The following is a 51,839-nucleotide window of genomic DNA, read 5'->3' as shown; positions in this document are numbered from 1 at the left end:
GCAAGGCTGGGAATAAAGATCCCTAATCGTCCGGTTTTTATACAAAATGTAGTGCAGAATTTGAGGGGGTAAAACCCGCAACCCCTTGAAAAATAAGAAGCTTGATTTTAAAACTGCGGAACTTAGGATAACAGTAGATTTATAACCTCCGGTTAGATTTAAATAATATCTATTGCCCGAATTATCCGGCATTATTTTAATTAGTTTTTCCCAAAAACTTTTAATTGATGTTTGAAACCTACCAATATCTTTAGGGTCAAGATCTTCTATTTTCCATGGTGTCTCTATAACAATGTTATTTAACAGGTTAAAATCAATCAGAACTTTATGTAAAATATTTGCACAATATTGAGCCTCTTCATTATCTGCATATAATAGATACAATTTATCAGTATTATTTAATGGCTTCCCGTTTTTTTCACAAAAATTCTGAATAACTCTCAAAGATGCTAATTCTGCCGGCAGATCTCTTAATCTGCCTAAATCATCCCATGAGCTTTTATCAAAAGTTTCAGCAAGGATTTTACCGCTTTTATCACTGTTTTGTGCTTGAATAATTGCCTCTTCACATTTAAACTGCCTATCTCTCAATCTTTTAGGTTCGGAATTCAAAGTTGATATGGGAATATTATTAAGACTATTCCATTTCCAACAGCTTGATTTATAGAGGCTTGTTCCACATGTTGTTATGATTATTCTTGACATAATATTCATCTCCTTTCAAAATATCCATAGTTTGAGCCTGTTTTTGCTCCTATACCAAAAGTGGTAAGAGCCTGTATTATTAATTCTTTCACTTCATTTAAAAATTCATTCACTTCTAGTTCCTTGCAATTTGACGAAGGTGCAATTGCAAACTCAAATTCAATGTCTTTTTTAACAGACAAAAAGGGTATTGGAATAGGGCTTTGATTATCTTTAGGATGGTCATTACCATTATAATATTCCTGATAATGAGGTGTAAAAATATCCAATTCATATGGATTATCTGATTTTACCGGCCAGGCGTCAAGAAATACTACACTTCCTTCGTTTGCATTTTTATGACCGGGATTATTACCGAATATCTTTAAAATTTCATCTTCCGATAGGTGTTTAAATTCTTTCCCACAAAAATGCCTTGTAACACCCTTTATGGCAGAGGCTGGTATTACAGGAAATCCGTAATACGGATGAATTGCTATCGAATTATCTAAAACAGATTCCCCGCCATGATTAACGATCAGACACGTTTCAGCAACTAAAATAAATTTAATCAAACCGGGCAGCAAATTCTTTCTACCTTTGAATTGTTCATAATCGTCGGTTTTATTTATAATTGGTTTTATTTTTTTGAAATTTGATTTTTTATCGAGTAGTTCAGAACGTTTTTTATTAAAATCAATTGATTCCCATGTGATAAATTTGTCAAGTATCAGGGAAGCATTAACTTTATTTTCCGATACATCCTGTATAATTCTATTTAAAGTTGTTGTATTCTCTTTTATCCACTTACAACCCGGTATTATTGACATTTTGTTCAACCTTTTCTTGAGAATTTCCTGACGTTATTATTACATTGTCTTCTTCTTTTCTGAGCCTGCCTTCAGCAAATCTCTTTAGCCATGAGATAAAATCCCGGGTTTCCATTGTTTTCCGAACCATGTCTTCGTCACTAATATTTAAAAGACATTGGAATTGAAGTTCAACATTTATGCCCGGACATTGTATCCATTTTAAAATATGCTCTGCAAGCTTTTTGTGATGTTCTTTTTTGCTTATATAAAAAGCCAATGCCTGCATAAGACCTGACTTTTGAATTAACACCCCGGACGAAAGCGCAACACTTCTGTACTGTGCTTCATATTTTGGATTTTTTAATTCAATAATTTCAGAAATACATTTAAAAGCATATTCTGCTCTTTTATGTTCTAAATTTCTTTCTTGTTCTGGCATGCTCTCTCCTTAAATTAATTTCAATTTAACAATTCCTTTACCTGTTGTTTCGTCACTGCCAACCTGAATAATATCCGGTATTTTTTGTTCAAATAAAGCTTCCACAAAAACATCTTTACTTTCAAACTTCCAAACGGAATTATCACTCTTTTTAATTTCAATATTTTCGATTTTTTTTAAAACATCAGGTTCATCAACTGGCAGTTTTGGATTCTCATAAGACATTAAACTATAGAGAATAGTTTCTGATGGAAGAAATTCTGTATACCTTAACGAACCCTTTTCCGTTGTCCCTTTTTCGTTAATTTTTATATTGGGCATTATCTCCGTGGCATTTGAAACGAAATATCGAAATGAATCCTCGGTAAGTAAAACAAGTTTCTTTTCAAATTCGTCCTTTAAAAATGTATCAACAGGGGTAAAAATTTTTAGGCCAATTTCCTTAGCAAAATTCTCCAATAATGACGCCAAATCAGGGGAATTTCGTATGGTTTTAGGAAACTCCTCAAGAATTATTTTACTACTAATTTCTAAATAATTTTTTCCCGATGGGCATAATACAACACTATCTAAATTATTAAAAGAACTATTAATCTTGTCGATGAGATTTTTTAGCTTTGGAAATGTAGAATTAAATCCTGACATTTCAACATTACGCCAAAATCTATAAAGCGTCAGTGGTGATGTAGCCCATACAAAAGCGCCCTTTAGAGACCTAATTGGAAAAGCAATAATTTGGGCATCACTTATACAGACAGCTCCTGCATGGGAATCACCTTGACCAGATGGCGGCCCAAATAGCACCCGGACCTCAGGGGAGGCGTCTTCACCAAATTTATCTCTTAATACACCTTTAATAGATGAAGATTGAATAATTGGAAATTGCGTTGTCCTCTCTCTTATTACAGGATTATCAACTATTCCCAAACCTTCTCCTGACCCATTATTTAATGGGGTTATCGCACTGATAAACATTAAACCATATTTTGCCATATTCTTTTCTCCTTTTGATTCTTACCATGCTCCAATAAGAGCTGTTCCAAAACCAGCACAAGGATAAAAATCCGAAAGACTTTCTCTAAAATTATATTTTTCATATAAAGCTTGGAAACTATTGTCATCCCAAGTGTCGGCTTTAAAAAAATAAACACTGCCTGCTGGAACCGTTTTAAATAACGAACGAGGATTCCCTTTCATTCCCTTTCCACTTTTCTGCCAACCGCTAATAAAAACAGGTTTATTGACACATGCTCCAACCATTTTTGTATCTTTAAATTCAACCGGCCAATTTCTATCCCATCCTTCCTTAAATATAGCTGGCGTAATAAAATACAACAGAAATTTTTTCCCTTTTTTTATTTTTTCTAACACTCTGTTGTTATCAGGAATTAATTTTTCATTTTTTTCTTCAGTATAAATTCCTGTTAATTTACCTTCACCACCAACGCGTGTCACCTTTTCTGTAAAATCTGATCCCTCAAGTCCGTCTACTACAAGCATAAACTTAGTTTTATTAATTTTTTTATTAGATAAGCTATCCTTAAATCTAATATGTCTTGCCGAATATAACTGTCCTTCCTCTACAGTTTGGGAAAAATCGTTTAGTTGGTGACCATATCGATTTTCTTTTATAAATAAATCTTCTTCTTTCTTCCCATTATTATATATATCAATCTCATCCATAGATAAATATTGACGAATACCTTCTAAAGAAAGAAAGCCTCCCAATGTTTCAGGTTGGATTCCATATCCGAATCTTGGAATTTCCAGTGACTGCAAATCAGGCTGAGTGATATCCCACTCTAAATTATTTCTATCCCTTGGTTTTAAAACATAAGACTCTGCTCCCGATGCCCATATATTGGCCGGTGTCGATAAATATACTTTTTCATCATATTCAAAAAACGGGCCTTTAATTTTTAAACGGGTATTCTTAAGCTCAGGATCATAGTTGCCAAGTTTAGTATTACCGTTATCTTTAAAATCCTTTAATGATATTCCATTAATATCGAGATAATAGTTTCCAATTACTCCAAACAGAGTTAATGGAGAGGGGATTATTGATTCAGCAATTGTGTCTACTCCAGCATCAAAAGGACGATTATCCCTAAAAAAAACGGTGTCCCGCGGTTCAATGTAAACATATAAAGACATTTTTATATCTCCTTTAAACCTTCACGATTAAGGAATGCACAAATTCTAAGTATGGATTCCAAATTGTCTTTAGTATCGATAATATCTGTTCTCCAGCCATTAAACTTATTAATATATTTTGGGTCTCCCAACGAAGAAATAATTTTCACAAATATTTCAGATTTTTTTTTGTAATCCGGAGCCGTTTTAAAAAAAGACTCTTCTGGAATATGGCGGTCTAAAAGTCTGGTGATTTCTGATTCAAACATTTCAATTGAAAAATAAGGTTGAATATTTTTATGAAATTTATAAAAAGCAGGCAATTCTTTTAATATATCATATATAAAGCTTGAACTAAGTCCATCTTTTTCCTTGCCCATCCATTTTATTAAATTATTCATAAAATCTGTAAATCCAACAGAAAAATCATAAATTGGTAAATACCATTTGCATCCGCCACTTGTAAGTGTTCCCGAAGAAAGCATTAAGGTTATACAGAGAGAATTTCGTCCATAATGCTCTTTTGCACTTTCGAGAGATTGCCTGCATTCTTCCATCGCTCTTCGCAAAGAATCCTGATAATGAACGATTACAAGACTTATACTGCATGTCGTTTCTAATTTTTCACTAAAGGACTTTTGTAATTTAAAAGCAGTGGAGATCGATTTTTCTATAGGGCCAAAAGCGAGAAGATCGTCTCCGCCTGAGTAAACTGGATAGCCACCCCATCTATAAATTATATCCGGTAATATTTTGTTTCCCAATTCACCAATTGCATCACTGCAAGCTATTTGGCCATAAATATCTTTACGCGACATTAAGTCCCCTATTTTGTCTCCATCCATCATCAGTAAGACGTAATATTTTTGAGGAGATATTTTATACTTTTCTTTTGATTCTTTTAAATTTTCTTTTAATGCTTTTAATGTATCTATAATTTTTGTATTGCGCACATGTGGAAATTCTTTTTCCAATTTTTTAAAGTTGAACCTTTCTTCATAAAGCCAGTCCCCGGGTATTTCGCTAATGGAATTTATTTTTTCAATATTCAATATTTCAAAAAGCTTTTTTATGTTGGTTAAAAAATTATTAATTTCCTCATCGATTTTCTTTCCTATAAGAAAATCTTTAAAATTTTTTGAAGCAATATCACTTGAAGATTCAAAAGGAATTTTGTCCTCAACAAACCTTTTTACCAAACATACTGCACATAATTTCTCATTTTCTTTTATTTTAAAAAATATTTTTTTGTCTTTCCTTAATTCCTCCCAAAAATTTTTATTATCTTTGATTGGACCAATAATTTCCCTATGCCCGCATTGCGGACATTTAAAAGCTGAGTTTCCATCCCATTGGTTGAATGTCCTTGTCAATTTCCTTTCTTCCATAAACTGTTGGATATTGTTATGTGTTTCAATGTAATTACCCTTAAGATCGCTAAGTTTTATTGTTTTTGCTACCCAATAGATTTGGAAACAATCATTTATTTGTTTATTCCATAAATCATTTTCATTCCACTTAAATTTCTTATTATTTTTTTCAGCAATATAATCATAGATATTTTTTGATAAATCACTCCAATATTTATATACTGGTTTTTGAATTTCATTGTTTTTAAATTTACTAATAATTACATCATCAACTATCGCAAGAAAATGATTTGGAACTTTTGAAAATTGAGATGTGGACGCAGAATTTTCAATCCTGGGATAAATAAATACATCTTTATTAAAATGTTCAAGGATTGGCCTCATGGTTTGATATGCAATTTGAGATAAGAGGTAACTTCCTGTCCATAAATCTTTTGTTTTCCTTGCTTCTTTAATAAATTCTTGGACAGGACCGATTGAAACATTTAAAAGATAAAGATTTTTATCATTACCAAATTTTTTTGATAACTTTTCAAAAATATCTTTACTCATTTGGACTCCCAGTAAGCCAGCTACTATTATCAAACTTTGCTTTCTTAAGATAAAGTTGTACACAACCCGTTGGACTGTTGCAATTCGGTAATACACCGTTTTGGTTACACCAAGTAATAATAGGAATAAAACCACTATTAACCTTGTATAATCTTGTTAAAACAGGTGAAGCCATACGTTTCGAAGGTTTATTATTATGTAAATCTACCCAGCCCAGCTCATCACAATTGTGATTTCCGTGAATAGCTTCAATTGCCTCTTTCAAATCACTAAACACCTCATTACCAACCCCTATCTGTTTTATACTCTTTAAAATGAAATAATTAGCATTTGCAGGTTCATCATTTTTTGATATATCTCCCGTAATTTTATGTCCACTATTATTAGGAATCCATTGTTCAAAAATTTGCCAAACTTTTTTTAGTCCGTCAGTTAGATGTCCTTTTATTTCTTCTGACGTTTGGAATTCTGATTTTGTATGTAATTCGAGATTTTCAGTTTTGAAAGGATTGGCAATCTTATCAATCAATTCAATTGCAGGTGATCCAAAACCTCTTCTGGCTCTTTGCCCAACACCCCCAAGATTAGCCCAAAGCCAGATTGCAGAAAGAAGAATTTCTTTTGGGAATTCTTCTTTTCTTGGAATGATTGTTATTTTATATTCAATCCCTTCTTTATAACCTTCAGATTTTGCTTCTTCTCCTCTTTTACGGCCTTCTGTATATTTAAATCCCACATAAGCTTCGATTTTTTCTCGTTGACCGAGTTCTTGTAAATAAATTCTAAATTTTGCCCCAACTTTATCATCTGCAGACCCAAATATTTTGCTTTCAAGTTCTAACAATTTTTTTGGTTCAATATTATCTATTAGCCCACCTATTAATGCTCTGAACCAGAATCTCCAGCATCCTCTTAATGCTTTGCCGGTTAATCCAATAGTATCTGCTCTTGAATTCTCTCCATGAATAAGGAGCGGTGTAATGAATTTAATTTTAAATTCAATCACTTTCAAAGCATCCGTTAATTTTTCCATATTTATTACGCTTTCCGGAGACTTCCTGATGGGATAACATTGTTGATAAAATTCACTTTTTATCTCCAAGTTATTAATTGATTTAACTATTGATGAATTACAATTATAGTGCAAATAATATCATACTCTTAAGCCATATACAATAATTATATCTTGACATACATTTCTTAGTTATCTATAATAAAAACCAAAACTAACAGTTAAGTGCCGAATTCATAATATGAAAAAAAACCTTTCTATATTTTCAGTTATTGTCTTATTAATTTTCTTAATTACACCTGCGAAAGCGTATAACATAAACATCGGCGATGTCCTGGAGATATATGTCTGGCAGGAGCCTGAATTAAGCAAGCTTGTGACGGTCGATGCCAACGGGAATATATCGTTCCCCTTAATCGGGAGTATCGAGGCAAGGGGCCTCGACATAAAGTCATTAACTGAATTATTCAACCAAAAATTATCCAAACATATTAAAAACCCGGAAGTAACAATAACCATTAAAGAAATGATGGCCGAGAAATTTTATATTTCAGGAGAAATCGCGCGTCCCGGTGAATATACCCTTGACGAAAATACCACTCTCCTGAAGGCAATAAGCAAAGCCGGCGGGCACAAGGAAGAAACTGCGGACTTAACCTCCATCTTTATAATAAAGAAAGACACAAGAATAGGGGTAAATTTAAAAAAATTCCTTTTGGACGGCGATAGCGGACAAAACATCGGAATAAGCGCCGATGATATAATTTATATCCCTAAAATCTCAAAGGTCACTATAGAAAAAAATGTTGAAAAAATATATATCCTTGGAGAAGTAAAAACCCCCGGGGAATATATTCTGGACAGGGAAACCTCGCTTATAAAAGCTATCGCGAAAGCAGGAGGATATAAAGATGAAACTGCCGATTTAAGCGCCATTTTTATTATCAGGAAAGACGACGCGACTCAAAAAGAAATAAGAAAAGAGATTAACCTGAAACAATTTATTTTAAGCGGCGATACAGCCGGAGACGCCGAAATAAAAAATGAAGATATCATTTATCTTCCAAAGGTGTTTAAAAAGGTTTATGTCCTGGGGGAAGTTAAAATCCCGGGAGTCTATAATCTGGAAGATGACGCGGGTATTATTGAAGCAATCACTTATGCCGGGGGGTATAAGGGTGAATCCGCCGACATGAAAAGAATTATGGTTGTCCGAAGGGACGCGATAGAAAAAGCGACATCGACTGTCGACCTTGGAAAATTCATCGAAATGGGCGACCCTTACCAGAATATGCCCATTAAAAAGGGAGATATTGTCTATGTGCCGAAGTCGTCCAATAAAGTTTATATCCTCGGAGAAATAAACAGCCCGGGTGTTTATTCCCTGGATGACGGACTTAGCGCCATAGAGATTATTTCACGCGCGGGCGGTTTTAAAACTTCCGCTTCATTAAAAAGCGTTATGCTTATCAGGAAAAACAACGAAGGCAGCGAACCTTCAATAAAAAAATTAGATTTGGCCAAGGCGGTTGATAAAGGCCTGATGGAAGATGATATCGCCCTGATTACCGGAGATGTGGTTTATGTGCCAAAAAAATTTATTGCTAAAGTCGGAGATTTTGTAAAATTCTTCTTTACAGATATTAATCCTGTCTTAGACACCTATCTTAAAGTCTATGAGGCCGCCCATGTTAAAGAACGGTATGATTATTATAAAAGGGCTAATCCTTAACCTCATGTGTAACTTTTTTTGTAAAGATTTTGCCTGTTTTTTTGCTTTAGTCAACATTTTTGATAAATCTAAGGCTCATTTTGGACGATTTCTCCAATGAGAACATTATCCTATGTGGATAATAGTTCGAATTGGACCCCGCACCATACGGTGCGGGGTTAATTCAGACTATCCCGAAACATATCGGGATGTCTTCATTAATTTCGCCAAGATTTATTAACAAAAATGTTTTAATTCCGCAAAAAAACAGGCAAAATCTTTACAATGTCTTAAAATTAAGCAGCACACAGCATTAATCTTTAACTTTTATGCTTTGTCTTTTTCCTAAAACTGTCAGGATAGCAATAAGCGTGAAAATAATAACACCCTGTAAAATCGACAGGAACCCAATCAGCGGTTTTTCATTGCTGACCATCAACGCGCCTATACCCAAAGAAATATTTATGCAATAAATAAAAACCACCACTCCCCTCGGCCCCATGCCCAGATGCATAAGCCTGTGATGAAAATGGTCTGTACTGGCATACTCAAACCATTCAATAACCGTTTTAATTTTTCTTTCCTTGATTCTCATAATTGTAGTAAAAACCATATCAAAAATAGGAATCCCCAGGATTAAAACCGGGGTGACCAGGCTTATTACATTATATTCAGCCCAGTCGCCCATTATCGCAAGGCAGGCAATTGAAAAACCTAAAAATGTACTTCCCCCGTCTCCCAAAAATATTTTATCTCTTTTAAAATTATGCGGTAAAAATCCCAGACACCCGGCCATTATTATAATACTTATAAAACTTACAAGAATTTGGCCGGTATGATAAGAAATAACAAGAAAAAAACCCGCGCATATTGCCGTTATGCCGGCGGCCAGACCGTCCACACCATCAAGGTAATTCAGGGCATTTGTAATACCTATTATCCAGATGTAGGTTAAAATTATCTCCCCCAGCCTGCCATATGAATCATTTGGCAAAAAACTGATACTTACACCAAAAATCATTACAATAAATGAAGCAATCAATTGCGCCGCAAGCCTGATCTCGGCAGATAAATCCCGGATATCATCAATTATACCAACAGTAAAAATAATAGTCGAACTGATAACCAGGCCTAAAACTTTGGTTAAGCCAACAGGTCCGAATATCAATCCTGAAATTACACTTACATATATCGCCAATCCCCCTAAAAGAGGTGTAGGAAATTCATGTATTTTTCTTTCCCCCGGGATGTCCAGGATATTAAACTTAAAAGCCAGTGTTCTGCAAATATATGTCAATAAAAATGTTAACAGGGAAAAAAATATAAAAATAAATAACAAATTCATGATCAGATTTCTTTCATCATCCGGAGAGGGATAAAACCTTCCGCGTATTTTACCCTCCCCTGATAGCCGCGGAAAACAGCGCATGCCTGAATACTGTCAAGTATTGTCAGATTTTCCACGTTAGTTTTATGAACCTGCGATGCATGGATTTTTAAAAGTTTTAGTTTGTTATCAAAAACATCTTCTATATTTACAAATATACTCGGCTCAAAATTTTTGCTCGTTGGGACCTCGTAACACAACACTTCCTTAATATACCGCGTTGCCGAAATACCTGCTTTAGCCAGCGCGCGGTGGTCCTGGTGAATATCCTCAGAATAATTGAATAAAACTATTTGAGGTTTGACTTTATTTATCACTTTTTCGATATTGGAAATCAAAGGTTTATTTAACGGAAGTTCTGTGTCTTTGAAATCTCCCCAAAAGATTTTTTTTACTTTCATAAATTTCCCAGCTTCTTCCTGCTCTTTGGTCCTGGTTTCCGGATTGCCACCAATCTCTCCCCTGGTCAGGACCAGAAGATATACACCTGCCCCCTTTTCTATATATTTCATTAAAGTCCCGCCGCAGCCGAATTCAATATCATCCGGGTGCGCACCGATAGCCAGTATATTCATCTTTCTGCCTCCTTATTAATCTGAACTACCCCTGATTCCCCGCATATTTCACTCTGCCCCTCAATATATCTATACTTTTTTCGCCCTCGTTAAACAATAAATCAACTACCGACAAATAGGGCATAAAAGAACCCGCCCCCTTCCTGTAAAGCTGGTGATACACAGGATGATTAAAACTCTGGTATTCCAATTTGATTCCTTCCCTGGTAAACTTTTCTTCTTCTAAATAATCCCTGCCGCCGATCCCGGATAAATAAATATCGGCATTGAGTTTTTTACATATTTCTATAATTCTATCGGTTTTATTGCTGGAACTGCCCACTACAGATTCATAATACAACGGTGTCTGTATTTTAAGCTCTTTTAGAAGATATTTAATTATATGGATATTCAAATCCATCAGTCTTTCCCATGGACAGGAATAAACCTCTTTAAAAAAACCGGAATAGTTTTTAAAATAAGGAGCTCTATGATAATTCTGTTCTATACTTCCCCAGTGTTTTTTCTGCCAATCTGTCGAATTATCTATTTCAACCTTACTGATTTCCTGCCTGCCAAGGCCCCTGGATATTACAGGAACCGTAAGCATCAGCCAGCCGTTACCGGTGCGTATTTTATTCCTGTTCTGGAATTCCCTCGCCTTATACTGCACTTTATCCAAAAATACAAAAGCGTCGCTTTTGTCTATTTTGTCAAAATAACCCAGCCAGGGTATATATTGAGGTTGATGGACCGATATTTTCACCCAGCACCTCTTAAAGAATTACATATTCTATTTTTTAGTAATTTTAGGCTCTTACCATGATATTTCAATTTCTTTTCTCTATCAAAAGCATCGCTTTTCGATAAGAATGCTTCATAATATACTAGTTTTACGGGCAAATATTTTTTAGTTGAATAACATTTACCCTCTCTGTGTTCATTTAATCTATTTTTTAAATCAGAAGTTGCTCCAATATATAGAAAATCTTTTTTAGTACTGTTTAGTATATATACATAATGATATTTTTGAGGTGCTGGGTTCATTTTTTACTATTATCGTTAATATCCTCCTAAATCTTAAAGTCTACTACACTGTTACGCAAATTATTGGCACTCTTGTCATGAGTTGCAATGGTTCAGATTTGACGACATTAAAGGAACAAGATTTAGTATCTGTGCGAAATAAGCAGATGATATTCGGATACACCCCATCGAAGATGGGGGATGGGGGGCGAATATCACTGCGAAATTGAGCTACAGATACTTAATCGTGAGCCTTTGTCGACAAATCTGAACCATTGCAACTCTATTAAAAATTAACGTAACAGAGTACTTACAAATACGGGATTACTCACCAAAACCCTCTCAGGCGTATTAATTTCCAGGCGATAATAACTTTTCTTATTTTCATAAAAATATTCGTCGGTATAACTTACTTCAAAAGGGCTGTTGACTTCATACAGTTTAACAATAACGCCGTCTTTTATCAATTTAACTGTTATTTTTTCGTTATTTTTCCAATTAATTATCCGGCCTTTAATATTAATTACCGGTTTGCCTTTTAAATTTAATTCATCCGCGATAGTCCCATTAACACCTGAAAGGCTGTCTTTTACAACAAAACTTTCCAGGATAAAATTCCCGCAGTCCCTGCCTTTTACTACATACATTTTCCCGTTTTTTAACGCGCTTAAAATTGACTCTCTATTTATTTGGGGGACCAAAAATACTGTTCTTAAATCCTTTACCGCCTCGTTAAAGTTACCTGCCTGGTCAAATCCCAATCCTCCAATCGCCCAAACAGGGAGGCCTCCACCGGTCATGCAATAGTTTTTCAAGACCTTATCCCATATCCCGCCAGGCGGGCCTACCTTTTCATCGCCTTCGTAAAATATTGTCCATCCCGTATAATTTCTCGATTCCAATAAATATTCCGGATATTCCTTTGTTTCAACTTTTGCCTCATCATATTGCATTATATTTTCTATTTCAGGGTGCGCCCAAAAACTCATCCCGCCTTTTTGGTTAACATAATTAATAAAATTTTGGTAGGGGGATATACCCTGTGCACCATGATACTGGTCATATTTAAAATCATGAAAGGGATAATTATTAATGAAAAATATCAGTCCCGCGAACAGGCACAAACCGCCGAAAACCTGCCATGGCAGTGAATACGGCCCTAAAGAATTTCCCTGTGAGTCTTTATATTTGAATTTTCTTTTTCTTAAACATAGAAAACCAACAATCAAAACCGGCACGGGCCAGAATAAATATATATTTTTTAATTTAAAAGGCAGCAATAAACTTTTTTTATTGGCAACGGACGGAAGGTTTTTATAATCTTCCGCCTTATTTAATCCAAAAACCAGCATATGCTTATGCCAGTCAATTATCTTAAAATTATCCCTGAAAGGCTTCCCATCCCAGTAATAAAACGGCGCGGATTCAACCCCTGCGATCAAAACAATATCCGGATTTTTCTTTTGTATTTCTTCAATTTCCCTGAGGTATTTTTCAATCCCGTAACTTTGCATGGAATTCGATTCCACTTTTTTTTTAATGATTTTCCTGAGGGGCCAAAACCCGTATTCCCAGCTCATAAAATCCCTGTCGGTCAACATGACAACTTTTATGTCATTAATCTTCGCGATGTCAATAATTTCCTGGATCGAGTATTTACCGTCAGTTATGTCAGAACTGATTTGGATAACCGATTGGGCCTGCAAAAGATTTCCACCCGCATTTGTGCCTGTTCCGGCAGAAGTTAAAAAAAATAATATTACTGCCATGCGAAAATTTTTATCAATTTTTATTTTTATAAATTTCACTGTATAATCCATAAATATTTTTAACCAGATTTTCAATATTAAATTTATTATTTACCCATACCGCGGCTGAATTACCCATCTTTATCCGCTTATTTTTATCTTTCAGCAGGCTGATTACCGCTTCCGCCAAATCACCGGAAGATTTTGGAACAACCAATAATCCTGTTTCATTATTTTGGACAATTTCCGGAATCCCGCCGACATTCGCGGCAACAACGGGGACCCCGCAGGCCCCGGCTTCAATTAGTATTCTCCCTACCGCCTCATTTAAGGACGGGAGCACCAGTAAATCTAAAACCGGGAGGATTTCCGGGACATCCTCCCTCCACCCCGTAAAATTTGTTTTATCATGGATTCCAAATCCCCGGCACATGCTTTCAAGTTTTTTTCTAAGAGAACCTTCTCCGACAATCAAAAACTTTACTCCTGGAATTGCATCGCTTATAATCTTCGCCGCCTCTATAAAATATTCGGGGCCCTTGACTGTTTCTAAACGGTTAATCATCCCGACCACCATTTCACCCGGCCTTATATTAAATTCTTCTTTTTTTTTAAAAATGTCCGGACTTGTTTTTTTAAATTTGTCCAATTCTATCCCGCTGTCAAACACAATAATTTTATCCGGCCTGCTTATCTTAAATTTCACAAGGTCCTCTTTTTCCAGTTCAGTCAGGGCAATAACCTTGCTTGTGAAAATATCCATTATTTTTTCTAAAACAACTACGAGCCTGCTCCCCATCGCCCCGAAATAACCATAAAAATTATGCCCGTGAGAGGTATGAATAATATAATTTACGCCTGCAAGCCACGCGGCTTTCCTTCCCAATATTCCGGCCTTCGCGGTATGCGTGTGGACAATGCCGAATTTTTCCTTCCGGAACAACAAAAATAGTTTGATAAAGGCTTTAAAATCACCGGCCGGACTGATATCCCGTTTCAAATCAGGAATAATGAAAGTATTTTCTTTAAACTCTTCTAAAAAAAATTTTGTATTTGAGCTTAGATTTTTTGAAGGGCCTGTAATGAGCCTGACATCATACTTTTCTTTATCCGCCCCGAGACAGATTGCCCGGACAACATCAGGCGAACCTCCCCAGTCTAACCGTGTTATAACTTGCGCGATTTTGATTTTTTTTGGCATTTTTTAATACCTGTAAAGCTCGGTGCATCTTATGCAAACCGGGAATATTTTGTTTCTTTTCAGGGTCTTCCTGAAATTTCTTGCCCGCTCTCCATTCCAAATCAGGGTAAATTTATCTTTTTTTATATTGCCGAATGAATAATCAAAATTCAAGCACGGCCTGGTTTCGCCGTCAGGAAAAATATACGCGCTAATCCAGGGACTTACACAGCGGGGCGAATATTCCCGCGGCAGAAATAAAGGATTTTGATAATATTCAAACAGTCCTTTTTTTGAAAAATTAGGGTAGAAATCAACTTTTAAATCAAATCCTTTTTCTGCCATTTCAGTTACCTTTTTTTTGATTTCCTCCATTTTATTAAATAAAATTGAAACGTCTATGTCCGGCACGGAAATAAATCCTTTCCAGTCCAGGGACGAACAGTTTAAAAGTTTGTCATATTTTTTCTGCTTTTCAATAAGGCCGTTTTCAAGAAAAATTAAATTATGAAATGTCAATGAATCCGCCCCTGTTTCCTCTGCCGCGTTCAATAGTTGTTCAAGATTCTCATAATTATATTTGGTAATAGTGCATTGCAGGTTAATAAACGGCCTTTTTTTATTTTTTTCTTTTTTGAAATGGTTGATTTTTTTTAATCCATTTAGAACCCGGTCAAAAAGCCCGTCCATTCCTCTTATTTCATTATGCAGTTCACGGCCGCCGTCCAGCGAAACATTAAGTTCATCCAAACCGGCATCGACTAATTCTTGCGCCTTAGGTTCAATTAAAGAACCATTTGTGATCATAAGACAATGCATGTTTTTGTTTTTGATGTATTTTATGGTATCGATAGAATTTTTGTAAATCAGGGGTTCACCGCCGAAAAGCGTGATATTCGGCCCAAACGGGGATAAATCATCAATAACCATTTTTAATTCATCAAAAGAAAGTTCTTCGCGGATATATTCCGCGGATTGTTTCCTTGTGACCCCGCCCTCCCCCCACTGCCCGCACATTTTGCAATGCAGGTTACAGCGGTGAGTTAAAAATAATGTTACAGCTTCCGGATAACTGCTTTTGCCGTTTGACAAATAATAATATAAATACGCCATCAGTCTTTTTTTAAAGACCTTTAAAGCGTAACAGGGCTGATTATAAGCTTTAAATAAAAACCTTTTTGCGTTTCTTAAAGGAATCATCCAGCCGCCTTTTTTATTACCTGAATTATTCTCTCCATATCGTCTTTCCCAAGTAAGGGATGAACGGGTAATGTCAGCAAATGTTCCGCCAGGTAATTTGCATTCGGAAAATCCTCTTTCCTGTTACCTAAATCAAAAATATGATGCAGGGGTTTCAAATACATAAACGATGTATCAAAACCGGATGCCCAAAGGGCGTTCTTTATTTTTTGCCGCAATTCCAAATTTTTAAATAATACCGGAAATCTGTTAAACGCCGGTTTTGCTTCTTTGCTTGTTACGGGGACAATTATCTCTTTTAAACCATAAAGTTTTTCTGCCAGGAACATTCCATTGTTATACCTTTTTTCCGAAAATCCATCAATTTTATCCAATAATGATTTACCGACACCCGCCTGGAAATTGGAATATTTGCGGCTGTAAAAATTTTCCGGCACCTGATTATCTTTGAACCTTGAAATAATCAAATGAAACAATCCATACATATACGGATTTACAGCTAAAGAAAATGCTGTAAGTTTCAAAGGGAGAATGGATTTAGAAAATATTGCCTGCTCAGCCAGGCTGTCAATCCCGGCCTTGACCTTTTCACCCAGTTCAAATGAGCCGGTAAAAATACACCCTCCGCCGTATGTAGATAGATTTTTCCCCCTGTTGAAACTTGTAAAACCCGCATTGGAAAAACACCCTGTTTTTTTCCCGTTTATTGTACTGCCCAATGACTGAGCGCAATCTTCAATTATAAATATTCCCTGAAACCTTTCCTTCATGTCTTCAATACCGCTCACCGGTATTCCGAAAAGATGTGTCGGCACGATACATAATGTATCTTTCGTAATAATCTCAGAAATTGAATTTAAATCCACATTAAAATTATCTTTGGCTATATCACATAAAACCGGTTTTAAATTTGCCTTTAATACCGGCAATACCATACTCGGTGCCGTATATGCCGGCAATATCACCTCTTTTTTTGACGATAGGTTTTTTACCGTCTCAAGAATTATGTAAAACGCGGCCAAACCCGAATTTAACAAATAAATTTTTTCCGGGTAAAAATAATCCGATAAATCCCGCGCGAACTTTTCCACAGGCTCATTAAAAACGCCCCTGCAGCCTGAAACCAGATTTTCCAAACCCGCGCCGGGTCCGACCTGCGTAATTTTTTTAATCATTAGCTTTTCTTTCTTAAATTTAAAATTATTATCGGGGCCAATAGGCTTATCTTTGGCCCGATCATTTTTTTGCATTCCACCGTAAAACCTGCCTCTTCCGCAAATTGGGACATCTCTCTTAAAGTATATGTTTTTAAAGGCAGGTTTTTTACCGTTTCGTCATAAAAGGGAGCAAGTTTATATTTTAAATACAGGAAAGGGTTCTTCTTATTCCTGAAATCCAGTATAAACGCTGCGTCTTTTTTGCACACCCTTGATATTTCTTTTAATACTTTTTTTAAAAGGTCCTCCGACGGCAGGTTAAAAATAACATTTATACAAACAACTGTATCAAAATATGAATCTTCAAAAGGCATTGATGCCGCGTCAGCCTTGATTACTTTTATATTCCTGCAATTATTATCTTCAATTTTTTTCTCCGCCTTCTCTAATATTTCCGGACGGTTATCTATTCCATATATGTCTAATTTTTTATTCAGGGACGCCAATTTAACTAAAAATAATCCCTCTCCGCAACCTGCTTCCAATAATTTTCCCTTATCATTCCGGCATAACCTGAGAGCTTCTTTTCTTACCATATCCTGCCACCGGCCGGCAGAATATTCGCCGCGCTCCCCGGGGTCAGACATTTTTTCGTGAAACCAGTAATAAATTTTTTTCATCATTTTCATGAATCTATTTTTTACGTTAGCACATTGTTAAATTAATTTAACAGATCACTATGCAGCAATAATTTTGCCGCAGAAACAACTTCTCCCGCCGAAATTTCCTTTAAGCATTCCATCGAATCACAAGTTGTTTTTTCACATGGCGAACATTCTTTTTTTGTGTATAAAACAATTGCCTTCCCGGAAATATTCCGGGGATCAAACCGGGTCAAATCCCCCGGTCCGAATATTGCTATTAACGGTGTTTTCAAAACTGCCGCCATGTGCATCGGTCCTGTATCGTTGGAAATATATACATTACATCGTTTAATCAGGGCGCCCAGTTCTTTTATGTCAAGCCGGCCGGTCATATCAATCATTTTAAGGCCGGCCATTTTTTTTAATTCATCAGCCAGATATAAATCATCCTTGCCGCCCGTAATTATAAATTTACATTTAAATATATTATTGATTTCTATTGCTGCTTTAGAAAAATTCTCCACAGGCCACCGCCGCGTCGGCATACCTCCGGGGTGAATGCCAATAAGCACATCTTCCGCAAATATCCCTTCTTTTTTTAGCAATTCATTGATTTTATTTGCTGTTTCCTCCACTATCTGAAAGTCTATATTTTTATCAGAAACATCTGTCCCGAGAGCTTTTATTGTTTCAATATCGTATTCCATTTCATATTTTTTGCCAATAAGTGTTTCCGGGATTTTTATGTCAAAAAAACAGCCTTTTCCATCTGTATCCCTGCCTGCTTTAATTTTGGGATTAATTATATTAAATATAAACTTCATTTTTTCAGCGCTTTTTTCAGAAACAATCGTGCGCATATTTATTGCCAAATCAAAATGTTCCCTGCGCAATATCAGCAATATTTTAAAGCTGGTAAAAATATTTTTAAAGAATATCAATCCCCCGTATTCGATATCAAAAATTACAATTTTATTAAAATACGGCAGGCCTTTTACCAAATCGCAACTTCTATAATTAAAAAGGCCGTAAATTTCCGCCTGGGGATAAAATTTTCTTAACGCCTTTAAAGCCGGAAGCGATAAAAGCACATCACCAATGCCCCCAAGGTTAATTACAAGAATCTTTTTTATACTTTTTAGCTCCATAAACTTCTTCCACAAGGTTTTTCACAGCTTCAAAAACCTCATCCGCTGATATTAAATTCATGCATTTATGATCTTCGCATTTTGCCCTGCCGCACGGGCTGCATTCCAAATCTTTCCGGAGAACAATATTATTCTCTCCCTCCGGCCGCCAAAGAACAGGGTCTGTCGGACCCATCATTGACACGGCCGGTATTTTTAAAGCGTACGCGATATGCAGTAAACCGGAATTGTTTCCTATAAAAAAATCACACTCATTTAATAAAGATACAGCCTGCCTGAGAGTTAAACTGCAAAATATGCTGACATTTCCACTTTCTATTTTATGTTTTATATTTTTTAATAACTTTTCTTCATTTTTATCTCCAAAAAGAATTATTTGAAAAGAATAATTCTCCATGATTTTCTCGGATATGTTTACAAAATTTTCTTCCGGCCAGCGCTGGCTTGGATAGAAACCGCCAGGATGCACCGCTATTTTAAAGCTGTCCTTTTTAATGCCATGAGAAGTCATATAATTTTCAGCCCATTTCTTTTCCTCATCAGATAAATTTAGGCGAAATTGATAACCTTTAAAATCCATGTCCAGGCAACTTATAAGCCCGGCAAGATGGTCGTTCATAGAACAGCTATTGTCCATGCCCGGCCCTTTTATATTAAAGAAAATCTCCCTGCCCGCGTTTTCAAACCCTAACCTGTATCTTGCCCCGGATAGATAAGCCAAAAAAGCCTGTTTTAATTCATAAGTAAAGAATAAATCAACAGCTAAATCTACTTTCTTCTTCCTAATTTCTTTTATAAACTGCTTAATCCCTTTGTAAATCAGGATTTCATCAACATCAGGATTATTTTGAATAATATCACTATTGGTTTTTGATGCAAGCACAATAATATAAGCGTCAGGATATTTTTTCTTTAAAGCATGAAATATTCCTGTCGATAATATCATGTCTCCTATCCGGTCATGCCGTAAAACCAGTATTTTTTTAATTTCGAAATCCTTTGGGAATTTTATTTTTCTTATAAATAAAAACGGCAATAATAAAGTTCGCCTTATGGTTAAGTAAGTATTTTTATTCATTTTTGAATAAGTTCCAGATAAATTTTTTCTATTTGCTCCACGTTTTTCTCTATAGAAAAGTTTTCTTCGGCTATTTTTCTGCCTGTTTCACCCATTTTTTTTGCTGCCGCAATATCATGGACCATGACCGCGATTTTTTCCGCTAATGCCTCTGAATTTTCCGGTTTAATCAAAAAACCGCTGATACCGTCTTTTAAAATCTCGGGTGTTCCTCCCGAATTTGTAGCTACTACCGGTTTCCCGCAGGCCATTGATTCTAAAATTATCCTTGAACATCCTTCATAAACAGACGGCAGCACAAGAATATCCATCGCCGCATAAATTTCCGGCATATCCCGCCTGAACCCCGTAAAAACCACTCTATCATTTATACCCAATTCATGAACCATTTTCCTCAAGTCTTTCTCTCTTTTCTTATCTTCTTCAAAAACCGCTCCGCCGGCAATTAAAAATTTTAAATTTTTCAGTTTATAAGGCGTATTATAAATAAGCATTTGCGCGGCCTTAAAAAAAGTATCATGCCCTTTAAAAACATTAAAGCGGGACGCGATCCCGATAACAATCTCGCCGGGGAGTATGCCAAATTCTTTTTTTATTTCGACAGCATTCAAAAATGGATTGAATTTTTCCAGATCAACTCCATTAAGGACTATTCTGACTTTATCCGGAAGTTTGTCTTTGACCAAAAACCGTTTTCCTATTGCACATGAATTACAAATAATCCTGTCAGGCAAAAAAGAAAACAGCCTGTCAGGATCTATTTTTTCGCCCGTAAGCATATTGCGCTGGTGCCAGATTACGGGAATTTTATCTAATTTACCCGCAATTGACGCGTAGATATGTGTCCTGATGCTATTGGAATGAAGAATATGTATTTTTTCCTTCCTGGTGATGCCGCGGATTTCAGCTGTTGCCCGCGGTATTCCTAAAATTTCTCTAACCGGCGGGAATTTGACAAAATATATTTTTATCCCCAGTTGTCTAAGTTTGTCAACAAACGGCCCTTCACAAGGACAAATAAATACCGGATGAAATTGTTCTTTATCAATTTTATTAACTAAATTCCAAAGGCTGTTTTCCGCGCCTGCAAGCATTGAAGTCTCATGTAAATACAAAACATTTACCATTTGATGAATCCTTTGTTTATCAGTTTTTTCCACAAATAATTTATAGGACAGTGTTATGGCAATCTGGGTTTATCGACATTAAAGGGCGAAGATTTAGTATCTGTGCGAAATGAGCAGATGATATGCGAAGAAACACCCCGTTCCGATTACTATCGGAATGGGGGATGGGGGGCGCATATCACTGCGAAATTGAGCTACAGATACTTAATCAAAAACTTAGTCGATAAATCCGGATTGCCATAACATTATCAATTGTTAATAGCTCAACTTCGTAACGGACCGATTTATGAAACTGCTTCTAATAAATATTTCAGCCTCCTCTGATAAGTGTGTTCCTTGTGCGCCCGCTGATATGCCTTTTCAGAAATCTTCTTTATTTCCTCCGGGCGCGACAAATAATAACGCACTAATTCCACCAATTCTTCCACTGTATGATAAACTATAATCTCCTCGCCTGCTTTATAAAATTCACGCAGATGGGGAATATCCGGGGTCAAAAGAAATCCTCCGCTTGCCGGTACTTCGAAAACACGCGGGGTGACGTTAAAAATATTTTTTTTCCTGCCGTATAAAATATGATGGTCAATAATAATTTTCGACGCATTATATACTTTTACAGCTTCTCCGGCATATATATCTTTTTTTTGCAGGCAATGTTTTAACCCGGGTGAACAATTTTCAAAGCGGCCCCATATTTTCAAGTCAAAACATGTCAATTTTTCCAGGAATTTTTCCCTTTCCGGCGTGACAGTTCCTACAAAGGCCACATCACTGCCGTAATTTTTCATCTCATTTTCCGATAGTAACATCTTTTTATGCACAAAAATGTCACAGCCCAAAGGAAGAGACATTATACGGCTGGCATCTCCGCCAAGATCGCTTAGTATCTCAGTGGAATCTACAAGAAAAATATAATCGTAAGCGGACCTGACCTTGTAAAAAATTTCCCGGCGATAAGGTAAAAGCAAGGTATCAAAAATCCAATTCACGCAAACCGTTCCTGTTTCTCTCTTTATTTCATCAATTGTCCCTGCAGATATATTTTCTCCTAAAAAAACCAAAACTAAGTCAGGCTTGCAAAGTCTTGCAAAAGCAATAAGCCGTTTATTTGTCTCTTTATCGCTAAGGGATCTAACAGCAGCGGAAATTTCATAAGGAGAAGGCAGTGACGGAAAAATTTTTCTTACTTTTTTTTTAAAAAAAGCGATGACTTTATTTTCAGCATAAGGATGATTCTCTAAATCAAAACAATAAACCTCATTTCCAAGAAATTCCAATCCTCTCTTGCAATAATCGCTGATTGCCCCCCTTATGGTCCGGTTTTGAGGAGAAACTAATAGAATTTTCATTTTACTTCCATTTTTTAATTACTCTCGCGGGAACACCTGCCGCCACCGTGTAAGCGGGAATATCTGTTGTTACTACCGCTCCGGCGCCGATTACCGCGCCGGTTCCGATATTAACACCATCAAGAATCACCGCGTTTGCTCCTATCCAGACACTATTTTCTATTTTTATGCCATTACCCCGCATATCAGTGCTGAAACAGGGTGTGCCTAATTTTTCATATTGATGCTCTGAAGCCACAATTACAACATGCGGCGCGATATGCACATCATCGCCTATCTCTATCCCGCCGAACCCGTTTAATACGGCATAATCATTTACCGAACAATCCCTGCCTATTTTTATCCTGCCCCCGTTTGTCTTTAATAAAGCGTAAGGATATATAGTGGTATAATTTCCAATTTCTATTGCCGCATTTTCCCCGTTAGCGTAAATCCGGCTGTGTTTTTCTAAAACCGCGCCTTTTTTTAAAACAATTCTTTCAGCGTGAATAATTTCGCAAAAAGGAGAGACATAAACGTTTTCTTCAAAATTTCTTATACCTTTTACTAAACACGATAATCTTTTTATCAATAATTTTAAATAATTTTTTCCCATTCCCCGCCTCCTTATTTTTCCGCTGTTAGTTCTATGTCCTCTCCCCAATCTTTGCCAAACCGGCACCCCAACCATTCCATAAAGGCAAAAAAATAACGTCTCTTTCGCGGCAATATATTCTTCAGATTATCCTTATTTCCTTCTGAGATGCTCTTGCTGGCATTATAATTATTTCTTGCGCTCCTGGTTATTGTTTTAATGGAAAATTTATTAAAAGGCAATTTTCCAAAAAGTATATTCAAAGACAGCGGCGAAAAAATAAATATATGCCGCGGCGGATCCAAAGCCATCCAGTGTTTATGAAAAACCTTATGGCCGAAGCTTTTCACGTTTGGGGTGCGTAAAACCAGTTTCCCGCCCGGCTTAAGAATCCTCCAGCACTCCTGTAGTGTAAAAGCCGGTGAAAGCAAATGTTCAACCACATGGTTCATTGTTACTTGCGCAACTGAAGAATCCGGCAATTTCGCTTCTTCCAGCGTGCCTTTAAAAACCTTTAAACCTCTTTTTTCAGCAAGCCCTGCCGCGACAAAATGCGGTTCAATTCCCATCAGATTAGGACATCCGGCATTCCTCAAAAAATCCAAAAAATCCCCTTTCCCGCAGCCTACATCCAAAAACAAAGCCCCGGGGTCAGGATTAAAGAAAGGAAAAAGCCCGCCTAATTCATATATTGCTTTCGCCCGTAAAAGAGGAACATGTCCAAGAAATCCGTACAATCCGCAAAACCTGTGTTTGTTATGAAAATTACGGTATCCGTAATAACCGCAGATAATCCCTTCCCGAAACGCGTCTCTAAAACCGCCCAAAAACCGTTTTGATGAAATAAACACACCGTTTTTCGCCTCTTCTTCCGCGTAATATTCATCATAGCAATCCATTACTGCACTGGAAACGGGGCGCGGGTCAAGCCAGAGTAAGCCGCATGATGAACATTCCTTTAATATAAACCTGCCTTTCACGAGGCCAAAACGGTCGGACAAATCTCCGTATTTTTCAGCGCCCGGCCTGCCGCAAACCATACAATCAGGAAACGGCCCTGTTTTAATAATTTTTTGCATTTTCTTTTATAAAAAGTAAAATTTTTTCCTTTAATACATCGTCCAAGCCGTATCTCCATACAACAACAATATAAACAACAAACACCAAAGCCACACCCCCGAGATTTGCCGCGGACAGAAAAGGCAGATCCAGCCTGCTTATCAAAAAAAACAATATAACGCATAATGACGCGGGCAGGAAAACCTTAAAGATAATCCTTCCGTACCACGTAAAAATAGAAATATTAAAAAAACGGCATATGGCATTGTGTAAAAGGAAGGTATCTGCCGAAACACGCAATACCCACGCCCAGGCAGCCCCCAAACCCGCAAATTTAAGAATTAATATATAACTTAGAGGAATATAGAGCACCATTTCTATTATATGAAAAAACGCGGGCAAATGCGGTTTTCCCATTCCCTGTAAAGCCGCTAAGGAAGGAGCGGCCATTGCGTTAATCACGCCCCCGAATGAAAGAATAATAAGTATATCCGCTGATTGTAAAACAAAATCATTTCCCAGCCAGGCAGCCAAAAACGGCCGGGCAAAAATAATAAAAAAAGAGATAAAAAAAACATACAAAAAAACAATGCAAATTACCCCCTGGTAATGCAAATTGGCATTTTTTTCTTTATCAACTGCGTCATTGAAATAACTGAAACTCGGGAAAAGGACAGAAGAAACAGAGGAACGGACCAAAGATAACCTGTCTACCAGCAAAAACGGTATAAGGTAATATGTAAGTTTCGATAAAGAATTTACCGAAGTCAAAAATATTTTTTCTATGTTCAGTAAAAAGGGCGCAACCAGCGAAGAAACGCTGATGAATGCTCCAAATTTAAAAAGTTGTTTTACTGTATGAATGTCCACTACAGGAAAACACAAGGAAGGCATTTTTTTCCGCACAATCAAAAAATATATAAAAAATCCGGTCACCTGTACAAAAATCCCGGAGAAAATTACACCTTTAAGAGAAAACCCGGATTTTAACAAAATAATCGCGAGAAATACCTGCAGGGTATTCATGAATATTCCAACCCGGTTTAACGTGTCAAACCTTCCTTCCGCCTGTATAATACTGTTCACCGCTCCTAAAAGTAAAGAAAATAAAAATCCCAAAGAGCCTAAACGAATGGCGCTCACCGCGGTTTCTAAAAATTCAGGTTCTATATGAAAAAATTTCCCTGCGATTAAACGGCTGAAAAAAATAATTACTACCATCCCGGCCGACCCTAAAAGAAAAGAACTTGATAGTGAAGCCCAGTAAACTTTTCTTATTTTTTCCTCGTCTGTAACCGCTAAATACTGAGCCATATACTTTACCGCCGCATTCCCCATCCCCATATGTAAAAATGAAAAATACCCCACGGTTATTCCCACTAACCCGTATATACCGTATAAATTAACATCAAGTCTGGATACGATAAAAGGAGTCGCAAAAAACGATAAAACCGCTATCCACAGCTGGCCTGAGAAATTCCATAATACACTTCCGATTATCCTTCCTGAACCGAATTTTTGTTTTGCGAAAGTTTCAGTTTTTAGCATGTCCCAATTCCCTGATAGTGACAGTACATTGTAAAGTTAGTTGTTAATAGAACTTAGATTAATTTGCCAGAGCACTAGTATTTTTCAACTCGGGTAATACCGCCACTATTGCCGCCAAAAACCAGAACGGCTCCATAATGCGGATAATAATAAAAATCTCAGACCCGATACCCATAACCAAAAGGCCTATTAATGAACAAAAAAATCCTAAATTTAAACCTTGTCCGAAGCTGCCGATTTCAGAATTCCCAAAATTGTCTTTAGTGACCCTGAAGAGCCTTAAAATCATCCACGAGAAAACAAACAATCCTGTAATCCCCACTTCCCTCAATATGCGGGCATATTGGACATCAAAAAGGGTCCCGCCGCCGGGCACCCCGTATCCAAGGAGCGGCCGTTCCACCCATTTTTGCAGGGACCATTTCCATGCTTTGATTCTCGCGGCCGCTGATTCATCTAATGTCACTTTTTTCCCTAAAATATAATAATTGTCTCTGCCGACAAATGTAGCGTCATAACGTTTCTGGGCCGCGCCGGGCAGGACAAAAGGGGAAATAAAAATAGATAAAATAAGGCCGAGCGTTAAAATTTTTTTATGTTTCTTTGAAAAAAATATAAAGGCCAGGTACATCCCGAAGAATCCGAGCCAGCCGCTCCTGGAAAAAGTATAAATAAAAGGGGCCAGCAGAAACAGGAAAAAACAGCCTGATGCAAGATGTAACTCCATTGAACCGGCATAAATGAAAATTCCAAGAGCCAATCCCATCATTAAAATCAGATACCCTGCAAACGTGTTAGGTTCTCCTTCCTTTCCTTCAAAAGGGGCAGTAGCCCTAAGCCCTGTTTTCAAAGACGTTATTAAAGCAAATATACTTACAATAAAGCACACAAGTAGCATATAAAAAACAAATTTTTTTACCTGTTTTTCGTCCTTGATATTATTGCTTACCATAAAAAAAACTAAAAAATATTCCGTATATTTCAGAATATAAAATATACTGTGTACAGGGTTTACAATTCCCTGTAAAACTGCTATGGTTGTTGACAATAAACAAACAACAATATAGGAAAGGACGGGCGTATTGATTGGATTGACTCTTATCAGCCCTATTTCTTTATTTATGGACATCTTAGCCAGCCAGCCTATAAAAATCATGAGCAGCAGAATATCATCAAAGCGGATAACCACGGCCCTTCCCGGGATGCCTCCTATGTTAATTTCCGGCGAGAGCAGCATCGAGAAAACGAAAATAATAAGGGCTATGTCTATTTTTATAAAGGCAATCAAAAAAAGGACTAAACCCAAAATAATAACTATAGGCACTTGAAAAGGAAAATTAAACCCCATTTTTTTGCTATATTTTATCTATTGGCTCACCATACGGATTTTTATACCTGCCGTAATAATACGGAAATTCCACAGCTTCAGTTTGAGGTGCCGTATGGTTTAAGATAACACCTAAAAGTTTCGCGCCAACTGATTCTAACTGGATTTTAGTCCGAAGGAGGGGGCCTCTCGCGGTTTTCCCGATTTCATAGCACAGGATAACACCATCGACCTTCGGGGCCAGGATACTGGCGTCCGCTATAGGAAGGACCGGCGGAGAATCAAATATAATTATATCGAATTTGCTTTTAAGTTCTTCAATTAATTTTGCGAATTCAGGCGTCCCCAAAATTTCTGAAATATTTTCTGTCGCGCGTCCGCTGGGTAATATACTTATCTTTTCCAAATCACCTGTTTTCACTACATCTTCCAGCGCCATTTTTCCCAGCATAAAATCGGAAATGCCTTTAATGCTGTTTTCCAATTTTGATGAACCTGTAACAACTTCGATTATGCCGGGTTCATTTGACAATCCAAAAGTCTCAGCCAAAACAGGGCGTCTCAAATCAGTAGAAACCAAAAGTGTTTTTAATCCCTTTTGGGCAAAAGTAAGGCCCACGTTCACCATAACCGTGCTTTTTCCTTCTCTCGGGCCTGTACTTGTGACAAGAAGAGTTTTCAGGTTTGGAGTAATTTCAATATTGGTACGGATATTGCGGTAGGATTCCGCTATGTGCGATAAGGGTTTATAATGAGTAATCAAACGTATATACCCCTCTTCAACTTCACTCTTATTAATAAATTTATCTTTAAACTTTCTGAAAATATCCTTGTTCTTGTCAAGGTAAGGAGTTATTGACGGAATAACGCCTAAAATCGGAAGTCCCAGCAATTTTTCCACATCTTCAATTGTTCCTATAGACGTGTCCAATGTTTCAAAGAGAAAAGCAAAAACTATTCCCAAAAGCAGCCCGGCTAATCCGCCGATAAACGTTGCTATTTTTTTTTGCGGTGAAATCGGATAAAGAGGCATGACCGCCGGATTAACAACAGAAACATCTCCTACTTTTTGCGCTTCATTAATGCGCGCTTCTTCAAGCCGTTCTTTTAATATACTAAAAAGTTTTTTATCTGCCTCTAATTCACGGCTCAGCCTGGCATATTCCAAATCTTCGCCGGAAAAATCTTTTAACTGCGACTCCAGGTCTTTAATCTGTTCCCTGGCTTCTTTTACCCGCGGATGTTCCTCCGTGTATTTTTGCAAAAGCGTGTTTAATTTAAACTGTAAATCCGCTGAATTTCTCTGGATCGCTTCTGCCAGCCTTATATTTTTTACTTTTTCTTCAACTTTTTTTAAACGGTTTTCCTTCTTTGCAAGCCTTGACTCCAGCTGGGACAGCTGGTCTTCAATAAATTTCCGGGCATTACGCGCCTGTTCGGTTTTTTCTAAAAGACTTTCTTCAACATACACTTCCGCAAACATATTTGCAAGCCTGGTAACTTCTTCCGCGTTATTTGAACTTGCTGTAATCTGAATGATGTTTGTGTCGGAAACGCGTTCCGTATTTATCTTGCTCTGTAAATTCAGAATAACTTCATCAATCTTTTCAGCCGCGGTGCTGTCATTTATCAACCCCATCCTCACGGCCACTTTTTGCACAATCGAAAAACCTTTGATTATCTTAGTCTGGGAAGACATCATATCCGCGGGATTATAAGTGACCCATTCCGTAAGCAAACCCGCGACTGTTTTTCTTTCAAGTATCTTTACTGTACTGGAGGCCTGAAACACCTCTGTCTGCATGGAAATAAAAACGGCGCTTCCCAGGGTAACGGCAAAAAAAGTCAAAATTATTATGATTTTTCTGCGGCGAAAAATCCTTAAATAATCCCTTATGTTTAATTCATACTGAGGCACGAAGTTCTCCTCTAATTAATCAAAAAAACCTCTAGTGTAAAGTTAATTTATAATAGTGTTATGACGGTTTGGATTTGGCAACAAATTCAAACTGTCATAACACCTGACAATTAATTTGCCAGAGGACTCTATCAGTTTCCCAGGTTCTGCAGGCTCTCATTTACCATTTCCCCGTTTATCACAGCGGCATTTTTATACATCCCAAGCAGTAAACTTAAATCACACGCCCTGTTAATCCTTCTCGGTATCCCGCCTGAATAATTGCTTATTGATTTAATGGCGCTTTCATCAAACATCGGGTTCTTTACTCCGGCGATATTTATCCTGTAATTTATATAATCACTGACTTCCTCCAGGCTGAAAGGCCCCAGGTGACATTTTATGGCAATTCTCTGGTCCAGTTGTTTGTTGTCCTCAATCTGCTGTTTTAATTCAGGCTGGCCGAAAAGGAATAAAGTCAATAAGAACCTGTCCCTGCTCTGGAAATTAAGAAGGAGGCGCAGTCCTTCAAGGGTCTGCTCGTTTTTTATAATGTGGGCTTCATCAATAATGATTATTGTTTCACGGCCGTCGCGAAGGTTATTTTCCAGGATATCCCCCAAAAGTTCCAGTAAATAATCCGCCGAAAGCTCTGATTTTTTGGCGGGCAAATCTATGGACTTTAAACTGCGGACAACCGACCTTAGCAAATCGACGTAATCAAGCTGGGGATTATTGATAAACGCGACCCTGTATTTATCAAGAGGAAGTTCGTCGCACAGCACCTGCCCCACAACCGTTTTCCCGCACCCGAACACACCGGTCAGCACGGCCGCGCCGAGGTTTTGCTCAATTGTATAATGCAGCCGCATTAAAACCTCTTCATGGCTTTGAGATTTATAAAAAAACTTCGGGTCAGGTGTGTTATTAAATGGTTTACTGCTCAATTTCCAATATTCTTCGTACATATTTTCTCACTTATCCTGAATTATCGTCAACTTTTCTTAAAAAATTGATGTTTTATTATTATCCCTGCATGACAAGGGGTCAGGACCCCTTGTCAAATTAAAGATGCCAGGCCGTTGTCCGTTAACTTTTTAATAAAATCCAAAATATCTTCATTTATTTCTGTCTTTTCACCCTCAAATTCTTCATTTATAATATCGATAATATCTTTACATGTTTTTTCACCATTAAGTAATTCCCAGACCCTTGTGCCGACATTATTCAAAGGATAAATAAGGCTGTCTTTCGGGCTTACTAAAAGCGCTTCTTCCTCAATAATTCTCCACGCGATATTATCATTCTTTTTTACGCGCCTATCTGACAAATCCATTTATATACTCCCATATTTCAGGTTCTTTTTTAAAATGAAGTTCATAGCTGGGTATTTTTTTTACAAGCGAATCCAGCGTATTTAATAAATGGCCGGTTGTCTGGCAGTCAAGTATATTTAACACGGTATGACAAAGCATCTCCTTTGCCGCGCTGACAGGTTTAACCGGGAAAAGCTTAAAACAAGTATCTTTTTTTATGTTAAAAAATGCCTTTACAGGAGCGCCGGTATTATTTTTTACCTGGCCGAATTCTCCAAAAAAAGGGGTGGCATAAGCATAATAAAAACCATTTTTGGGAATTACGGCTGTTGTTTCATCGCTTAAAATTGTCCTGCCCCCGGATAAACCCGCGATAGTTGTTTTTCCGCTTCCCGAAGGCCCGAAAAAAATATAAGAAAATTCTTTTTCTATCACACCACAGCTGTGCAATAAAAACCCGCCTTTTTTTGCGAGTATCACTCCGCATAAGAGTTTCAGTAAATCGACAATCCCTGATCCGGAATTAAAAGACGCGGTAATTTCCCCCCGTGAATAATCCATATCCACATCAAAAAAATCTGTTTCCGCATAGAATTGCGTACCTGACCATTTGCTGATGGATGACGAAGAAATGTTATTTCCCTTTTTTTTGTCAAATTTTAGAAATAGTTTAAATTCCGCATTTTTTTTAGAAAAAAACGGTTTGTAATTTTCTTCAAGCCAAATTATAAATCTTTTGCTGGGGCTTAAAATTTCAAATACAATATCAGCTATGCTGATTCTGACAAAATGCATATTTTTTTTAAATAATAAACTGAACGGGCAACAAACGGCAGTAAATAACTCAGGAAAAGTCCAATAGAGCGCGCACCAGGGTTGTTTATATTTATATTGAATCCCATCCTTTTAAAAATCAAAATTTTACCAATCACTTTTTCTTGTTTAACCGGGGAATCAAAATAAAAAGAAGTGTCCCCCTTTGTTTTTAAAAACAATTCGCCTTTTAATTTTATTCTTTTTAAAACACGGTGACAAACAATGTCCGTTACATCTTCAAATATAACAATATCGCCCCTGTGAACGTCTTCAAGGGAACATAAAATAACCTGGACAAGAGTGCCATTATCAAAAAAAGGAAACATACTCCTGCCATTGACTTTTACCCAGACGGACCTGTTTTTACAGACTGCCTCTTTTAAAAGCCAGCCATTAACAAAGTTATCAATTGTATATTCTGCCATTACGACGAGTCTCTTCCCCGCCGCGATTTACCTTTGCTGTTCCTGTTCGCAACGGAACAGGTAAATATAGTTGCGCGGCAGCAAAGCAAAGCACCCACTTCCAGCATTTTAACCGGTTCCAGTTTTGGTTTTCCATAAATCTTTTTTTTATTCTGCATGGTTACCCGCCTCCTGATAGTTCATAATCTATCTTCGAAATACTTTTTAACGTATTATAACATGCTTCCATGTCTTTTTTCTCTAAATGAGACAACCCGATACATTTTTTGCAGGATTTTACATATTCACAGGAACGGCATAAAGGCAAATCGGCATATGTATGAAGCGAGTTTAACCGCGAACGTAAAACCGAGGCGGAATACCATATTTCCCTGAAAGACTTTTGCCTGATGTTTCCCATTGGAATAAGCAATTGAATGCATGGATAAACATCGCCGTACGGGGATATATAACACCCGATAGAACCTGTCCCGCAGAGAGGTTTTGAGAGAGGTTCATTCCAATATTCATGTTTTTTTGCCGTGAATTCGTTTGTTTGAGATAAAACATATTTCATCTCTTTTTCATCAAGCTGGTATTCCTGCGGCAACCTTGAACCGTCATTCTTAGGGGATATTTCAATATTAAAATGGTAATCATCCGCGCCGCTTTCTAAAGAAAATTTTGAAATTTCTTCCGAGGAGTGAAAATTAGGTTTCATTAAGGTGGATTTAAGGCCGACTTTTAAATTATTTTTTTTCAACATTTTTACCGCCTCCAGCAATTTATTAAAAGAACCTGGCACCCGGGTAATGGCGTCGTGAACACCCGCATCAGCCCCGTAAATGCTCATTTCGATTACAAGGGGCTGTAATTCCGCGAGGCGGTTTGCTGTTTCTTCATTTATTAACGTGCCGTTAGTAAATATATTAAGCGCGAAATTTCTTTTTTTGGCGTAAAAAGCTATTTCAAAAAAATCAGGGCGCGTAAAAAGTTCCCCCCCGGAAAGCGTAAGATATAAAGACCCCGTTTCAGCCAATTGATCTATTAAACTAAATATTTCCCGCGTTTCCATTTCCCTTTGACTGCGGGAAAAATCTTTCGAAAGGTTCTGGCAGTAACAGTGGACACAATTAAGGTTGCACTTGTATGTAAGGTCAAGGTGCGCCCATAAAGGAATCTTTTTTAATTCGGCATTTGCCAGAATATTATTAAATATTTTCCCTGAATTTGAGTCTGTCATTTTTGTCTTTTATCCTGCTTTAGCATTTCCTGCAAATGAAAAATCAAGGAACGGGGATAATTATAGTCCCCGCCTTCCCGCCTTATAAGCAAAGCAGGATCTCCCAAAAGATTAAAAGTCTGGATAACATTTTCCACTTTATTACTGGAACCTATCATACTTTTCTTTTGATATAAATTATGTTTTGCCCTGTAATGAAGCGCTCCCAATACATATTCACCTTCCTCAAAAAATGGCCTGTAAAAACCCTCTCCGAATATCTTCTGTTCTAAAACAGAAGAAAGTCCGCTTGGAGCGACACAGGCAACCGACCCTTTTCCATCCGCGGCAAGCAGTATTTCAGCAAGGCAATCCAGGCCTCCGGGATAAATGAAATAACCCGTGGCACAATCCATTGCTAAAAATATAATCGGTGACCCATTATTGTTAAGATATTCTATGTCGGAATCTTGGAATATACGGCTGCTTGATAAAAGGCTTATTCCCGCGTGCCCTGAATAGTTAAACATTAAAATGCCGTCATTTATATTATTAATGATTGACTGCCTTATAATTTCAGGTGTGGACCGGCTTAAATATAATTTGATTGCGGAATAACCGGAAGAGGAAAATATACCAGCCAATTCATCCGAAGCTATTTCAAATTGAGCGCCGATGTCCGCTGCAAAAAGAAGTTTTTTACTCCAGTCCACGGTATGATTTATATTTTCATAGCTCAGGATTTTTTCAATAACCGAACCAAGCTGGGTATTATTTTTGACCGGCAGCCTTCCAATAAACATTTCAGGCATTATGTCATTATTAAAATCCACAAACCAGTTATCCGACACGGTCTCGCCAAAATCAGGTGTATCCGTTAAAAAAACGGGAACCAGATTTTTTTCTCCTGACTGCCAGAAATCCCGATAATCAAATGTGCCGTCCCCGGCCAAAAGCACAAATACGGGCCTTGGACTGCGCCACTTTTGGTAAGCGTATTTCAAAAAATCTTTGATTGCCTCAGGCGAAAATATTCCGGAATTGAACTCATCATAAATGTCTTCGGCATCAACTAATTTGACATTAAGGCCCTGCGCCCTCCGGTGCTCAATAAGCGGCTGTAAAACCTCCTTAAAATCACGAGGAAAAATAACCAGATAATCCGCCTGATTATTCCTGCCTCTAAGATTCGACGCCCTATCCGGATATATATAAGGTTCGATTACGGCGCTGTCGGCAAAAACAAGATAACGGGTATTTTTCGAATCGAGCCCTTTAAAAATAACTGAATAATCATCTTCTGTTTCCCCGCTAACCTTAATATTAGTAAGACTAAATACTTTTCCCCTTTCATGTGCAAATACTTCGATATCCGGCGAAGAAAAACCCCTGATTTTAAAAGAAGTTTCATCTGAACCAGTCCCGGCATTAAAAATAATTTTATTTTCTTTCGCGTAAAGTTCGCGCGGGTAAATAATCTCAAACCAGTTCAAAAGAAAAATTTGAGAAAGTCTGCCTCCTTCATCAGGCGACTTAATCGTTAGTTTATTTTCTCCTTCCAATAAAAGATTCACGGATATTTTCTCGTTAAAAGTAAACGCCTCGTCATTAACCCATCCGGCCTCTCCTATTAAATTATCATTCAGGTAAATAACCGCCTTTTGACGATTATAGCCCGCACCAAATCCCCACCCTGACCCGCCCATAAAATTAACTCTTAAAACGGCCTCATCCCCGGCATAAACAATACGGTCCAGATTAATTTTAAAATCAAAACACGCGGGTGAAATAAATTCTTCCTCAAAAAACCAGTGTTCACCGCCTTTAAATTCCGGGTAATAAGAAATATTTTCCTCACAACGGACTGTCTCAATATAATCCGCAGCAACTGGTTCACTGTAATTAAGATTTAAAGGTTTTATCCCCAAAACATCCGGCTGGTCAAGTCTAAGCCAATAAATATTAACGGGGGTATACCGTGTCAAATTAGGTTTTCCATAAAACTCGATATAATCTGTTTCATCAAGCTTTTTGTCTTTTTCGCCAAAAATATGGATAGGAACCGTTTTCCCCCGGCTGGACATACTTACCCGCCGGGGATTAATCTTGTCAATGTCCCAGCCGCAATCAATCAGGTCTTGTGCCGTAATCCGGTAAATCCCTTCTTCTTCGACTTCTATTTTTAAAGGATTAAAACTTTCATAATTATGTTTTCTCATCTTCATTTTCACATAATCTTTTTCTTTGCTTGCGGAAGTTAATGCCTTCCCTTTAAAATCCGGCTTTTTGCTCCGGGAAAGAACAGGCTTTTTGTTTTCCGGAGATTCAGGGGATGTTTGTTCCGGAAAGTTTGTCCCGTCATCCAGCCGCGCGGAAGCAAGACGTTTCACCCGCCCATCCTTCATTACCTCTTCCAATATGTAACAAATATTCAAGGGAGGATTTTCATCAATATATTGATATTCCCTGCCTGAAAAGGGATTACCAAAAGCAGGGATAATTTTTTGTGTAATTTCTTCATAGCTGTTTGGATTATCCGGTGAAAAAGTGCGGTATATTTTGAAGCCGCGTGTGCGCAATTCCGATGCGGTTTTCCATGTAATCACCGCTTGCCTGTCCCGGGATACCGCCTGAAAAGCGATTAACTCAACCAATGTGGGATCAAAATTAGTGAAGGCAATACCCGCGCATGGATACGCGGCATTACTCAGACTGTTTTCAATAGGATTATCTCCCGCTGTTCCATCATCTATAACCGTCCAATTCGAGGCGCCTGTTACACCGTCATAATTCAATACCCATAAATCGGAATTGGAATCTATCGCACTTAACCACATCAGGCCGTTAGTTGCAAAATTCGGGTCGTGATTTACTTTTAGATGCCGCTTTACGCCTGAAACAAAATAATTCGGAGTCCTTGCCGGGTTATTTGCCGCCTGCTCCCACGACGCCGAGCTTTTTAACCATGTAAAATAGCTTAAGTTCAAAGCGGCCGCGTCTGTATAAACAACAACCGCCCTCCTGCCTGCCCCCGTGCCTGCCCAGCCGCAGGCCACAGCTTCATAATATGCCGCGGCGCCGCCGCCTGTATCGGCATTATTAAACAGGCTTATCCCGCCGGAACCATTCCAAATTCCCACCTGCGTGTCGTTTGTCCCGGTAGCGTAAGATCCAAAGGCGATATAATCCGTGCCTGGTTCAGAACCCAGGTCAATAATATTGGAAACATCACGAAACACTCCGTCATCAGCAGTATTATTCCATACAGTTGAACCCGCGGCCTTGGTCGCGGCACCCACACCCGCGGTCCCGTTAATACTGTATACAAGCAGGACATCGCCGCTCGACTGTTCATAAGCAATATCAAATTTTTTGGTATTTGTATTAACTAATGTCCCGCTCAATAACACGGCTGGCTCCGCGGTCCATGCAGAACCGTCCCAGATAAAGGCATTCAGGTCATCGTTGGCGTCAGAAAAAGCAAGGGCAATCTCATCAATGCCGGGCCTTGCCTCCATTACCACCCACTCTACCCTATTGGTGGTCCTGTTAGATTCTAATGTTGAAGAAGAGATATCCCAGACACCGTCCACGCGTTTTCTATAAGAAAGCTCATTAGTTGTCCCCCCGTTTGAATAAACCACAAGGCAGTCCCCCGAGTCCTGTTCATATTCAATGTCAAAATTCCCAAAAAGCGCAGAAGGAGGGGCATTGTCAAACCAGCTCAATGTCCAGCTTCCTCCTGAATACGTATAAACGGTAAGCCGGGTATTGGCCGAGGTAAGCACACCCGCAACATACTCATCATCCTGGGGCGATACCTTTACAATCACGCGATTGATAACTGTTTCCGCGGCGGGCAGACTGTTCACCGCCCCCCAGCTGCCGCCGACAGAAAAATCACGTGTTTTTGGCTGGTTAGCGGGCGCAGTTACATTCCCATAGATAATTTTCCCGTCACCCCCCGATGAGATTGCCTGGCTGATTGTTATAACCCTGAATATAATTAAAACATTTAAAATTATTTTTATTGATTTATTATTAATTCCCATTTTGAACACAATCTTTTCTTATTATGTTATATTATATCAATTATTCAACCTTAAAGATAATCCCGTAAAAATAAATCTAGCCTTATCTGAAAATTTTTTATTTACCGCCATATACAAAAGAATACAAATATCCTCGTTTGGGACCCTGCTTTTCCTGATATAATTTATGACGCATTTTTCCCATAAAGAAATTCCTTCCGGCCTTAAATCATTGAGAAATTTTTCCGGGAGGCCGGTGTAAAACATCTCATTGCTTAAAAAAAGCCCTAAATACAGCGGGACAATCAAGTTCCAGGAGCAGGATAGATTTTGAAGTTTGTCCCAATCCAGAGAATTCTTATATCGCGTAACATAGGAATGAATATCGTATATAATATTTATCCTGCAAAAACCATGCCTCAGGCCGTGTTCGCACAAAGACAGAAGCATATATTCCGGAGACATAATATAAATATTTTTTTCTTTATCCGCTGGTTTTGCAAATTGCCAGATTTCCGGAATATTAATTTTCGGCCAGTTTAATTCAATAAAATCCCCGGATAAATTCACAATATGCCAATGAAGGTGTAAGGGCGCAAGCACAGGCCGGTCTTTTTCATGTTTAAAATACATCTTGACTTTTCTGTATCCGCCTCCACAGGGTGGGATGTATCCAAAAGATTTGAGAACACCATCGGCCCTTTCCACATCCTCTTCCCTTATTAAAATATCCACATCTTCCATTCTTCTTGTCCCGATATGGACATTGTAAACCGTATGTAAAAAGAATATGCCCTTTAATAAAATAACAGGTATATTTTCTTTTTGAAATGATGAGCGGATTTGTTCAAACTCATCAAGGATAAATGTATTCCTTATTGAATTTATTTTATAAGTTTTTTCCAGGTAAAGATAAATATCGCAGGGTACGGATATTTTCTTAAAATCTTTAATTTTATAAAACAAAAGAGGTGAGACTTTATGATATCGGGCGGATAATAAAATTTTTTTCCAGTCTAATATACCCGCGGGTTCCTTCACATTAAGCAAAGATATTAAACTTTGCATCGCGTTTCAGCTTTCTTTGTGTATTTCTTCTTCTTTCAAATGCCTTTTAATAAATTGCGTGGGTTGTTTAATCAAATCGATTATTTTGGATTTATTCAGCTTTTTCCCGTTTACATCATGGGTGATTTCAACAACAGGCCTCAGCAAAAAACCCAAATTCCTTTTTATCACCCTCCCGTCTTCCCCCGAATTCATTTTAACATTGGTGTCAACGGGATACGGCCCTCCGATTCTTTCAATTAAGACCTTGAGTATTTTTTCCTCATAGGATTCCTTTCTCTCTATAAGTTCCCTGAGCGCTTCAAACGGATGTATTTTTTCCCGGTACGGCCGCATATGAGTCATTGCCTCGTAAATTTCAACTATCGTTATTATGTAAGTACTTTCATCGGGCTTTCTATTCATATTTTCTAAAATTGCGAGGTTCTGGTCTATAACCGAATTAACCCAATTGATTATTTCCCTGCCGTCTTTTAAATTAGATAAATATTCCCGGACAGTGATACTGCCATTTTTTACCTCGCAATATTCATCATCCGTCAGCTTGCGCGGCTGGGTAATTAAATTATAAAATTGTGTTATCCCGATATCGTGAAATAAAGCAAGTATCCCAAGCCTTGTCAGCCTGGATTTATCATATCCCAAACCAATGCCTACATCGATAGACAAAATACACACATTTACAACATGGTTATATATAAAAACTTCTTTTGACGGCAAATTAAAAAGCCCCAGGAGTTCGTCATTCCCCTGCAGCAATTGGTCAACAAATGTCTCAATATATAAAAAAATATACTCCTCGTCTTTTCCATTAATGCTTTTTTTCTCTTTTATTTTATCATAAATATATTCAACAAAGTCGGCAACAATATAATATATTTTTTCAAGCTCACCCCTGCTGTAAATTTTCCCGTTTTCCATAACAGGAGTCTGGATTTCAGTCTTTTCATCCGTTTTCTTAAGCAAATTATCGTATACTTCTTTTTTATCGGCCTGTTTTTTCAGGATATCCGCCATCCGTACCATAAATTTTACCCCTTTTAATGCGTAAACAATTCTATTATACCAGATATTATCAATTACTATTCCAGTTTTTAAGCTTTTTTAGAAAATAAATTTAGCCTGCGGGTCTTTTTTCAGCACTTCTTCATGCGCCTGCCTGGTATCTTTCGCTTCCTCTTCGGGCAGGTTTAATTTTTGCCTGAGCAGGCTTATTTCGTATTGTGACGCGGGCGGAACAATCCTGCCTTCAGGTTTTATACCGGTATTAATTTCCGTCCCTGATTTGCTTTCAATTATTATTTTCTCAATGGTACTGTCATAACTTTTTTCCGTTAACTCTTTTTTACTTTGAATATCAAACAAACTGATAATTATAATTATTATTACTGCAGCGGCAGCGTAATACCATATTTCGGGGTTCTGATTTTTCATATTATACTCCTTCTTCGTGCCAATTCCAGATACAAGGCGGGGAATACGAAATATAGTTTGGCGGCGCAAAAAGCCTGAAATTATTATCGTAATTATAAAACCTTTGTTTAAATCCCCAGTAGTTCGGCCCGCTTGTCATTTTAAAATATACATATAAATTGCTTGCCATCGACCCGTTTATTATCAAGGTCCCTTTCTTGGGCGTAGAAAAATCCAGTTTAAAATACACCTGGTTCCCCGCGAAAAGCGCGGCGGAAATTATTAAATCGCCTGTTATCCCGTCAGACTGGGGGGACGCCGGGGTACCCTGCCCCTGTTCGTTGGCAAAATCGAGAGTTGAGTTAATGTCCTGAGGAATAACAACATTATTTCTGGCCATCAGCCCCATAATATGGGGTTCATTTAATGGAGGGGCATACGCGGAATAAAGAATATTCCCCTGTATATAAACATTGCTTGTGGCCGCGACTGTCACCTGTCCCTGCAGGGTCCCCTGGACATAAACATTGGTATCGGAATAAATTGTTTTCTGGCTGAGTTCATTAAGGTAATATTTTTGGGCCGGGTCGTTATTGAGTATAACATAACCTCCAAGGCCGGGAGAATCTTCTTCAAAGAAATCAACTATTAAATCGCCGCTGGAATGAATTCCGCCGGAGATGGCTTTATAACGGGATTGATTAAAATCATTTGATACCGGATTTATCCTCGCCTGGCTGTCAAGCGGCGGCATATCCACTGTCCCGTCCGCGGGGTTTATATCGTCAAAAACACCCCAGCCCTGGGATACTACCTGCCCGGCGGCACCGGCTGTAATTACACTCCCGCTTGAATTTCTGAATTTTCCTGTAACCGTTAATTTATTATGAAAAAGGGCTCCCTTGTCCACAAAATTTATATCACCGTTTACATGCATCGGCCCAAAAACATTGTAAGAACTACCTACATTCTGGTTGGAATTGCCGACGAAAAGGAATATGTCGCTCATGGATGACTGCTGGACAGCCGCGGCAGTCGCCACAATCTTTCTCTGGATCTTTTTGTCGCCTGCATCATCATAATCCCCGTCATTATTATTGTCGGAAATAAAATATGTGCCGACGGAGGTTATTGTGTAAAGGTCCTGGCCCGCGATGTCATTGATATTTTCCACTTCAACACGGACATTTCCCTGCGTGCTGTCTATGGCATGGTCAAAGCCCAGGTGAAATTGGCCGTCAACACTGGGGGCCTTGCTGTTCAGCCAATTTGTCCCGCGTTCCAGGATAAACCACCGGGCTTCTTCTACTCCCGCTTCCGCGTAAAACAACGCCCTTTCTTTTCCTTTGGATTGTTCAGTCTGCTGGTATTGAATATTGCTTGTTTTTAATAAAACTATTCCAAATATTGTAAGGATTCCGGCTATGCTCAGCACTATAATTAAAGCGATGCCTTTTTCTTTATTTGTTTTTTTCATATTTATCCACCTCCAGGCTGTAATATCCGGGGATAGACTTTAGAACTCAGATATTCAAGCGCATTATCCCTGGATACGGCAATTATTACTTCTATGCTCCGGACATTTCCAATGCTGGCATTAATATTAACAGTTTTTTCCGTGTCGTCCCGGCATATGATGCTAAGTCCCACAACATTTTCAACTAAAGTCTTGCTGGTACCGAGAGTTATATTTTCTCTTATTAAATTCCCGTTTAAAATACGGTATCTTACTTTATAACCAATGCCGATGCCATGGTCGGGATCTTCGCCGTCAAATCCATCCATATCGTTATCTGTGGCATCGATAACCGTATCTTCGTTCGTCTGGCCGTCATTATCGTCATCGATAACATTTGATGTATAGAGGACTCCCGGGGCCAACCCTTCGGCGGCGGCCCGACCGGATACATCATAGTCATTGAATATTATTGAATCGTTGGAATCAAGGTCTATATCATCTTCGTCAATAGTCCCGTCAGCATCGTCGTCGGGATTGCCGTCGCCGCTTTCATCGATTTCCGGCGTGTTGGGATTATCCATGTCCCCGATGGGGTCCTCATTGCAATAACTGTCACCGTCATTATCGTCATCCACTGTTCCCGTGTTTGTAATATCGACATCATTATTTGCGCCGCTTGGCATGTTTCTCGTCAATGGCTTGAATTCATTGTCAATAAGCATTGTCATTTCCCTTAAATCTTTACACATCATGTCCAGCCCTAATTTTATCTGGCTCTGGAGGGTATGTTTTACATCTATTTTCCTTTTTGTCTTGAAAAAATACTGGAATATTCCCGTGGCCATGGCCATAACAATTGAAAATATACCTATAGCCACCATTAATTCCATTAGAGAAATTCCTTTTTGACGGTGTTTGTTTGCATAATTGAGCATTTCTTTTTTTATAATCCTTCCTTGATTGTTATATCATCAATATTCCAGCCGCTGTAATTGTTGCTGCCGTTGCTTTTAAGTTCAAACCTTATTTGCACATTGGGTTTATTATTCGCCCAGGTGGAAATATCGATTGTTTCTTTGATCCAGCTGTTGTCAACGGTCGCGGTGTCCGTGCTGTTTTCAAACAGCCTGAACCAGCCGCCGCCATTATTTATGTCCACATACGCCTTATCCCTTCCACGTTTATCAACGTTTAACCAGCGGTAGTATGTCAAATAAATATTGGTATGCCCCGTGCAGTCAATAACAGGGGACACTAAATAATTTTCGGAGTTGGGCTCATAATCGCCGTCACCTGTTAAATCATTTCCATAACAATTAGCCCCTGAATGGGCGCTGCCGGGATCCGGGTTGCCGCGGTATGTGCCGCCTTTTGCCTGGGGCGGACCGACCTGCCAGTCATCGACCCCGAGAAAACCGTTTTTATAATGCGTCCACGTCCCTGTATAATTACCCATAATCCCTCCGTCATAGTCGTCAAAAAATATAAAAGGAGGCGGGCCGATTGTAAAACTATAAGGGTTTGTCGGCGAGGATGTATAATTTCCATCCACACTTACCATATCGAAATAAGAAATGTTTGACGCCGCATCTTCAGCCTTAAAATAGTATTGTATCATGCCTTCCGGCAGAATACTGGGAATAGTTACATAACTTGGGTCAATAATCGCGCTGAATTCGGCGTCTTTATTTGTTTCGTTCCAGCTTAAAAATGTCATCTGCGCGTTATACCATCTGCTCCATGTCCACCCGCCAAACCCGTCATCTATTTTATTTTGATAATAAAGAAAAACCTTGTTTTGAGGCAGATTAACATTATCCTTTACGCGCGCGCGGATTGTAACTGCCGTATTCCTGATCTGCCCGTTCGGGGGCGGGGTGTGGTCATTGTGCCAGAAAACAGGGGGCAGGGTATCCGGTGTTGAAAGCATCCAGGTATACGCAATTTCCATGTTAAGGCCGTCGGTATCCCTGGCTGTGGTATTAATGGTAAAAGTATAAGTTTCATTATTTTGAAAAATATCTGCCTGGTTATCATTAAATGTTATGGTTTTGTTCAGGGATGACCAGTTTGTACTCTGGGACAATAGCGCGGAAGTAATATCCCCGCTCGAGCTTCCTATAACAGAAAGCCCGTCCTTTATTGACTGAACATCCATTTCTTTATTGAAATATACTATTATTTCGGAATTTAAAGCGATATTGTTCTGGCCGTTTGCGGGGTAAACCGACGTTATTACCGGATGGGTCGTTATCTTAAAATACCATTTGGCCTGGTCGGCGTAATTTGGATGTTCCCATACACCGTTTAGAACATTCAATGTTCCGTCGCCGTTAATATCCACGCCATAGGTTGTTTCATTAATATTGTCCGCGGTATCGTCTTTATCCCCGTCAGGTCCCCCTGTTCCCGTATTGTCGGTAAAATCCAACCCGTTATCTTTAGCATCCAGTATTACTTCATAAACATAATCCATTGTCAAATCGGAAGGCGGTGTAAAATATACAAGCCCGCCGGAATATGTATGGCTGACGGGGGCCCCGTCCAATTTTAACACAACGGAAGAAGGGTCTATCCCTGAAGCGCCTTCAGTAGCGCAAGTGCAACTGTCGCAAACATGAGGATGGTCTTCCAGGACAGCGGATATAGTCGGGCGTAAGTCTGTGAGAATAGCTGGCACCGCGGGATCCGTTGATATTTGCCCTGTAACCGTGTTAACCGGAGCACTTGCATATATTACCGGTTTTACATTATCAGGAGAACTTGGGCCTGTAATAGTAAAGTCTGTCGAAGCTGTCGCGGCATTTCCGGCGATATCGGATATCGTCAAGTTAACAACATAAGACCCATCCAATAAGTCTGTGCCCGGGGTGTAATTTATTTTTAATTCATATTCATTCAGGCTTCCGTCTGTCGCCTGTGTGATTTTACTTATATTTGCAAGCTCCTCACCTGACAATGGGTTTCCATTTATTGTGATTATCAGGGAGTCAGGGTCAAGCAGGCTTGGTTTTGGAACATTTGGCCCGCTGTAACTCGGGTTCCCCTCATCTTTAAATATAACAGAAATTAACGGCCTCCGGTCGCCCAGTGAACTGCTCGGGGAAGGGACCAGATTACGATAGGTAGGATCATAAGTATCAATAAGGACCCCTTTTTTCTCTATGCCCCATAATCCCACGACCTGTCCCGGCATATTTCTGCCTTTAACAGTTATCGTTGCGTTGCCTTCCACGGTATCACCCGGGTTATGTATAGGATTGCCGTCGTCTGTGACAGTAAAAAAACCTCTCCATTCATTTGGTGTCCCTGTTGGCGTAAACGCCCCTGAAGTAAAAATATTACCGCTGTTTGTCCCGTCGGGGAAAAGTATGCTTACGTCTATCGGGTTGCCGGAAGCAGCCGACGGGTCGAGAGCTTCTGAAGCAAGGACTGTAATAATTATATTGCCTTCATTTGTAATTTCGGGACTGGCAGTAATTTTAAACTGGGGCAGGTTAGTGTGGCCGCCGGATGAAACCAGGCTTTCAAGGATAATATCGTCTATTCTTTTAGGTGATTTTTTATCCGATATTACCACCCTCAGCCTCATAATGTTTGTTTCGTTGTCGGTTTTAACAAGTTCTATTTGATCGCCGTCACCGTCCTCATCAGCCCAGTCCTGGTCAACAAAATCCACAGTGATCTGCTGTTCAAAACCGGTACCCGGTATATTGTCGGTACGGCCGTCAATTACGCCCCCGTCAATAGCTTTTAGTTTCGTAAAATCCAGGGACTTGTATTCCTCCATTGTTTTTCGCGCCAGTACCTGCGCCTGATTCTTTATCTTGTTTTTTTGTGTCATCCGCAGTGTATTTATATACAAAATTTCCAGGCCTAAAACAAGTGTAATCAGGACAGTCATCGCGACAAGAAGTTCAATTAAACCAAATCCTTCTTGATTGGAAAGGACAACTTTTTCCCTCATGGTAACACCCACTCCTGTTTAGTTTATATACCAGAAATTGACACACATACAACAAAATATCGGTTTTTTGCCAGAAAAATATAATAGAAATTAATATTGAATAAGGCTTCCCTGTTTCCGCGCGGTATCCAGGGCATACCTGAATGAAAATTTGGCAAGGGGGACAAGAAAAACAGAAAATATTAAAAGAATCGCGCATTCTTTTTGTATCCGGTATAACGGGTAACCCTTGTAAACCGAGAGTTCCATGGCTTTAATCGCATAGGTTACCGGGAACAAGTTTGCGAGGTTTTGAAGGAACTGCGGCATCACGTTAACAGGGAAATAGACCCCGCCGACCAAACCTTCCAGTGTGTTCAGCAGCCACCCGGCCGGATTACCCCTTTTAAAAACCATGATAAAACTGGCCGAAATTATTCCAAGGCACGAGAAAGAAATAACCGTAAGCACAAGGACCACTAAACTTGAGAAAATATTTATATTTGAAAAATCTATCCTGAATAAAAACTGCCCTGAAAGAAAATAAATCAAAACATCCAGCACGGCGAAAATAAAATTCCATAAACCCATCCCAAGGATTATCACATAAATATTGGCGGGCGTAACCAACAGGGATTCCAGGGTTCCCTGCATCTGTTCATTTCTTATTTGGTAGGAAAAAGAACCGATACCTGTCCCGATGAAATTAAAAAACGCCATACTTAAAAGCACATAAGAAAAATAATTCACGCCGAATTCCTCCATATAAGGCGTAATTCTATGGCCGAACAGCCTGTCGATAAAAAAATACGTCAATAATGTAATTCCCGTGGTAAAAACATTCATCAGGAAATTCAGCTTATAACTTGTTTCCAGCAGAAAATCTTTTTTTATCAAGGAATATACTTCTCTAAGCCCCGTTAGAGAACTTCGTCCTTTAACAGTTTGCGTTAATTCCTTAAGAAAATACTCGTTGCTCTTGTCAGAAAAATTTTCTTTTACTGAATCACTCTTGTTATGCTCAGTTTCTAATTGTGTTGAAGTCGCTTTTGAACTATTATCAGCTTGAAGCTGGCGGTTTTCTCTAACGGGGTAAACATTTTTTGTGAGCTCCAGGTAAATATCCGCCAGATTTTTTCCGCTGCAATTCGCCCGGGTTCCAAGTTCGCTTTTTGTCCCTGACCCGCATATTCTACCCTTATGAATTACAATAAACAAATCACAGAGTTCCCCGGCTTCATGCAAATGATGAGTGGCGAGGATTATCGTTTTGCCGTTATTTATAAGAATTTTTACATACTTCTTCATCTCTTCCACTGAATTGTAATCCAGATTTTCCATTGGTTCATCCAGAAGAAGGATTTGGGGATTATGGATAAGCGCCCTGACAAAAGCCATTTTTCTTTTCATTCCCGCGGAATAAGAATCAAACCTTCGTTCACCGTAATCTATTTTAAACAAATCAAAAAGATCTTTTATTCTGGCCCCGCTTTCCTTTTTATTTAAACCATATAAACCGGCGAAAAATTCCAAATTCTGGATCCCGGTAAGCCTCCAGTAAAAACTTCTTTCCTCATTTGCCACAAGGCCTATCAAGGACTTGATCTTCTCATCATGTTTGTTTAACTCATGGCCTTTTACGGCCACAGTACCATTATCCGGGAGGATTAATGTGGATATTATTTTTAAAAGAGTGGTTTTGCCGGCGCCGTTCGGGCCTAACAACCCGTAACATCTGCCTTCTTCAATATCAAGATTTATGCCTGAAAGCGCGGTTGTGATTTCTGTTTTAAATCCAAAATAATTATACGAGGTAAAACTCTTGTTCAGGTTTTTTATTTCGATTATTGGGGGCATTTAAAGTAATATTAATTCTTATTTGGAGATATTTCAATAAGTTTTTCGCGGGATTTTTCGCCGCGAATAATCTTAATGTCCCGTTTTTTGACCTGGTAAAATTCGCTTAGGACTTCAATAACCGCTTTGTTCGCCTTGCCGTCAACCGCCGGCGCCGTCACTCGTACTTTAAAAATGCCGTCTTCTTCCGAAACACTGTTCTTGCGAGCGTTGGGAATGACTTTGATATTTATTTTTTTCATAATTTAATACTGGGCTTTTATTTCTATATTCAAACTGGCTGAATCTAATTTGAATTTTGCCTCATCAAATCTCGGGGGGCGCATGGAAGGATTCGGATTATTGGAAGCCCCATAGCCTTCTTTCGGAATACCTAAAAAATTGCTGTCTAATTTATCATTTCCATTTTCGTCATGGTAAATAGAAACCGCATATATTCCATAGGGTATATCATTAAAAATAAATTCTGCTTTCTTGTCTCTTATTGTTGTTTTTTCTTTTATAAATGCCTTTTTACCATTATCAGGAAAACCTTCTTTAGAGTTAAACAATGCGATTTTCAGAGATCCTTTGTCATTTCTGAAATCAGTTATAACAACTCTTATTGTTCCCGATAAATCATTAGCCGAAATAATCGAATTAAATAGTAAAAAGATAGTTATCAGATAAATCTTTTTCATTACCTGTTTATTATCCTGCTCAGGAATAATTTTGTACGCTCGGTTTTAGGATTTGTAAAGATCTCATCGGGCAGGCCTGTTTCGATAATATCGCCTTTATCAAAAACAACCACACGGTCAGCCACTTCGCGGGCAAAATGCATCAAATGGGTTACGATCAAAGTTGTCATTCCCCCATCGACCAGATCTTTAATAACGGAAAGAACCTCGCCTACCATCTCCGGGTCAAGGGAAGAAGTCGGCTCATCAAAAAGCATCGCTTCAGGTTTCATCGCGAGAGCTCGGACAATAGCAACCCGCTGTTGCTCCCCTCCCGAGAGGTCTTCAGGATGACAATTTACCTTATTTTCAAGATTTATACGGCGTAATAGAGTTAACGCGTTTTCAGAGGCTGTATTTTTGTCAGCACCCAAAACCCTTACCGGAGCCTCGATAATATTTTCAAGAACAGTCATATGAGGGAACAGATTAAACTGTTGAAAGACCATTCCGACTTTCAATCTTATTTTGCGGATAGCTTCAAGATCTTCTTTTGTCGGATTTATCCTGTTAATCGAATGAAGTTCAATTCCATCAACAATCACTTCACCCTTTTGAAAATATTCAAGGCCGTTTACGCATCGTAAAAATGTGCTTTTCCCGCTTCCCGAAGGGCCTATAAAAGCAACCACCTCGCCTTTTTTTATATCGAGGCTTATGCCTTTAAAAAGATGATGGTGGTGGTATGATTTATGCAGATTTTTTACGGTAATCATTTTATTTCCTTACGCAAATTGGTTTTATCTCAATCTCTCTTTTTTAGACCATGGGAAAAACGGTTTAAACCGTTTAAACAGCTTGAACCGTTCAAAATAAAACCCTACTTTTTTCTTTTTAACCTGCCTTCCAGCCTTCTCGCCATAATCGACAGAGGATAACTCATTCCAAAATATAAAAGCGCCGTTATCAGTCCCAGTTCAAAATACCTCAGTGTCGATGCCGCGTGGATACTGAAAGTCTTTGTCAATTCAACCATCGCGATAATCGAAACAAGGGATGAATCTTTGAAAAGCGCTATGAAATCATTTGTAATTCCCGGAAGCGCAATCTTTAACGCCTGGGGTAAAATTATTTTCCGTATCGCGAGGTTCCGGGACATACCCAGGGACAGAGCGGCCTCCATCTGGCCTTTTGGGATTGCCGAAATCCCCGCCCTGTAAAGTTCAGCTTCATAAGCCGCGTAATTCATTCCAAGACCGATAAAAGCGGCAAGTATCGGGCTTAATGAAATACCGATATTCGGAAGGCCGTAATAAATAATATAAAGCTGGATTAAAAGCGGAGTCCCGCGGTAAATTTCAATATACGCGGTTGATAAATAAGTCAATGGAGGCCGGCCGTATAAACGTATCAAAGTAAGAAATAACCCGATTGTAACGGCTAATGCCATTGAGACAACCGAAACAACAATTGTTATTCCGGCGCCCTTGAATAAAGACGGCAAAAATGTGTAAACAGGGGCCTTCCGGCTTTTTTCTAAATCTGCGTAACCGCTTTCAACCTGTATTTTTTCAAAAAGCTTATCTTGGGCATCATTCCATAAATCCCATTTTTCATATATCTTTTTTAATTCACCCGATTTAAGAAGCTCAGCGAGGATTTCATCGATCTTAATTTTTAAATCCTCATCCTCCTGCCGGATGCATATCCCGTATAAACCTTCTCCCATCGGCTTTCCCGCGTATTTCAGTTTTGGATTGGGTTTCCCGTAAAACGCCGCGATCGGCAGGTCCAGAAGCACCGCGTCAATCCTTCCGATGGCAAGGTCTTCATAAGGTTCAACCTGGCCCGGATATATCCGGACATCAACTCCTCCCAAATTCTGAAGAATGTCCTGCGCGACAGTGCCGGAAAGCGTCCCGACTTTTTTGCCTTTAAGGTCATTAACGTCATTTATTTTTTCTTCTTCCTTCCGGACCACCAGTTGTTCAACATAAACATAATAAGGTTTTGAAAATAAAATCTTTTCCTTGCGCTGGTCCGTGATTTCAATGCCGTTCATCGCGATATCAAAATCGCCGCGCTCAAGCGCCGGGACAAGCCCGTCCCACGCGTTCTGCCCGTGTTTCGCCTTGACGCCTAATTTATTGGCAATCGCCTCCGCGAGATCAACTTCAAAACCTATATACTGTTCGGGATTTCCAGGATCCGGGAAAATATAAGGCGCCCCGCCCTCCGCGTCCGCCCCCCATATAAGTGAACCGCGTTCCTTAATCCTTTCCAATACCGGTTTTTCAGCGCTGAATAACACCTTTAGCGGCAAACTTAAAATAAAAAATAGAGAAAAAATAAAAAATATTTCATTAAATAATTTTTTAGACATATTTCATATAGTCCAAAGATGATATTTGCGGTTGTTTTTTTCTTCCGGTTTTTTAATATCCAAAACTATTTTTTGCAATTTCACAAGCCGGCGTATTTTTTCTTCAATGGGCAGATCAGCTTGACGTTTATGAAATTTGTTTTTATTTTCAAATATTTTTTTAATGTTTTTCGGATATATCATATTTCCTTTTAAACTCCTCAAACGCGTTTTCCAGATTGTGTTTAACAAGAATTTTTTTTAATAAGTTATCGGAAACCTCCGTTTCGTCAAAGAATTTTATCATTCTGGCTATATCCTTCGGCCTGTTAGTCTGAAGCATAATCGCCAGTAAATATTCTTTTTGTAAAACAAATACCGGAGTTTTCTTGTAATTTCGTGCCAACGCGTTAATTACCGCCTCTTTTACAAGCTCATTATAAGCAGGAATAAATTGCACGGGAATATCTTCAATGATAATATATTCTTTTCCCGGTTTATATCCTTTTTCTTTTAGCCATTCATATATCGGCGAAAGCGACACCAATATGTTATTCTCTTCAGGCAAAACAACGAAAATATCCAGATCAAAAGTGGCAAAAGGTTCAACATAAAAAATCGCGGCAATTCCCCCCGCCACGGCATATTTCTTTAATATCCCGTCACTCTGCATCTGGTTGATTACCCGTAGAGTCTTTTCCATAAATTTATTTAATTATTTTTTACGCATCCATATTTTAATATTAACATATTCTATCATTTATTTTTTCTTCCAGTAAATGGTTTCGTTGGTAAGAAATATCTATTTTTCCCATATTTTTCCATTAAAATTTCAATATATTTTATATCCTCTTTATCTTTTCTTTATTTAAAGTTTTAATGAATTTTATCGGGTCGACGAAGTTTTCTGGTTGCATGAAGCAATTTCTTTTGCGCTTTATTCAGTTTTTCAACAGCCTTAATTTTCTTTTCGGGTGAAAGCCTGGAAAACCAGTTAATATTTTTTTCAATTTCTTTCCGCTCTGATATTGGAATTTTTAACTCGGGCATAAAATATCCTTTTTTTTTCTATATAATCAATTTTTTTAACCGATATTATAGCATATAATCATCCAAATATTTATTTTTTGGCATAGGAGGATTTAATTTGAAAAAAACCTTTGTGATCGATACCAATGTCCTGATACATAATCCCGACGCATTGACGTCTTTCGCGGACAACGACGTTGTGCTCCCAATTACCGTCATAGAGGAGCTGGATAGGTTTAAAAGTTCCTCGGATGAACGCGGCAGGAACGCGAGAATCGTTACAAGGTTTTTGGACAGCCTGCGAAGCGGAGCTAAACTCAGCGAAGGCGTGCCTTTAGAAAATGGAGGAAGACTTAGAATAGAATTGAATTATGAATCCGACCTGCCGTCGGGAATGAACCATGCGGCCTCCGACAATAAGATTTTAATGACAGCCCTGAAACTGCAGAAAAAAGGCGAAAAAGTATTTTTTGTGACCAAGGACATAAATGCGAGAATCAAAGCGGATGCATTGGGAATAGAAGCGCGGGATTTTGAAAAACAAAAGGTCAATATTGAAGAATTGTATTCCGGCTGGAAAGAAATTTTAGTCCCCAAAGAAAAAGTGGACAGTTTCTATTTAAAAAAAGAACTTGCCTTAAAAGACACTGACCTCAACAATAATCAATTCGTTCTTTTAAAAAGTAATGAAAATCCGGATAAAACTGCCCTCGGAAAATATTTAAAGAGGTTTAATAAAATAGTGCCTCTATTCCATCAAAAAACAAACGTATGGGGAATAAGGCCCCTTAATATGCAGCAGCAATTCGCGGTTGAGCTTTTGCTCTGCGAGGAAATCAAACTTGTGACCCTCGTCGGCACCGCGGGCACGGGAAAAACGCTTCTTGCGATTGCCGCCGGGCTCCATAAAACATTCAATGAAAACAAATATAACAAAATTTTAATATCCCGGCCGATTATCCCGCTTGGGAAAGATATAGGTTTTCTTCCCGGAGATAAAGAAGCAAAACTCTCGCATTGGATGCAGCCTATATTCGACAACCTGGAATATCTGATGTATATGAATAAAAACACGGATGAAACTTATGAGTCCATCACTAAATCCAGCAGGATGGAACTCGAGGCCGTAACTTATATACGCGGAAGGACGCTTCCTAACCAGTTTTTTATTGTTGATGAGGCGCAAAACTTAACCCCGCATGAGGTAAAAACCATCATAAGCCGGGCGGGAGAAAACACGAAAGTAATCCTCACGGGGGACCCTTATCAAATCGACAACCCTTACCTCGACTCAAACAGCAACGGGTTAACATACGTCGCGGAACGTTTCAAGGGTGAAGAACTATTCGGGCATATCACGCTTGAAAAAAGCGAGAGAAGCCATTTGTCCTCGCTCGCGGTGAATTTGTTATAGAAAAGGACTATCCCCAAAAAATAGACATAGAAAACAGTAAGTAGTTGTGAAATAAGGAATAAATAAAAAAAGGAAGTGTAAAAGCATAATTTTTTATATTTTTCAAAAAAATGGGGATACTTTTTTA

At 38.4% G+C, this 51,839-nt stretch carries 48 protein-coding genes; 2 read left to right on the top strand and 46 right to left on the bottom strand.

Annotated elements, in window-relative coordinates:
* From AB1498_11785 to cmr1, 7 genes are all read right to left on the bottom strand, one after another.
* A partial coding sequence (locus AB1498_11785) for a hypothetical protein (protein MEW6088972.1) occupies nucleotides 1-705 on the bottom strand: 705 nt, incomplete at its 3' end.
* 5 nt (nucleotides 706-710) lie between these two features.
* Nucleotides 711-1,514, bottom strand: a complete 804-nt coding sequence (gene cmr6 / locus AB1498_11780) for a type III-B CRISPR module RAMP protein Cmr6 (GenBank protein MEW6088971.1) — start codon at nucleotides 1,512-1,514, stop codon at nucleotides 711-713.
* The gene (gene cmr5 / locus AB1498_11775) at nucleotides 1,492-1,935 is read right to left on the bottom strand and encodes a type III-B CRISPR module-associated protein Cmr5 (GenBank protein ID MEW6088970.1); all 444 of its coding nucleotides are present in this window, start codon (nucleotides 1,933-1,935) and stop codon (nucleotides 1,492-1,494) included. The genes cmr6 and cmr5 overlap by 23 nt, the downstream gene beginning before the upstream one ends.
* Before the next feature lie 9 nt (nucleotides 1,936-1,944).
* Nucleotides 1,945-2,928, bottom strand: coding sequence for a type III-B CRISPR module RAMP protein Cmr4 (gene cmr4 / locus AB1498_11770; protein ID MEW6088969.1), 984 nt, complete (start codon nucleotides 2,926-2,928; stop codon nucleotides 1,945-1,947).
* A gap of 21 nt (nucleotides 2,929-2,949) precedes the next feature.
* Nucleotides 2,950-4,089, bottom strand: coding sequence for a type III-B CRISPR module-associated protein Cmr3 (cmr3, locus tag AB1498_11765; GenBank protein MEW6088968.1), 1,140 nt, complete (start codon nucleotides 4,087-4,089; stop codon nucleotides 2,950-2,952).
* Between the two features lie 2 nt (nucleotides 4,090-4,091).
* Complete coding sequence (gene cas10 / locus AB1498_11760) at nucleotides 4,092-5,990, bottom strand: type III-B CRISPR-associated protein Cas10/Cmr2 (protein ID MEW6088967.1); 1,899 nt, start codon at nucleotides 5,988-5,990, stop codon at nucleotides 4,092-4,094.
* Nucleotides 5,983-7,023: a type III-B CRISPR module RAMP protein Cmr1 gene (cmr1, locus tag AB1498_11755; GenBank protein MEW6088966.1), complete on the bottom strand. Its 1,041-nt coding sequence runs from the start codon at nucleotides 7,021-7,023 to the stop codon at nucleotides 5,983-5,985. The genes cas10 and cmr1 overlap by 8 nt, the downstream gene beginning before the upstream one ends.
* 220 nt (nucleotides 7,024-7,243) lie before the next feature.
* Between cmr1 and AB1498_11750 the strand changes: the two genes are divergently transcribed.
* Nucleotides 7,244-8,734 (top strand): SLBB domain-containing protein, encoded by a 1,491-nt coding sequence (locus AB1498_11750; GenBank protein MEW6088965.1) that lies wholly within the window; start codon nucleotides 7,244-7,246, stop codon nucleotides 8,732-8,734.
* A 292-nt stretch (nucleotides 8,735-9,026) separates the two neighbouring features.
* Here AB1498_11750 and AB1498_11745 read toward each other — a convergent pair whose 3' ends face one another.
* The 39 genes from AB1498_11745 to AB1498_11555 all read right to left on the bottom strand — a co-directional run bounded on the left by AB1498_11745 (nucleotide 9,027) and on the right by AB1498_11555 (nucleotide 50,319).
* A complete protein-coding gene (locus AB1498_11745) occupies nucleotides 9,027-10,058 on the bottom strand; it encodes an MraY family glycosyltransferase (GenBank protein MEW6088964.1) in 1,032 nt (343 codons plus the stop codon).
* A gap of 2 nt (nucleotides 10,059-10,060) precedes the next feature.
* Complete coding sequence (locus AB1498_11740; GenBank protein ID MEW6088963.1) at nucleotides 10,061-10,675, bottom strand: PIG-L family deacetylase; 615 nt, start codon at nucleotides 10,673-10,675, stop codon at nucleotides 10,061-10,063.
* A 25-nt stretch (nucleotides 10,676-10,700) separates the two neighbouring features.
* Complete coding sequence (locus AB1498_11735) at nucleotides 10,701-11,420, bottom strand: WbqC family protein (GenBank protein MEW6088962.1); 720 nt, start codon at nucleotides 11,418-11,420, stop codon at nucleotides 10,701-10,703.
* Nucleotides 11,417-11,701: a GIY-YIG nuclease family protein gene (locus AB1498_11730; protein ID MEW6088961.1), complete on the bottom strand. Its 285-nt coding sequence runs from the start codon at nucleotides 11,699-11,701 to the stop codon at nucleotides 11,417-11,419. The genes AB1498_11735 and AB1498_11730 overlap by 4 nt, the downstream gene beginning before the upstream one ends.
* A gap of 272 nt (nucleotides 11,702-11,973) precedes the next feature.
* Nucleotides 11,974-13,488: a hypothetical protein gene (locus AB1498_11725; protein MEW6088960.1), complete on the bottom strand. Its 1,515-nt coding sequence runs from the start codon at nucleotides 13,486-13,488 to the stop codon at nucleotides 11,974-11,976.
* Entirely contained in the window at nucleotides 13,463-14,629 is a 1,167-nt protein-coding gene (locus AB1498_11720; protein MEW6088959.1) for a glycosyltransferase family 4 protein, read from the bottom strand. Before AB1498_11720 ends, AB1498_11725 begins: the two co-directional genes overlap by 26 nt.
* 3 nt (nucleotides 14,630-14,632) lie before the next feature.
* Nucleotides 14,633-15,808 (bottom strand): radical SAM protein, encoded by a 1,176-nt coding sequence (locus tag AB1498_11715; protein ID MEW6088958.1) that lies wholly within the window; start codon nucleotides 15,806-15,808, stop codon nucleotides 14,633-14,635.
* Nucleotides 15,805-16,983, bottom strand: a complete 1,179-nt coding sequence (locus AB1498_11710; GenBank protein MEW6088957.1) for a DegT/DnrJ/EryC1/StrS family aminotransferase — start codon at nucleotides 16,981-16,983, stop codon at nucleotides 15,805-15,807. The genes AB1498_11715 and AB1498_11710 overlap by 4 nt, the downstream gene beginning before the upstream one ends.
* Nucleotides 16,983-17,648 (bottom strand): class I SAM-dependent methyltransferase, encoded by a 666-nt coding sequence (locus AB1498_11705; GenBank protein ID MEW6088956.1) that lies wholly within the window; start codon nucleotides 17,646-17,648, stop codon nucleotides 16,983-16,985. Before AB1498_11705 ends, AB1498_11710 begins: the two co-directional genes overlap by 1 nt.
* A gap of 38 nt (nucleotides 17,649-17,686) precedes the next feature.
* The gene (locus AB1498_11700; protein ID MEW6088955.1) at nucleotides 17,687-18,757 is read right to left on the bottom strand and encodes a glycosyltransferase family 9 protein; all 1,071 of its coding nucleotides are present in this window, start codon (nucleotides 18,755-18,757) and stop codon (nucleotides 17,687-17,689) included.
* A complete protein-coding gene (gene waaF, locus AB1498_11695) occupies nucleotides 18,720-19,835 on the bottom strand; it encodes a lipopolysaccharide heptosyltransferase II (GenBank protein MEW6088954.1) in 1,116 nt (371 codons plus the stop codon). The genes AB1498_11700 and waaF overlap by 38 nt, the downstream gene beginning before the upstream one ends.
* Nucleotides 19,832-20,962 carry a glycosyltransferase family 4 protein gene (locus AB1498_11690; protein MEW6088953.1) on the bottom strand — a complete coding sequence of 377 codons (1,131 nt, stop codon included), beginning with the start codon at nucleotides 20,960-20,962 and terminating at the stop codon, nucleotides 19,832-19,834. The genes waaF and AB1498_11690 overlap by 4 nt, the downstream gene beginning before the upstream one ends.
* 284 nt (nucleotides 20,963-21,246) lie before the next feature.
* Nucleotides 21,247-22,311, bottom strand: a complete 1,065-nt coding sequence (locus AB1498_11685; GenBank protein MEW6088952.1) for a glycosyltransferase — start codon at nucleotides 22,309-22,311, stop codon at nucleotides 21,247-21,249.
* Between the two features lies 1 nt (nucleotide 22,312).
* The gene (locus AB1498_11680) at nucleotides 22,313-22,906 is read right to left on the bottom strand and encodes an acyltransferase (protein ID MEW6088951.1); all 594 of its coding nucleotides are present in this window, start codon (nucleotides 22,904-22,906) and stop codon (nucleotides 22,313-22,315) included.
* An 11-nt stretch (nucleotides 22,907-22,917) separates the two neighbouring features.
* Entirely contained in the window at nucleotides 22,918-23,964 is a 1,047-nt protein-coding gene (locus tag AB1498_11675) for a class I SAM-dependent methyltransferase (GenBank protein MEW6088950.1), read from the bottom strand.
* The gene (locus AB1498_11670) at nucleotides 23,948-25,492 is read right to left on the bottom strand and encodes an oligosaccharide flippase family protein (GenBank protein ID MEW6088949.1); all 1,545 of its coding nucleotides are present in this window, start codon (nucleotides 25,490-25,492) and stop codon (nucleotides 23,948-23,950) included. Before AB1498_11670 ends, AB1498_11675 begins: the two co-directional genes overlap by 17 nt.
* Before the next feature lie 58 nt (nucleotides 25,493-25,550).
* The gene (locus AB1498_11665) at nucleotides 25,551-26,840 is read right to left on the bottom strand and encodes an O-antigen ligase family protein (GenBank protein MEW6088948.1); all 1,290 of its coding nucleotides are present in this window, start codon (nucleotides 26,838-26,840) and stop codon (nucleotides 25,551-25,553) included.
* A gap of 7 nt (nucleotides 26,841-26,847) precedes the next feature.
* A complete protein-coding gene (locus AB1498_11660; GenBank protein ID MEW6088947.1) occupies nucleotides 26,848-28,737 on the bottom strand; it encodes a GNVR domain-containing protein in 1,890 nt (629 codons plus the stop codon).
* A 131-nt stretch (nucleotides 28,738-28,868) separates the two neighbouring features.
* The gene (locus tag AB1498_11655) at nucleotides 28,869-29,684 is read right to left on the bottom strand and encodes an AAA family ATPase (GenBank protein ID MEW6088946.1); all 816 of its coding nucleotides are present in this window, start codon (nucleotides 29,682-29,684) and stop codon (nucleotides 28,869-28,871) included.
* 92 nt (nucleotides 29,685-29,776) lie between these two features.
* Nucleotides 29,777-30,052 carry a PqqD family protein gene (locus tag AB1498_11650; GenBank protein ID MEW6088945.1) on the bottom strand — a complete coding sequence of 92 codons (276 nt, stop codon included), beginning with the start codon at nucleotides 30,050-30,052 and terminating at the stop codon, nucleotides 29,777-29,779.
* On the bottom strand, nucleotides 30,036-30,827 hold the full coding sequence (locus AB1498_11645) for a hypothetical protein (GenBank protein ID MEW6088944.1): 792 nt from the start codon (nucleotides 30,825-30,827) through the stop codon (nucleotides 30,036-30,038). The genes AB1498_11650 and AB1498_11645 overlap by 17 nt, the downstream gene beginning before the upstream one ends.
* Nucleotides 30,803-31,273 carry a signal peptidase I gene (locus AB1498_11640; protein ID MEW6088943.1) on the bottom strand — a complete coding sequence of 157 codons (471 nt, stop codon included), beginning with the start codon at nucleotides 31,271-31,273 and terminating at the stop codon, nucleotides 30,803-30,805. The genes AB1498_11645 and AB1498_11640 overlap by 25 nt, the downstream gene beginning before the upstream one ends.
* Nucleotides 31,273-31,431 (bottom strand): hypothetical protein, encoded by a 159-nt coding sequence (locus tag AB1498_11635; protein MEW6088942.1) that lies wholly within the window; start codon nucleotides 31,429-31,431, stop codon nucleotides 31,273-31,275. Before AB1498_11635 ends, AB1498_11640 begins: the two co-directional genes overlap by 1 nt.
* A gap of 2 nt (nucleotides 31,432-31,433) precedes the next feature.
* A complete protein-coding gene (locus AB1498_11630) occupies nucleotides 31,434-32,495 on the bottom strand; it encodes a radical SAM protein (GenBank protein ID MEW6088941.1) in 1,062 nt (353 codons plus the stop codon).
* Nucleotides 32,492-36,526, bottom strand: coding sequence for a C25 family cysteine peptidase (locus AB1498_11625; GenBank protein MEW6088940.1), 4,035 nt, complete (start codon nucleotides 36,524-36,526; stop codon nucleotides 32,492-32,494). The genes AB1498_11630 and AB1498_11625 overlap by 4 nt, the downstream gene beginning before the upstream one ends.
* A 36-nt stretch (nucleotides 36,527-36,562) precedes the next feature.
* Nucleotides 36,563-37,573: a nucleotidyltransferase family protein gene (locus tag AB1498_11620; GenBank protein ID MEW6088939.1), complete on the bottom strand. Its 1,011-nt coding sequence runs from the start codon at nucleotides 37,571-37,573 to the stop codon at nucleotides 36,563-36,565.
* 6 nt (nucleotides 37,574-37,579) lie between these two features.
* Nucleotides 37,580-38,599: a hypothetical protein gene (locus AB1498_11615; GenBank protein MEW6088938.1), complete on the bottom strand. Its 1,020-nt coding sequence runs from the start codon at nucleotides 38,597-38,599 to the stop codon at nucleotides 37,580-37,582.
* Between the two features lie 78 nt (nucleotides 38,600-38,677).
* On the bottom strand, nucleotides 38,678-39,007 hold the full coding sequence (locus AB1498_11610) for a hypothetical protein (protein ID MEW6088937.1): 330 nt from the start codon (nucleotides 39,005-39,007) through the stop codon (nucleotides 38,678-38,680).
* 1 nt (nucleotide 39,008) lies between these two features.
* On the bottom strand, nucleotides 39,009-40,463 hold the full coding sequence (locus AB1498_11605) for a hypothetical protein (protein ID MEW6088936.1): 1,455 nt from the start codon (nucleotides 40,461-40,463) through the stop codon (nucleotides 39,009-39,011).
* A 2-nt stretch (nucleotides 40,464-40,465) separates the two neighbouring features.
* Nucleotides 40,466-41,380, bottom strand: coding sequence for a prepilin-type N-terminal cleavage/methylation domain-containing protein (locus tag AB1498_11600; protein ID MEW6088935.1), 915 nt, complete (start codon nucleotides 41,378-41,380; stop codon nucleotides 40,466-40,468).
* A gap of 8 nt (nucleotides 41,381-41,388) precedes the next feature.
* Complete coding sequence (locus tag AB1498_11595) at nucleotides 41,389-44,412, bottom strand: Ig-like domain-containing protein (protein MEW6088934.1); 3,024 nt, start codon at nucleotides 44,410-44,412, stop codon at nucleotides 41,389-41,391.
* Nucleotides 44,413-44,502: 90 nt separating this feature from the next.
* Nucleotides 44,503-46,248, bottom strand: a complete 1,746-nt coding sequence (locus AB1498_11590; protein MEW6088933.1) for an ABC transporter ATP-binding protein/permease — start codon at nucleotides 46,246-46,248, stop codon at nucleotides 44,503-44,505.
* 11 nt (nucleotides 46,249-46,259) lie between these two features.
* On the bottom strand, nucleotides 46,260-46,490 hold the full coding sequence (locus tag AB1498_11585; protein ID MEW6088932.1) for a DUF167 domain-containing protein: 231 nt from the start codon (nucleotides 46,488-46,490) through the stop codon (nucleotides 46,260-46,262).
* A 3-nt stretch (nucleotides 46,491-46,493) separates the two neighbouring features.
* Complete coding sequence (locus AB1498_11580; GenBank protein ID MEW6088931.1) at nucleotides 46,494-46,928, bottom strand: DUF2141 domain-containing protein; 435 nt, start codon at nucleotides 46,926-46,928, stop codon at nucleotides 46,494-46,496.
* The gene (locus AB1498_11575) at nucleotides 46,928-47,683 is read right to left on the bottom strand and encodes an amino acid ABC transporter ATP-binding protein (GenBank protein ID MEW6088930.1); all 756 of its coding nucleotides are present in this window, start codon (nucleotides 47,681-47,683) and stop codon (nucleotides 46,928-46,930) included. The genes AB1498_11580 and AB1498_11575 overlap by 1 nt, the downstream gene beginning before the upstream one ends.
* Before the next feature lie 104 nt (nucleotides 47,684-47,787).
* Nucleotides 47,788-49,290, bottom strand: a complete 1,503-nt coding sequence (locus AB1498_11570) for an ABC transporter substrate-binding protein/permease (GenBank protein MEW6088929.1) — start codon at nucleotides 49,288-49,290, stop codon at nucleotides 47,788-47,790.
* A gap of 3 nt (nucleotides 49,291-49,293) precedes the next feature.
* Nucleotides 49,294-49,473 carry a hypothetical protein gene (locus tag AB1498_11565; protein MEW6088928.1) on the bottom strand — a complete coding sequence of 60 codons (180 nt, stop codon included), beginning with the start codon at nucleotides 49,471-49,473 and terminating at the stop codon, nucleotides 49,294-49,296.
* Complete coding sequence (locus AB1498_11560; protein ID MEW6088927.1) at nucleotides 49,451-49,972, bottom strand: hypothetical protein; 522 nt, start codon at nucleotides 49,970-49,972, stop codon at nucleotides 49,451-49,453. Before AB1498_11560 ends, AB1498_11565 begins: the two co-directional genes overlap by 23 nt.
* 173 nt (nucleotides 49,973-50,145) lie before the next feature.
* A complete protein-coding gene (locus tag AB1498_11555) occupies nucleotides 50,146-50,319 on the bottom strand; it encodes a hypothetical protein (protein MEW6088926.1) in 174 nt (57 codons plus the stop codon).
* 97 nt (nucleotides 50,320-50,416) lie between these two features.
* Between AB1498_11555 and AB1498_11550 the strand changes: the two genes are divergently transcribed.
* Nucleotides 50,417-51,712: a PhoH family protein gene (locus AB1498_11550; protein MEW6088925.1), complete on the top strand. Its 1,296-nt coding sequence runs from the start codon at nucleotides 50,417-50,419 to the stop codon at nucleotides 51,710-51,712.
* Nucleotides 51,713-51,839 lie beyond the last annotated feature (127 nt).

This window comes from bacterium (genome assembly GCA_040754625.1).
GTDB lineage: Bacteria > JACRDZ01 > JAQUKH01 > JAQUKH01 > JAQUKH01 > JAQUKH01.
The sequence above is the reverse complement of the archived record's forward strand: the minus strand, read 5'-3'. Positions and strand labels throughout refer to the sequence as shown.

Coding starts and splice junctions, on each gene's coding strand:
- AB1498_11685 (MEW6088952.1), bottom strand. CDS start 22,311: ATGAAAATTCTATTAGTTTCTCCTCAAAACCGGACCATAAGGGGGGCA.
- AB1498_11720 (MEW6088959.1), bottom strand. CDS start 14,629: ATGCCAAAAAAAATCAAAATCGCGCAAGTTATAACACGGTTAGACTGG.
- AB1498_11715 (MEW6088958.1), bottom strand. CDS start 15,808: ATGATTCCTTTAAGAAACGCAAAAAGGTTTTTATTTAAAGCTTATAAT.
- cmr1 (MEW6088966.1), bottom strand. CDS start 7,023: ATGGAAAAATTAACGGATGCTTTGAAAGTGATTGAATTTAAAATTAAA.
- AB1498_11575 (MEW6088930.1), bottom strand. CDS start 47,683: ATGATTACCGTAAAAAATCTGCATAAATCATACCACCACCATCATCTT.
- AB1498_11625 (MEW6088940.1), bottom strand. CDS start 36,526: ATGGGAATTAATAATAAATCAATAAAAATAATTTTAAATGTTTTAATT.
- AB1498_11730 (MEW6088961.1), bottom strand. CDS start 11,701: ATGAACCCAGCACCTCAAAAATATCATTATGTATATATACTAAACAGT.
- AB1498_11635 (MEW6088942.1), bottom strand. CDS start 31,431: ATGCAGAATAAAAAAAAGATTTATGGAAAACCAAAACTGGAACCGGTT.
- cmr5 (MEW6088970.1), bottom strand. CDS start 1,935: ATGCCAGAACAAGAAAGAAATTTAGAACATAAAAGAGCAGAATATGCT.
- AB1498_11585 (MEW6088932.1), bottom strand. CDS start 46,490: ATGAAAAAAATAAATATCAAAGTCATTCCCAACGCTCGCAAGAACAGT.
- AB1498_11590 (MEW6088933.1), bottom strand. CDS start 46,248: ATGCCCCCAATAATCGAAATAAAAAACCTGAACAAGAGTTTTACCTCG.
- AB1498_11570 (MEW6088929.1), bottom strand. CDS start 49,290: ATGTCTAAAAAATTATTTAATGAAATATTTTTTATTTTTTCTCTATTT.
- AB1498_11690 (MEW6088953.1), bottom strand. CDS start 20,962: ATGGTAAATGTTTTGTATTTACATGAGACTTCAATGCTTGCAGGCGCG.
- AB1498_11705 (MEW6088956.1), bottom strand. CDS start 17,648: ATGATGAAAAAAATTTATTACTGGTTTCACGAAAAAATGTCTGACCCC.
- cmr4 (MEW6088969.1), bottom strand. CDS start 2,928: ATGGCAAAATATGGTTTAATGTTTATCAGTGCGATAACCCCATTAAAT.
- AB1498_11740 (MEW6088963.1), bottom strand. CDS start 10,675: ATGAATATACTGGCTATCGGTGCGCACCCGGATGATATTGAATTCGGC.
- AB1498_11650 (MEW6088945.1), bottom strand. CDS start 30,052: ATGGATTTGTCAGATAGGCGCGTAAAAAAGAATGATAATATCGCGTGG.
- AB1498_11745 (MEW6088964.1), bottom strand. CDS start 10,058: ATGAATTTGTTATTTATTTTTATATTTTTTTCCCTGTTAACATTTTTA.
- AB1498_11605 (MEW6088936.1), bottom strand. CDS start 40,463: ATGAAAAAAACAAATAAAGAAAAAGGCATCGCTTTAATTATAGTGCTG.
- AB1498_11615 (MEW6088938.1), bottom strand. CDS start 38,599: ATGGTACGGATGGCGGATATCCTGAAAAAACAGGCCGATAAAAAAGAA.
- cmr6 (MEW6088971.1), bottom strand. CDS start 1,514: ATGTCAATAATACCGGGTTGTAAGTGGATAAAAGAGAATACAACAACT.
- AB1498_11675 (MEW6088950.1), bottom strand. CDS start 23,964: ATGCAAAAAATTATTAAAACAGGGCCGTTTCCTGATTGTATGGTTTGC.
- AB1498_11580 (MEW6088931.1), bottom strand. CDS start 46,928: ATGAAAAAGATTTATCTGATAACTATCTTTTTACTATTTAATTCGATT.
- AB1498_11670 (MEW6088949.1), bottom strand. CDS start 25,492: ATGCTAAAAACTGAAACTTTCGCAAAACAAAAATTCGGTTCAGGAAGG.
- AB1498_11600 (MEW6088935.1), bottom strand. CDS start 41,380: ATGCTCAATTATGCAAACAAACACCGTCAAAAAGGAATTTCTCTAATG.
- AB1498_11750 (MEW6088965.1), top strand. CDS start 7,244: ATGAAAAAAAACCTTTCTATATTTTCAGTTATTGTCTTATTAATTTTC.
- AB1498_11610 (MEW6088937.1), bottom strand. CDS start 39,007: ATGAAAAATCAGAACCCCGAAATATGGTATTACGCTGCCGCTGCAGTA.
- AB1498_11640 (MEW6088943.1), bottom strand. CDS start 31,273: ATGGCAGAATATACAATTGATAACTTTGTTAATGGCTGGCTTTTAAAA.
- AB1498_11560 (MEW6088927.1), bottom strand. CDS start 49,972: ATGGAAAAGACTCTACGGGTAATCAACCAGATGCAGAGTGACGGGATA.
- AB1498_11630 (MEW6088941.1), bottom strand. CDS start 32,495: ATGACAGACTCAAATTCAGGGAAAATATTTAATAATATTCTGGCAAAT.
- AB1498_11555 (MEW6088926.1), bottom strand. CDS start 50,319: ATGCCCGAGTTAAAAATTCCAATATCAGAGCGGAAAGAAATTGAAAAA.
- AB1498_11645 (MEW6088944.1), bottom strand. CDS start 30,827: ATGCATTTTGTCAGAATCAGCATAGCTGATATTGTATTTGAAATTTTA.
- AB1498_11710 (MEW6088957.1), bottom strand. CDS start 16,983: ATGATTAAAAAAATTACGCAGGTCGGACCCGGCGCGGGTTTGGAAAAT.
- AB1498_11680 (MEW6088951.1), bottom strand. CDS start 22,906: ATGGGAAAAAATTATTTAAAATTATTGATAAAAAGATTATCGTGTTTA.
- cmr3 (MEW6088968.1), bottom strand. CDS start 4,089: ATGTCTTTATATGTTTACATTGAACCGCGGGACACCGTTTTTTTTAGG.
- AB1498_11620 (MEW6088939.1), bottom strand. CDS start 37,573: ATGCAAAGTTTAATATCTTTGCTTAATGTGAAGGAACCCGCGGGTATA.
- AB1498_11565 (MEW6088928.1), bottom strand. CDS start 49,473: ATGATATATCCGAAAAACATTAAAAAAATATTTGAAAATAAAAACAAA.
- waaF (MEW6088954.1), bottom strand. CDS start 19,835: ATGAATAAAAATACTTACTTAACCATAAGGCGAACTTTATTATTGCCG.
- AB1498_11655 (MEW6088946.1), bottom strand. CDS start 29,684: ATGTACGAAGAATATTGGAAATTGAGCAGTAAACCATTTAATAACACA.
- cas10 (MEW6088967.1), bottom strand. CDS start 5,990: ATGAGTAAAGATATTTTTGAAAAGTTATCAAAAAAATTTGGTAATGAT.
- AB1498_11700 (MEW6088955.1), bottom strand. CDS start 18,757: ATGGAGCTAAAAAGTATAAAAAAGATTCTTGTAATTAACCTTGGGGGC.
- AB1498_11665 (MEW6088948.1), bottom strand. CDS start 26,840: ATGGGGTTTAATTTTCCTTTTCAAGTGCCTATAGTTATTATTTTGGGT.
- AB1498_11595 (MEW6088934.1), bottom strand. CDS start 44,412: ATGAGGGAAAAAGTTGTCCTTTCCAATCAAGAAGGATTTGGTTTAATT.